Source organism: Nitrospirota bacterium, assembly GCA_020851375.1.
Classification (GTDB): Bacteria; Nitrospirota; 9FT-COMBO-42-15; order HDB-SIOI813; family HDB-SIOI813; genus RBG-16-43-11.
In genome coordinates this window covers 57,672-106,650 of sequence record JADZCV010000014.1, presented here as the reverse complement: position 1 = coordinate 106,650, position 48,979 = coordinate 57,672, and the positions used below count along the sequence as shown (strand labels likewise).

Here is a 48,979-nt window from a genome sequence, read left to right as displayed (position 1 = left end):
TATAATGCTCAGGCGGCAGTGGATGCGTCATCACAGGTAATAGTAGCTGCTGATGTGTCAAATAAATCGGTAGATAAAAACCATATCAAACCGATGATCGGGAAGATAATGGAATTAACGGACGAAGTGCCGAAAGAAGTGTCTGCGGATGCGGGATATTTTAGCAGTGAGAATGTTGAGTGGTTAAAGGATCAGGAAGTTGAGGCATTTATAGCACCGGACAAACAAAAACATAATAAAAAAGCAGAGATGGCGCCACGCGGGCGGATACCATGCAGTCTGTCAGTCATAGACAGGATGAGAAGAAAACTAAGGACGAAACAGGGGGGTAGAAAATACAAACTGAGGAAGCAGACAGTTGAACCTGTATTTGGACAAATAAAAGGCGCCAGAGGGTTTCGACAATTTCTGCTGCGCGGTCTTGAAAAAGTAAAAGGAGAATGGTCTCTGATATGTACTGCGCACAATCTTTTGAAACTCTACAGTGCAGGATTTACTGTAAGCGCCCGGAGTTAAGGCTGGCGGGTGTTATTTCCAATTGGCAAAATATATATTTGCAGAGACAAACAGTCTTAAAGGCATCACAGCGAAACTTCTTTCTATTACCATCAGATAATAGTGAGCACGATCAAAGATAATAGTTTGAAAAGTCGTTACTCAGACAGGCTCCTATAATGCATGAGACTAAGGCAGGAGATATGAAGAACGGCGGCAAGATTGCCATAGTCGGCAATCCCAATGTAGGGAAAAGTGTAATTTTTGGGCTGTTGACAGGCAGGTATGCAACTGTCTCCAACTATCCCGGTACTACTGTTACCCTTACCTCAGGGGCAATTAAAGTCAATGGCGATGATATTTCGGTGACCGATACGCCTGGGGTAAACACCCTCATCCCTATGTCTGAGGATGAGGTGGTAACGAGGGACATCCTCCTTAATGAAGTATTGAAGCTTGTGGTCCAGGTCGCAGATGCAAAGAACCTTGTCCGCGGCCTCCAGATAAGTCTTCAACTGGCTGAGATGGGACTTCCCTTTCTGCTTGTCCTCAATATGTGGGATGAGGCTAGCAGCCGCGGTATTGATGTAAATGTAAAAAAACTCTCGGAAACAATAGGGATTACAGTTATTCCAGCAATTGGCGTCCAGAGAAAGGGCATAAAAGAACTGAGGGAAGCCCTCACAGAAAAGAGATATTCTCCAATTGGTATGTTTTATGGGAATCTGATCGAGGATGGCATAAAAAAACTTGAGGCAATCCTTCCGGAATCAAAGATTTCAAAACGTTCTGTTGCCTTAATGCTGCTTGCAGGTGATTTAAGCCTGAAACCCTGGCTAAACAACAGGCATGTCAGCCCGACAGACATCGAAAAGATTGATGAGGTCCGCAGGAATCTGCAGGATAAGTTTTATGAGCCTCTCGGATATGTTGTCAACCAGGCAAGGTTAAAAAAGGCAGAGAAGATCGCTGAGGACGTACTTTCGAGGCAAGAGAAGGGTAGTTCCGGTATAACAGTCAGCATCGGCAGATGGGCAATGCACCCTGTCTGGGGTATACCAGTTCTTCTCATAGCCCTGTTTCTGATGTATGAGTTTGTTGGTGTTTTAGGCGCTCAGGTGCTAGTTGAAATTCTCGAAGAGGGCTTGTTTGGCAATTATATAAATCCATTTATGACCTTGCTTGCTGACAGGTTTATCCCTGACGCATTCTTCAGAGACCTCCTTGTCGGCGAGTACGGGATAATTACAATGGCGCTGACCTATTCTGTTGCAATCATACTTCCGGTTGTCGGCACCTTCTTCATAGCATTCGGTATTCTTGAGGATTCCGGCTACCTCCCGAGGCTTGCTGTCATGGTGCACAGGATTTTCAAGCTTATGGGACTGCACGGAAAGGCAGTCCTGCCAATGGTGCTTGGACTCGGCTGCGATACTATGGCAACACTGACTGCGAGGGTCATGGAAACAAAAAAAGAGAGGGTGATTGTAACACTCCTCCTTGCCCTTGGCGTCCCATGTTCCGCACAGCTTGGTGTAATTCTCGGTATGCTTGGAGGCGTCTCTCTTGCAGCAACATTTGTCTGGGCATTTACAGTAATATTGATTCTTTTTATAGTAGGATTTTTGTCCTCAAAGATACTAAAGGGTGAAGGCTCTGATTTTGTGTTTGACATACCGCCGCTGCGCATCCCTGTATTATCAAATATTTTTTTCAAGACATTCTCAAGGATAGAGTGGTACTTAAAAGAGGCGGTGCCGCTTTTTATAGTAGGGACATTAATATTATTTACCCTTCATAAGATCAGGGCGCTTGAGGTAATTGAGAGAATAGCCAATCCAATAGTTGTCGGATTTCTTGGTTTGCCGGCGAAGGCTACAGAGGCATTCCTGATAGGATTTCTGAGGAGGGATTACGGCGCTGCAGGCCTCTTTGCACTTGCCAAGGATGGGTTGCTTAACCCTAATCAGGTCGTTGTCAGCCTCGTTACCATTACCCTGTTCGTCCCCTGCGTGGCGAATTTCCTTGTCATGATAAAAGAGCGCGGGATCGCAACAGCCCTGGCCATTGTGGCATTCATATTTCCCTTTGCATTTTTGGTCGGAGGGGTGCTAAACTTTGGCTTCAGGTTGCTCGGTATTAACCTGTAAGGATAAATAGGGACAGCGACTATTTATTTCGTGATTCAAAATAAATAGTCGCTGTCCCTATTTATCGGGAGAGGTGGCATGATGGACTATCACAGGTCAAGAGACCGGTTTGATGAGGACAGGATAGATGAAGTGCTCGAACTCATCTGGATGTTGAGAGAAGAGGGAGAATCTCATTTAGATAATGTAAAAAAGAGGTCTGAAGACCCCAATGTCTCGCAGGTGTTAACGCTTGCCGTGTCCGAAGGCCTTATTTCAACCGACCATGGCAGTATTTCCTTCAGACCCGAGGGTGAAAAACGTGCGGAAAATATCATCAGAAGGCACAGGCTTGCGGAGCGGCTGCTATCAGAGGTCTTTGAGATAGAAGAAAAGCAGCTTGAAGATCATGCCTGTGAGCTTGAGCATACCCATGTCCTGAGCGAAGTCGTTGTAGACAGCATCTGCACCTTCCTTGGGCACCCGCCGACATGTCCGCACGGAAAGCCAATCCCAAGGGGGGAGTGCTGCAGGAAATTCTCCAACGAGATGAAGCCGCTTGTAGTACCTTTGACTGAACTTTCATTGGGAGATGAGGCAAGGATCGTATTCATCTCCTCAAAATATCATGCAAGGCTTGACCGTTTAAGCTCTCTTGGTATTGTCCCTGGCGGGACCCTGCGCCTACATCAGAAGCAGCCTGCTTATTTGATAAGGATTGGCGAGACTGATCTGGCCCTTGACAGGGAGCTTGCAAAAGAAATATTTGTAAAGAAGATGCTATTGAGTTAATATATTAACTATAAGGAGGTGTACCATGAGCACTAAGAAAATAATTGATGCGTTGAATAAAGACCTTGCGTTGGAAATAGCAGCGACACTTCAGTATTTGCATCATCATTGGACAGGTGAAGGATATGACAGCCCTGCTGTCCTTGAGTTGTTTGAAAAGATAAGTCGTGATGAGATGAAACACATGGAGATGATTGCAGAGAGGATTAATTACCTTGGCGGTGATCCGACAACGGTTCCTGATGTGATTAAGAAGGGCGGAGACCTTGTCAAGATGATGAAGGATGACCTTGAAGGGGAGAATATAGCGATAAAGCAGTACAAGGCGCATATTAAACTTTTTGATGAATTGGGCGACCCCACAAGCAGGCTTATGATGGAGCAGATACTTTCTGATGAAGAAAGGCATGCTGATATCTGGGAGACGACGCTGGGCGTAAAGAAGTAGTTTACTCGAAAATACTCCTAAGTACCCGTCATTCCCACGCAAGTGGAATCCAGGACCAAGCCCCGGTCTGGATTCCCGCTTACGCGGGAATGACGTTTTCACAAACCCTGGTGAGCCCTGAGCTGTGAGCGTGCCGAACAGTCGAAGGGCTCATGACGGTTTACCTGAAAATCCCTGTTCAAGTCCCCCCCTCTTCCCCCTTTGTAAAGGGGGACTAAGGGGGATTTATCCCGGTTAGTAGATGCTTAACGGCCCCAACAGCAACCGCAATAGCATTCCCTTCTGCGGTCTTGATCATCCCTTCAACAATCTTTTCCTTCTGTGACCTCTCACTGATCACACCGGTAACGCAGCCGGCCCTGAGTCCGAGGGCATTACACATTGTCAATAGTGTTGCTGATTCCATCTCATAGTTTAATACGCCAAGGTGTTCCCACTCTTTTTTACTTCCGGCAAGATCCCGTATTACATATTTGGAAAAGGTATCCATACGTTCCTGTCCGGGATAGAAGGTTGCAGAAGATGCGGTAATCCCTGTGTGACATCGAATTTTCAAAGAGTTCGCTGCCTGCACGAGGGCATCGAGCACCACATAATTTGCGACGGCAGGATATTCTATTGGAGCATAATGTTCTGATGTCCCGTCCATTCTGACAGATGCTGTTGTAATAACCACGTCGCCGGCTTTGATGTGGCGCTGTAGCGCACCTGTTGTTCCGACCCGTATGAAGGTATTTATCCCGAGCTGCGCAAGCTCTTCGATGGCAATGGCAGCAGAAGGCCCGCCTATACCTGTGGATGTTATAACTACCGGATGGCTATCCATGTAGGTAAGCCACGTCCTGAACTCCCTGTTAGAGGCGATCTCAACGCACCCCTCATTATCAATTGCAGATGCTATAAGAGGCACTCGACCAGGGTCGCCCGGCAGCAAGGCAAACCGTGCCCCTTTTATACTCTTCCTGGATAATTTCAGATGATATACAACAGACATAGTAATGGAACAGTTGCTTTATCTCTTTTTACATTGTTTTATTAGTTGTTTGACAGCCCTCTTATGTTCAGATATATTGCCATTAATTAAAGAATAAGTAAATGTAATAACAGGAATGGATATGTTGGGGTATATCCCCTTGAGCGGTGAGTTCTACGTTCTATGGACACCATACTCAGTTATTTATATTTTCAATTTCTTTTCCAGGTCTTCAATGAATGTCGCCCTCCAGATATAAACTTCCGCCACTCCCCAACGATTTCTGTAAGAGGTTTGATCTTCACCAGGTCATTATCCTTACCTGAAAAATGTGCAAATGTCCTGCTTCATGGGTACTTTTCCGCTTCAAAGACAAGCCCGGTTCTTTCTGGATTTAACTCTACCTAATGTGCAGTTGACAGCGTCCTCGTAGAAAAGCCTGAAAGTGAATTAGGTATGGTGTCCTCGGAATTAACTCTCCCTTGAAAATCTTTTGATAAAATGAAAGCGCTGATGTAAGATACTTTAAAAGAGGAGGACATAATGAAAGATGCTTTAATGCAACATATTGAGGTAACTTCGGGAGTTGCGGGAGGCAAGCCTCACATTGCAGGTCATCGTATTACAGTTCAGGATATAGTTATTTGGCACGAACGTATAGGGAAAAGTGCAGATGAAATTGCTTCTGGATATGGCCTCACATTATCAGATATATACGCTGCATTGACATATTATTATGACAACCGCAGGGAAATAGATGAAGCCATACAGGCCGATGAAGAATTTGTTGCCGGATTGCGCCGTCAAATACGCTCCAAATTGAAAGACAAAACGGGTGACTAATCCCATTAAGTTCTACATGGATGAACATGTTTCCAATACGGTCTCTCAGGGGTTGCTGCGTCGGGGAGTAGATGTATTAACCACCCAGGAAGCAGGGCTTCTGTCGGTTAGCGATAAGGAGCATCTGAAATATGCAGCCGGGGCTGGTCGTGTCATGTTCACCCAGGATGCTGACTTCCTTCGCCTCCATTCTGAGGGGTTTCCTCATCAGGGAATTGTTTATGCACCTCAACAGGCACCTGTCAGTCATATAATTCGTGGTTTGATGCTTATCTTCGATATTCTCAGCCCAGATGATATGGTTAATCATGTAGAGTTTTTATAATTAATGAGCAATACTTCCCAACGATTTCTGAAAGATGCCAGGCCTTAGAAATGTCCGGAGATCGAATTAAGTATGGTGTCCCCCGAATTACCGAATTACCTGCATCCGCTTGATTTTTAAGGTATCAGGTGTTAGAGTGAAGTATAGGAGACCGCTGGTATGTCAGTCCGCAGGATTATAGAATACCCTGACCCGTTTCTCCGCCAAAAGAGCAGGCGGGTGGAGAAATGGGATGATAATTTGAAGAGGCTTATTCAGGACATGATGGATACGCTCGATGCAGTGCCTGGACTTGGCCTTGCTGCTGTCCAGGTTGGGGCATCGGAAAGTCTGTTTATTTATGATGCCGACCTCTCCTCTGATAGTCCTGTAAAAAATTATACTGTGTTCATAAATCCTGAGATAATATACGAAGATGGTGAGGTCAAAGGTGAAGAAGGTTGTCTTAGTGTTCCGGATTACAGGGACTATGTTATCAGGGCAGAGAAGGTAAAGGTACAAGGGTATGATAAGGACGGAAATAATATAGAAATTACTGCAGAGGGGATCCTTGCACGGGTTTTTCAGCATGAGATAGACCACCTGAATGGCGTTTTGTTTATAGACCGTCTGAGCAGTCTTAAAAGAGGCCTGTTCCTTCGTAAGATGAAGAAGCGGGACCGGCAGGCTAAGGCTGAAATGTCAGGAAGGTTTTAAGTCTGGCATGATATCCAGGGTCGTATTTATGGGGACCCCATCCCTCAGCGTCCCCTTTCTCGATGCAATCATTAAAAGCGGGCGTGACGTAGTATATGCAGTGACCCAGACCGATAAGCAAAAAGGGAGAGGTCAAAAACTTGTTGCATCTCCTGTTAAGGAGTTTGCTTTATCGCATGGTATCCCTGTCCTTCAACCTAAAAAACTGTCTGACAGTTCCTTTTCTGAGGCAATAAGAGCTTCTTCTCCTGATTATATAGTCGTAGTTGCCTACGGCAGGATAATACCCCTGGAAATTTTACAGATACCGAAAAAGAACCCTGTCAATGTTCATGCGTCCCTCCTGCCGGAATACCGGGGTGCATCTCCTATCCAGCGTGCGATAATGGATGGGCGGAGTTTCACAGGGGTAACGACAATGGTGATGTTCCCGGAACTTGATGCCGGGGATATATTACTGCAGGAAAGAATCGAAATAGACAGGTGTGATACATCAGGCAGTCTTGGCATAAAGATGACAAAGACAGGCCCTGGCCTTCTCATAAGGACACTTGATGGCCTGGACAGGGGGGAAGTCGTTCCTGTGCCACAGGAGCACGACAAGGCTTCATATGCCCCCATTATCAGGAAAGAAGAAGGTCTTATAGATTGGAAGGACAGTGCAGAAAATATCTATAACAGGATACGGGCATTTGACCCGTGGCCGGGGGCATTTACTTTTTATAATGGGAAGAGATGGGGGGTGTGGAAGGCTGATATAGTGGACAGACATGTACAGTCATCTGTGAATGGAGAGATCATAGAGGCCGGCCCTCAGGGTATTGTAATTGTGACTGGGGACCGGGCATTGAAGATTACAGAGCTGCAGGCAGAGGGTAAGAAGCGGATGCCGGCAGGGGAGTATCTGAGGGGACACAATGTTGAGAAGGGTGCAATTTTAAAGGGAATTTGACTGTATCACAGTTGATGCTTATAATAAGAATCTGATATTAATAACCGGAGGTAAGATAAGTGAATATCAATACATTGAAAACAACACTTTTCCTGGCGGCACTTTCTGTCCTGTTTATATTTATAGGCTCTATTCTGGGAGGACAAAATGGCGCTACCATGGCACTTGTGATGGCAGGTGTGATGAACATTGGCGCATACTGGTTCAGCGACAAGATAGTCCTTGCCATGTACAGGGCAAGGCAGGTCACAGAAAAGGAGTTCCCTGAGTTGTTCGGCATTGTCCGCGAGCTCACGATGAGGGCAAGCCTGCCTATGCCAAAGGTCTATGTCATGGACAACCCTGCGCCTAATGCCTTTGCAACAGGCAGAAATCCGGAGCACGCTGCAGTGGCGGTTACAACAGGTATTTTAAGCCTCCTTACGAGGGATGAGCTGGCCGGTGTAGTCGGCCATGAACTGGCCCACATCAAAAATCGCGACATCCTTATAAGTACGGTAGCAGCAACTATTGCCGGAGCCATCAGCTATATTACCCATCTGGCTTCATGGGGTCTTATGTTCGGAGGGGGCCGGAGGGATGATAATGACCGGAATCCTCTGGGCTCTGTTGTTGCGATTGCCGTAATGATACTTGCGCCTATAGCTGCCATGTTAATCCAGATGGCCATTTCACGCTCCCGTGAGTATCGGGCAGATGAAGGCGGCGCTGCGATATGCGGCAACCCCCTTTCGCTTGCAGGTGCTTTAAAGAAACTTCATGCTGGTACATGCCGTGCTCCAATGAATGCCAATCCTGCTACTGCACATATGTTTATAGTCAGTCCACTCTCAGGTTCGGGTATGTTATCTCTGTTTTCCACACATCCCCCGATAGAGGAACGGGTGGCAAGACTTGAGGCTTTGGCAGGCAGAAGATAGGCTCGAAATCCCATCTTTTTACAATTTTATAAAAAAAATCTTAATTTTGTAATATTTTTATTGACAAACATCCGCTTTATATGGTAACTACCTTTACACCCTGACGAGAACAAGTCATTTCAAATTCGGATTTGAAATTTAGAAAAGGAGTGGTAACCGATGAAAAAGATAGTTATAGTCAGTACTCTCGTTCTTGCCTTCGTTGTTGGTCTCTTTGGCTTTGCTGAAATCACACCAACTCAGGCCGAATATGCGGACCTTACCCTGAACAGGTACGCAGAGCAGGCAGGTATGCCGCCTGTGGTATTTCCGCACTGGTTCCACCGCATTAGATTTAAGTGCAAGGTCTGCCATGAAGATATATTCCTTATGAGACAGGGTTCTAATGATATTAACATGCAGAAGATCATGCAGGGAGAGTATTGCGGCAAGTGTCACAACGGGAAAATAGCATGGGCTCCAATATATTGCGACAGGTGTCATTCCGGTGCGAGCACAGTAGCAATTCCGGAGTCCCGTGGATTCTTGAAATAATGAATTGGAATTGAGGGAGGGGGGCTTTATAATGAGTGGCAAGAAAAATCTGAGGTACTTGTTATCTGGTGTAATTCTATCAATTGTCGTAATGATTACTGTTGCATGCGCTCAGAAGGAAATTAAGGGCGACGCAGCAGGTATTGAAACACCGCCTGCACAGGCTGAGTCAGCCCCTGTTGCGGAACCTGGAGTTGCTGCAGCTCAGGCTGAAACAACTGCAGCGCCTGAATCCGTTGCAGCGCCGGCGCCGGAACCACCACCAGTTGTAATAGCCCAGCAGACTCCTGCTGTTACAAAGAGCGCTAATGCGCAGAACGTGCCTGCTCAGTACAGGAATATTGACCCATCCCTTCTTATCTATTTAAGCTCACGTGGCGTTGTTGCAGGGACCGGAGACCCATCCGGTGTTGCAGGTGATGCAGAGAAGGTTGGCCAGTTGGAGCATCCTGCGGCTATGGAGCTCGCAAGATTGCCGAAGGACAAATACGGGCTGGTAGACTGGGCTGCCGCGATAAAGAATGGAAACGTCAAACCTTTGGATTCACTTGAGCCAGGAGCCATGGCCGCCCCCCCCTTCAATCTTGATATTGTAATAGAGACAAAGAGTAAGTTTATGGCAGATGTCGTATATCCTCATTATGTGCATACCTTATGGCTGACCTGCACAAACTGCCACACATCCATATTCCAGATGAAGGCAGGAGGAAACCCTGAGATGACAATGGCCAAGATAGCGGCAGGAGAATACTGCGGAAGATGCCATAACAGGGTTGCGTTCCCTCTGACAGATTGTAACAGATGCCATGTAAAGCCCAAGGAGGCCGCTAAAAGGGGCCGTTAAATTACACCTGAATCAATCCACAGAGGAGAGCTGCTGTGTTACGATTTGCTGCAAGGTTAATAGGTCTGCTTATAATTGTAATCGGCTTCTCAGGTGTAGCCATGTCAGTAGCTGCTGATGAAACAGGCACACCTCCTTCAGGCAGTTCCAAGGTCTACGAAGTCCGTATCCCAAAAGGTTTAGATAAGTTTGAACCTGCCCTGCTTAAAATCAAGGTTGGGGATTCTGTTAAATGGATAAATGAAGATGACAGGAGGCATCCGATTGCCAGTATCCCAGGCCAGGGAACAAATGATAAAGAGCTTTTTTCTCCGATAATGCCTCCTGGCGACTCATGGAGTCACACATTTATAAAGGCCGGAGAGTATCCGTATTTTTGCTATATTCATCGTGTTATGATGGGGGCTGTAATCGTTGAAGAGGTTGACCAGACACCGCCTGCAAAGACAGAATAACAGCTGCACAATGACAAAGTGGATCACCCGGGTACTTTTATCAGCTTTTATCCTAAGCGTTTCCTTTCATGTAATTTCTTCATCTCTGTTATATGCGCAACAAAAAACAGATGTTTTGAAAGGACAACAGGGGCAGCAGGAACAGGCCCTGCCTCTGCAGATATTACCAAAAGATAATTCCGGCTATGTTGACTGGGTCAAGGCATTGAGGCAGGGGACCATAAAGCCAAAGGATTCACTTGACCCCACCAAACCGACAACGCCTGTTATAGACCTGGACATAGTCTTTAAGGTAAAGGGTGATTTGCCTGATGTCGTTTATCCACATTACCCCCATACACAGTGGCTTGCCTGCAATAATTGTCATCCAAAGATATTCATTATGCAGGCCGGGGCAAACAAGGTTACGATGAAAAAGATTGAAGAAGGACAATTTTGCGGCCGGTGCCACGGCATCGTTGCATTCCCATTGTCAAACTGTACGCGGTGTCATTCCAAACCAAAGCGTTGATTCACCTGATTTCTACCGGCAGCGTTATCATAAAAGAAACCCCTCTATCAGGGACAGGACGGTTTTTTACATGGATCTTGCCTTTATGACTGTCTATAATCCTGTGGACTATAGCCAGGCCGAGGCCTGTTCCTGATGACTTGGTAGTGAAGAACGGGTTGAATATATTTGCCATGATATCCTGAGGAATCAAGGGGCCCGTATTACTTATTTCGATGATGATTTCAGGTGGCAGTTTGTCTGAAAGTTTTGACTCGATATACAGGACGCCCCCGGTTTCATCCATTGCCTGTTCAGCATTTGTAAAAAGATTTATAAATACCTGTTTGAGCTGCTGGGGGTCTGCTGATATCAACGGTACATCATGTGAAATGGCAGTACTGACCTTAATGTTCTTTGAACTCAGTGTATCCTTAAAAAGGATAAATACGTCGTCTATTACCTTATTGATGTCAGTTGTTACAAATGCCGGTCTGGACTCTCTCGCAAAGGCTAATATTTCCTGAAGGATCTGTTCAAGCCGGCTTACCTCCTCATAAATTATCTCTGAATATTTCCTTACCTGCTCTCCTGTAACCGGTTTGTCTCTGAGGCGTCTTGCGAATCCTCCGATTGAAACAAGGGGGTTTCTGATTTCATGTGCCATGCTTGTTGCCATCTCACCAAGGGCCGCCATCTTTTCCTGTTGAATCAATTTCTCCTGTGCCTCCCGCAGGCTCTTGTTGGTCTCCTCAAGGTTGGAATATATAAGGGCATTTTCGATCGTTAAACCGGCCTGATTTGCAAACATCATCAGGAACCTCATGTCGTCTTCTGTAATTGGTCTTCTGGTGAAAAGATTGTCAACGAAGATAGTGCCAATGACCTTACCCTTTGCCATCAACGGGGCAGTGGCAAAACTTTCTGTCTTAATTATGTCCCGCAATGCCGGAAGTACGCGCGGGTCGTCATGGGCATTTTCAATAATAAAACCCCGTTTGTCAATGACGGTTCTGGCAAGGACACTTGTCCCGCCTTCTACAGGGATGACAAGGCTTGTTGCAAGCTTGTTGATATTGGATGACTTATGAATGGCCATGTCGTCATCACTCAATATCCTGTCCCGCAGACTCCCGGTGGAAGGTTGGCTGGCCCAAATTCTGTGGGCTTCCTCTCCGCTGTCTGGTCCTATGCCAAGCACACCCCGCAGGACATCGTTTCTTTCATCGTATAGAAACAGCACAGCCCTGTTGAATCCCAATCCGCCACCTATGGTAACGCCGGTCAGTATTATATGAAGCAATTTGTCCAACTCAAGGGTCGTCCCAAGGGTACTGCTGATTTCATGTAAAATAGATAATTCCGTAACCCTCTTGATATTCTCTTCCGCCAGTTTCCTGGTCTGTTCATAAAGACGGGCATTTTCTATTGCGACAGCAGCATGTCCCGCAAATGTGGAAAGGAACATCAGGTTTGGTGATGAAAATCCTGGTGCTGAAATCTTGTTGGCAATTTCTATAGTCCCAATAAGCCTGTCTTTTACCAGCAAAGGTACGCCTATGAGGTTGTTCAGGCGGACTATTGTCATCTTGGGGTCGTTTTCATCCACGTTGTTCAGCATAATGCTCTCTCTGTGCTCTCCAATCCAGCCGGTAGTCCCTTCCCCAAGCCTGAATCTAAGGCTGGGGATCAGGGAATGGTCAGCCCCGTGAATAGATTTAGTCACAAGCTCCTGTGTCTCCACATCATACAATGTCAGGATACCGAACCCGGCATCCAGTAATTCGCTGATCATCCTGAGAACTGAATCAAGAACAAAGTGGAGGTCAAGTACAGAGGTAAGTCCTTTAGACAGGGAGAAGAGCGTCTCCATTTCCCGTGCATTGCTTAATGTTTGCTGATAGAGTTTTGCATTTTCTATAGCTATAGATGCCTGGCTTGCAATAGTAGTGAGCAGCTGCTGGTCTTCATATGAAAAGCTGGCAGTCCCGTCTGCGGAATATGGCAATTTATCATAAAGTGTTAACGTGCCAATTATCTTATCCTTTGCCTTTAGCGGTACACCAAGCATGCTGGCGGCTACGATCCAGTTTGCATCCCTGAACTCTGGCGAGGATTGTATGTCCGGTATAAGGAGAGGGGTTTCACTCGCTACGATCATCCCTGCAATCCCTTGCCCGATGTCAAGGTCTTGTAACCTTGACGCATCTTCCTCAGGCATGGAGTATGCCTTGACCACCAGCCTGTTTGTCTCAGGTTCAAGAAGGCGCAGGACGCCGCCTTTGGCCCTGATTACATATACACTGTTTTTAATTATTACTTTTAATATGGTCTCGAGGTCGAGGGTGGATGTGACAGCCTGTCCCATCTCATATAGTGTTGTCAGTTCAAGCAGCCTGTGATTCATGTCCTGGTAGAGCTGGGCATTTCTTATAATACCCCCTACCTCACTGGCTATAGTTGACAGAAGGGTGATCTCGTCTTCCAGATAATCTTTAGGGCCAAAGGTCTGAACTGTGAGCACTCCGGTGCATTTACCCTGAACTGTAATTGGGACTGCAAGCATGGATCTGTACTTTTCTTCCCCTGTCTCAGCTATGTATTTAAATCGTGGGTCCGTATGGGCGTCTCTAAGGGCCACAGGCATTACTTCCTTTGCCACCCAGCCGTTTATCCCTTCGCCGACATGAAGCATTACCTTGTCAATCGAGCCTGCATGAAGCCCCCTTGCAGCCTTTAGGGTCAGGCTTTTCCCGTCTTTTTCCAACAACGATACATAACAGCAGTCAACCCCCATCTTTTCTGCAGTTGTGTTGACGATGGCATTCAGCCTCTCCTTGAGGTCAAATGTTGAATGGGCAATCCTGCTGATCTCACTAAGTATCTCGAGACTTAGTATCTCAGTATCAAACCTCTCTGCCGTTTTTCTGGAATCGTCAGTCATATTTACCCCATTTTTCATTAAGTATCAGCACTTATACTAACAAAATTCAGACGTATAGGCAATGAATCCAGCCGTCAACATACTGTCATAGCCAATTGCAATATGTACTATGTTAAGTTATGATAATGCTGACATGAAGTTTACAGATGGTGACAGGATTCATTTTATAGACCGGAAAGGGCGGCAATATCCGCTTACACTCTGCAGCGGGAGGGTATTCCAGTTCAGCGGAGAGAAAATTCCGCATGATGATATCATTGGTCGTGAGGATGGTTCTACAGTTACTCTGTCAAGGGGAAGCAAGTTTATTGTCCTGAAACCGACGCTTTCAGAGTATATACTGAAGATGCCGCGGGGTGCTCAGGTGATATACCCCAAAGACATCGGAATGATCCTCATATGCGCTGACATATACCCGGCGGCTAAGGTAGTTGAGGCAGGCATAGGCTCAGGGGCATTGACAATGGCATTGCTGCGGGCCGTTGGAGAACGGGGAGTGGTTGTCTCGTATGAACTAAGGGATGATTTCAGCAAGAGGGCATTTGAAAATATTGAGCTTTATAACGGTAAGACAAATAACCTGATAATCCGGGAGCAGGACATCTATGAGGGTATTGGGGAAGATGGGATAGACAGGGTAGTCCTTGACCTTCCTGAACCGTGGAGGGTGGTACCGCATGCAGTGCAATCATTAAGAGAAGGCGGCATCTTCCTCTGCTATCTCCCTACTATCCTTCAGGTCTCAACAGTTGTGAAGGCATTAAAGGAATCGTGTAATTTCATACAGATTGAGACATCTGAGACATTGGTGAGGACCTGGCATGTGGAAGACAACAGTGTCAGGCCGGACCACAGGATGGTGGCACATACCGGTTTTATTACAACGGCAAGAAAAGTAGCACGGCAATAGGGACACCCACCTGGTTCAAGAAAAATGTCATTCCCGCGCAAGCGGGAATCCAGACCGATGGCAAGGTTCTGGATTCCCACTCCCCGCTTAAATCCTGCGGGGACAGGTTCCGTGGGAATGACAGGTACATAGGAGCATTTTCAGGTGAACCGTCATGAGCCCTTCGACTGTTCGGCACGCTCACAGCTCAGGGCTCACAAAGGATCGTGAAAACGTCATTCCCGCGAAAGTGGGAATCCAGAACGCAGGCATGATTCTGGATTCCCACTTCCGTGGGAATGACAGGTATACTGGTGCATTTTGGGATGATGCTTCTGAAATATAATTCGTTGTGTCCTTTGTGTCTTTGTGGTAAAAAACGGGGATTTCCGGATGAGCATAGAGCCTCTTGAGGATGAATTTGGGGACATAATTCAGAAGGCCCGGAACGGCCTCGGTTTGACCATAAAACAGGTTTCTGATGTGTCCGGGCTGTCTGTATCTATATTGGAAGGCATGGAGTCATACAGGCACAAACCTTCTGAAAAAGAGGCAGGCACAGTTGCTGCAGTTTTGGGGCTTAATCCGGGAAGGCTATATGCGATTGCCTCAGGAAGCTGGCATCCGCAGGGATGTCCCCCGGGCATGATGTCTGATGTTGTTGCTATTACAGGTACAGTCGGTTCATATAAGGTTAATGGCTATATCTTATATGACAGCGAGGCAGGCGAGGCAGTGATTTTTGATACTGCTAATGACAGCAAGGCAGTCTTACAGAATTTACAGGCAAGGGGATTAAGGTTGAGGTATGTCTTTATTACGCACTGCCACTCAGACCACACAGGCGGATTGAGAGAGATCATCAGTGCCACCCGGGCAGAAGTATATATACCTGCCGGGGAGCCGTCTGCCGGTATTTCTGATAGTATGAAGGTGAGAGAGTGCACTGTAACGGATGGTATGGAGTTCAGGGTGGGTAGACATAATGTAAAGGCGGTTTCAACGCCCGGGCATACGTATGGAAGCACGTGCTATATAACCGAAGATTATTGTTTTTCAGGTGACACCCTGTTTGCAGGCTCTGTCGGCAAGTCAAACAGTAGTGATGGTTACAGGACACAATTGAGAGCAGTGATGAACAGGGTGTTATCCTTGAGTAATGAAGTCCGGATCTTTCCCGGGCATGGACCCGCTACCACAGTAGCAGAAGAATTGGGGCACAATCCGTTTTTTTAGACTATTATGAAAGGTGTTAATTAAATGAAGGAACTATCCAGTGGATTGACAGGTAAAGATATAAAGGCCCTTCTTGATGAAAATAAAGACCATGAGTGCTGCGGTATCGGCCGGGATAAGATATGCGTAAGGATAGACGCTATTGCCAATCTTCCATCGAGATATGGACAGTTTCAGGTGGCGGCGTTTTATAATAACAGGGATGACAAAGAGCATGGCGCACTCATTCATGGGAATGTAGTGGATCAGGAAGACGTGGTCATCAGGCTCCACTCAGAGTGTGTGACAGGAGATGTGTTTGGATCACTCAGATGCGACTGCCATGACCAGCTTGTTACTGCACTCAGGACGATCGGCAGGATGAAGATGGGGGTATTGATATACCTGAGGCAGGAAGGGCGCGGTATAGGATTTGTAAACAAGATAAGGGCATACGCACTTCAGGAAGAAGGGCTTGACACTAAAGAGGCCAACATAGCGCTGGGTTTTCATGATGATGAAAGGGAATATAGCGTTGCCGCGCATATCATTCAGTCGCTGAAGATAAAATCAGTCCGGCTTATGACAAATAATCCACAGAAGATAGCAGAGCTTAAACAATATGGTGTTAACGTTACAGAGCGGATACCACTGATTATCCCGCCTAATAAACACAACCGCTTCTATCTCGAGACAAAGGAGAAAAAATTTGGCCACCTCCTCGAAGGCGTGGCAGGCCGTTTCCAGGAGCAGATGGATGTTCCTGTATTCAAAAAACGCAAAATGTAGCTGAAGGAAAGGGGGTGATTCAGATGGCTCTGTTGGATATCAGCGTAGTACCAGTCGGGACCCCTTCGCCGAGCATAGGGGATTATATTGCAGAGGTAGTCAGGACCTGCAGTAAGGCCAAAGTCAAATACAGGCTTACTGACATGGGCACCATCATAGAAGGAAGGCCTGCAGACCTCTTCAGGATAGCACTGAAACTCCACGAGACGCCCTTTAAAAAGGGTATAAAAAGGGTGATCACAAGCATCACGGTTGATGACAGAATGGACAGGAAGGTCAGGCTTGATGACAAGATGAGTTCAGTGACAGCGCGGTTGACTAAGTGATGGATTATGGTGATTCACCATGAAACGCAAGCATCGCTTCTTTGTGCAGATCAGCAGGATTATCCTGGTACCGCGGTGAGAAGTGGAAGATCTCAATCTCTTTAACCCCGGCTTTCCGGGCCAACTCACCAGTCTGCCGTGCAGTGAGATGAAACCGCTCCGAAGCAATATCCATGTCTGCATCAAGATACGCTGCCTCGCAATACAAAATATCTGAGCCCCTGACAAGTTCTATAATTTTTTCCTCATTCTCCCTGTTATAGACTGCGTCAACGACATAAGACAACTTCTGTCCCTCTGTAATTGTTGCAATCTTATCTTTTAACTCACCGATAGTGAATTCCCTGCAGCCCTCTTTGCTATCGCTCTCTGTAATCTCAAATTTCCCGTCATCAGGGGAGCCCTCCCATAACGCCTGTTTGAACCTCCTGAGCCAGGGGCCTGCCTCCAGTTTCAGTTTGTCGAGCTTATCCCTGTTTATATTGATGTGAAATCGTTCTTTAAGGGCAAAGGCGAGCGAAGGTATCTTATGGTCAAGGGCTGCACAACGGACAGTGAACATCTCCTCTTCTAAAATAACCCCTGAGAAAGACATGTTACTTAATGGAAGCCGTTTGAAACCATCACATGCACTGAACTTCGTGATCATTAATAAGTCATTATTGATCTCGATGACCTGCAGGGCAAGAGGATAGTCTTCAGTCAGATTCCAGGTATAGCCCCTTAACTTGCCCTCCACACAGTCCGTGATTCCCTGCGGACCGAATATTCTCAACGATTTTTCACGATTCAGGACTATCCTTAAGAGATGATCAAATCCGATAAAGTGGTCCATGTGCATGTGAGACACGAATACGTCTGTGACCTTAAGTAATTGCGAGGGGGTTAGAGATGTAATATCCCCGAGGTCGAACAGGAGGGCGCGCCTGTCCCACATAATATCAACATAAAAACCTGGATCATCAAAGGGTCCGTTTATTAATTGGGAATGTAAGAGGGGTTTCATAAAGCGGGTAATTCAGGATTTCACAGGTCATGAGATGATGTGTCAGGAGGGCCAGCTTCTCCATTCGCTGCCTCTTCAATTGCAGAATCTACCTCCTGCTCAAAGTCCTCTCCAAGTTCATCACCAAATTCCTTCCCCATTTTCTTCATAGCTCTTGCCATACTCGCAGGGTCATTTTCATCTATATCACCCCATTTGCCGGGATCAGCCAGTGATTCAAGCCTTGCCTCCTCAGACTTAGGAGCCGCAAATCGTGAGAAAAGGCGTGTAAGCTCCCTGCTGCCGCAGTGTGTGCAGACAGTGGCATCGGACGACCTGTTCAGGATGAGAACAGATACCTTTTTACGGCAGTTGTTGCATCTGTATTCGTAGATGGGCATAACGATATTATATTATCATTTCCAATTGGCTTGAAATCATTGCGTTGCTACTTCAATGTCGCTGCCATCTTATCAAGAATTCCAAGACGTTTTTTTATCTCCTGTTGTGTTTCAGCGCGGACCTTTTTCCGGTAATCGGGTTTGATGCCTTCATCGCTGTATAGGTCGCCGATCAGCATCCATACCTTTGTATGAAACAGCGAAACCTCATCGGAAGCATCTATTGCTGTGTCGTATTGGAGCTGCTTCCATGCTGCATGGATCGGTTTTACATGCCTGAGATAATCCGCATCAGAGAGGTTTGCTTTGGCATCTGCGAGGATGCGGGGGCCGATCAGCTTCCATAACTTTACCGTGCGCTCGGTGGCAGTACCTGACCTGGGCACTGCAATTGTATCTTCTGCGGCATAAGCCGTGGCGAGCGCCGCTATAAGCAAAATACCACATAATGCGAAGCTCAACTTTTTCATAATTATTCCTCCATAAATCGTATGGAAAATAGATTTTTCTTAAAATTACTGTAGCAGTATGAGATTTTGTCTGTCAACATAAATGTTGTTTGTGCCTGTTCTATCCCTGTTACATCGTAGCCCATGAAAACTCCTGTTTAAGTAATCATTTTATGAAGAGACTCTTTAAGAAACATGCCTGTATGGGATTTGTTGCAATCAGCCACCTCTTCCGGAGTCCCTTCTGTTACAATATTCCCGCCATTTTCCCCGCCCTCTGGTCCCAGGTCAATTATGTAATCTGCAGACTTTATAACATCCATATTGTGTTCGATGACAACGACTGTGTTACCCCTCTCCACAAGGCGATTGAAGACATTGAGGAGTTTTTTAGTGTCATCAAAGTGTAAGCCGGTCGTCGGTTCATCCAGAAGATAGAGGATATCCCTTGCATCTTTCCTCCATATTTCACTGCATATCTTTAGTCTCTGCGCCTCACCTCCGGATAGTGTGGTTGCAGGCTGTCCGAGCCTAAGATAACCAAGCCCCATCTCATCAAGTAAGCGGAGGCTCTCTCTGAGAGAGGTCTCATCTTTGAAGAACCCTTCTGCCTCACTTATTGTCATCCTGAGTATGTCACTTATATTCTTCCCCTTATATTTTATCTTAAGGACTTCGGGCCTGTATCGCTCCCCCTCACACTTATCGCAGGTAACGTAGAGGTCTTCAAAGAAATACATCTCGAGCCGCTGCCAGCCGCTGCCCTGACATCCCTCACACCTGCCGCCTTTGGTATTAAATGAAAATGCAGATGGCGTCAGCCCTGCAATCCGGGCCTCTCTCTGGGATGCAAAAAGCTTTCTTATAACATCAAATCCCTTAATGTAGGTAATGGGGTTTGACCTCGGAGTCTTTCCGATCGGTTTCTGGTCAATCAATTTTACCCCACGCAGATGTTCTGCACCGTAAAGCCGTTCAAACTTACCCATCTTCCCTAACTCGAGCCTGAAGACCCGGGCAAGCGCCCTGTAGAGGGTGTCCTGAATCAGGGTGCTTTTGCCTGAACCGGAGACGCCTGTGATACAGGCAAGGGTCCGAAGCGGAATCTTCAGTGTTATATCCTTCAGGTTATGTTCCCGCGCCCCGCTCAGGGTCAGTACCTTTCCGCTCCCTTTCCTCCTGCCGGATGGTATAGGAATATACTTTTCCCCCCGGAGATATTGAGCTGTAAGACATTCAGATTTTATGAACTTATCTTTATTGTCTGAGAAAACCACATCTCCGCCGTTCTCGCCCCCTCCCGGCCCCATCTCAACGATGTAGTCACCGGACTCAATCATGGCCTTGTCATGCTCCACAACAATCACCGTGTTTCCTGCACCTGCAATCTCCTGCACAATACCGGCGAGCCTGCCTGTATCCCTTGCATGAAGACCGATGCTCGGTTCATCGAGGACGTATAGGGTGCCGACAAGCCGTGAGCCAAGCTGATTAGAGAGATTGATCCTCTGGGACTCCCCGCCGGAGAGGGTTTTTGTCTGGCGATTGAGGGTCAGATAATCCAGGCCTATCTTTAAAAGAAATCCAAGTTTCATCACGATCTGTTTTATGAGATCATTTGCCACCTCCTGGTCAAACGAAGACAGCGTCAGAGATGAGAACCACTGGTGCAGGTCACTTACCGGCATACTGCAAATCTCATGGATGTTCATACTAAAATGCCCCGGTTCAACCCCGATGACAGAGACACCTCCCATCGGGCTATCTGCGGGGGGAGTGCCCCCAATTGCAATCCTGATATTAAGTGCCTCAGGTCTTAACCGTGTACCTTTGCATGACGGGCATGTGGATGGGCTCCTGTAACGGCTGATGAATACCCGCACATGAAGCTTATAGCGCTTACCCTCAAGATATGAGAAGAAGTCATTTATGCCTTTAAAATCACTGGCGCCTTTGAAGATCTTGTCTTTCTCGTCCTGAGAGAGTTTGCTGTAAGGTTTTGTTGTGTCTATATCATGTCTCTTTGCCGCAGATAAAAATTGTTTCTGCCACCATGTGTAGGCCGGTTTTGTCCATGGTTCAATAGCGCCCTCTTCAAGGGTGAGGTGCTTGTCAGGGACGATCAGGTCCTCATCATACTGGAGGATGTCACCGAACCCCTTGCACTGCGTGCATGCACCGGTCGGGTGATTAAAGGAGAAGAGAAGAGGTTCAGGTTTATCGAAGGCCTTATCACATTTATGGCACTTGAATTTAGTGTCAAACCTTAAGATCCCCTGTCCTATGACATCTATCCGTATGCTCCCACTCCCTTCCCTGAACCCCAATTCAATAGAATCCGATATCCTCTTGCGGCTATCCTGTGTTACAGATATACGGTCAATGACAACATATATATCACCTTTTGCAAAATGTTCTTCAATACCAGGAGGGAGCTCGCCTGGTAAGGTAAATATATCGCTTCCTGACTTGAACCTGAAAAATCCCCTTTGTACAAGATTTCCCAGCAGCGTGTTTAACTCCTCTTTTTTTGACACACTGTTCTTTTTGGCCTTGCCTGATTTTTTGTTTTTTGTATTGGTGACGGCCTTATCAGGGACGATTACAGGTGTGAGGATATATGCCCTCTCACCGGAATAATTATCCAGTAATTCACTCAAGACCTCAGAAGGGTTGTATGACCTGACAATGCTCCCGCATTCAGGACAGACGACCCTGCCTGTCTTTGCAAATAAAAGCCGCAGGTAGTCATAAATCTCGGTTGCAGTGCCTACCGTAGAGCGTGACGTCCTGACAGGATTCTTTTGCTCAATGGCGATAGCAGGCCTTATATTCCTTATAGCCTCGACATCTGGCCTGTCAATCTTCTCGATGAACATCCTTGTATACGTTGAGAGCGACTCAATATAGCGCCACTGCCCTTCTGCAAAGATGGTGTCAAAGGCAAGGGATGACTTGCCTGACCCGCTGATTCCGGTTATTACAGTAACCTTATTGTGCGGGATCGAAAGGTTAATATTCTTAAGATTGTTTTGCCTGGCGCCCTGGATGATGAGATACTTGCTGCTCATTTGTTTTAATCAACCATTAGATGAATAAACGTAAACATATATAATAGCATATTTTAAATGGATGTATACGTGCCAGGTTGATCTAATTCCAGTGAACCGTCATGAGCCCTTCGACTGTTCGGCGCGCTCACAGCTCAGGGCTCACAAAGGATCGTGAAAACGTCATTCCCGCGAAAGCGGGAATCCAGACCGATGGTTTGATTCTCGATTCCCACTCCCCTGAAAATACTCATAAGTGATGTGCAGATGGAGTTTGCAGATGAGCGCAGTGTTATCAGCTCATCTTTCGCTGCGTCAGAATTTTTTCAAGGTCTGTATAAATTTCAGGCATCTCGAGAACAGAGGAAAACTCTCTGACCCACTGCCTTATTCTGCTAAAATCCATGTCCTCGTGTGCATCAATGAGCGACTGTATATCTGCCATATCTACAGGCCGATGGGCAACAGCCTCTTCCTCCAATGATGATGCCCCGAACATTTTTTTTCTTTCAGCCATTTTATAAGATCAAACAGTGCCTGGATTAAGGGAGATAATACATCATTTGACATGATAGGCCATTCTGAGGCGGTTCCATCGTTCCCTCAACTCTGATTCTCCTTAGGATGGCGCCTTGTGCCACCCCAATGCACTTACCGAGAACATGAGAGATGCGAGTTGTTGTATTTTCTTATCGAAGGAAGTCCGGCGTAGCTCTTCTATCTCTGCTGCATTCACAAGTTTCCACCGATCCCTGAATGCGTTTGCCATATCCCTTGAAAGCATGTTCTTGATATTGCCTTCCATTAGACATAATATTAACATAGATTTAGCCGGATCAAAAGCAGGATATTCTTGTCTCCCGGTTGATCTAATTCCAGTGTACCAGGTAAATTACCTCCCGGAGATAACAATCCTTCCTTCCTTCGTTTAGCTAATGACATTTGCCCCTGCCTTTGCTAAATTATTAGCTGTTGAAGACGAGTTTAATAAGATGATCGAAAGAATTTCGGAGAGTGAAGAGTGAAATGAAAAACGAGCTGACATTTATGTCGCTGATTAGTTCTATTCGGCAAATTAATGATGAGCTCACTGCACAGGTGAGCCGGGCGGTAAATCTCAGTCTCACGATGCGCAATTTGCTGATCGGTTGCTATATCGCCGAGTACGAACTGCACGGTGCGGATAGGACCGGGTATGGGGATCGGCTTTTGATGAGCTTATCGAATGAGCTGGAAAAACTCAACGTAAGCTCCTGCGGGAAGCGACAACTCTATCAATATCTCCGATTTTATCAAACCTATCCTCAGATTGTGCGGTCACTGTCCGCACAATTAAGACATCTGGCCCCGCATGGCATTACCGATATTCAGGGTAAAGTGCAGTCAACGACCGCACTTTCCCGTATTGATCCTCAGATACTTCTGCAACGACTTTCCTATACGCATATCGAGCACCTGATCGCCATAGATGACGACACGAAACGCGCTTTTTACGAAATTGAATGCATTCAGGGCAACTGGTCGGTACGGGAGCTGAAACGCCAGATTCACAAGTATGGACTCTGTGCAGGCGACCTGGGGTCTGTGGTTGAAATTTACGAGCCTGATGGACTTGAGGTCGAGTTTGTAAAAGCTTCCGGCGAAACACTTGCTGTTATAACAGTATCAGAAAATAAGGTCAGGCATGTTGATGCATCTGACATCGTTTCAGTCAGGTCCTTAAGTCATGCCGCATAACCAATAAATGAAGCAGCCAGAAATGTTACTTTCAAAATTTGAGACTGCTTCATTGATAATTCAGATTGTTACCTTTGCCTCTTCAATCTCAATATGCCTATGCATGCTAAACGAAGCAATTTCGTGTATTTCCCCGATGTCTGAGATTCCCTGGCCACTTTCCTTGACATCACCCTCCCCCGGAGCTAAGTTATAAACGGAATACATGGACAAGGAGGTGTGTCATGGCACTCGTTGAGAGGTTAGAAGGGGTCTTAAAGGAAAAAAATATCAATTATAAGACATTTAAGCATCAGGAGGCATATACGGCACAGGAAATAGCTGCTGCAATGCATGTGCCTGGTAAGGAGTTGGCAAAGGTCGTGATGGTCAGGACAAAGGGCAGGTATATCATGACTGTTTTGCCGGCAAGCTGGAGGGTGGATTTTAAAAAGTTAAAAGAGGTATTATACGAGAGCGACCTGAGGCTGGCAACGGAAGAGGAGTTTAAGGCAGTATTCCCGGATTGTGAGGCCGGGGCTGAACCGCCATTCGGTAATCTCTATAATATAGATACATATGTTGACAAATCACTTTCCGAAGATGAACATATCTTTTTTAATGCCGGCAATCATTACGAGACAGTGGTGATGGATTACAAGGACTATGACAAGGTGGCCCATCCCAGGGTAGCAGAGTTTGCCGTGCACCTGCATTGAAAATACATTCAGGTAATGCATTTTCAGGCACAAGTGTGGTATAATTTGCCTCATCCATGAAAGAGGCCGTCTACAAAGATTTCAGGATGCACTACAGGGATGAGGGACAAGGGAAAACACTCCTTTTACTTCATGGCTTTTGTGAGTCGTCTGAGATATGGGATGATTTCAGGGATAACCTTTCAAAAAGATTCAGGGTCATAACGCCCGACCTCTTAGGCCATGGGAAGAGCTCGCCTCCTGCCGTAAGAAACAGTTCCGGTGAAATTATAAATACAATGGAGATGCAGGCAGAGGCTACCGTCGCAGTCCTGAAATATGCAGGTGTTGATAAATGTACCATAGTCGGTCATTCAATGGGGGGGTACATAGCCCTTGTCTTTGCAGAATTATTCCCTGAAATTGTAAAAGGGCTTTGCCTGTTCCACTCAACGGCCATGGCTGATCCTGAGGATAAGAAGCGGGACAGGGACAAGTCTATTAAGGCAGTAAAGAAAGATAAGAAGGCATTTCTGGAAGGTCTGATTCCCAGGATGTTTGCGCCTGCAAATGTGGCCAGGATGAAGGGGCAGGTGGAAGAGACGCTGGCGATTGCAATGAACATCCATGAAGATGGGCTTATTGCGGCCCTGGCAGGGATGCGTGACAGGAAGGACCGTCAGCATGTTCTGGAAACGGCATTGTATCCGGTGCTGTTCATTATTGGCAAGGATGACCTCCTGATCCCTCCGGACAGGACTTTGCCGCTTATCATGAAGCCTGCGCATGCTGAAGCATTGCTGTTAAATGGCGTAGGGCACATGGGGTTTTATGAGGCACGGGATAAGACACTTTTTGCAATAGATAAGTTTATGGAAGAGACATCGTAGCGCCGGACTTTATTGCCGGCTTTTAAATTGCATGGCAAGATTACATAAGGAGGTATTTCAGGTTGAAATTTACAGGTTTTAACTCAATACTTATTATTCTTTCCCCTCTGTTAGCCTTGTCTCTATTTATAAATGGATGTGCAGTCACAGGCGACGAAGACACCCTCCTTAAAGTATCCCCGGAATCAGTCGTGGTAACATTCGGTGGTAGTAAATCGTTTTCTGTAAGTCCTGCAGGCACAACAGTTACATGGAGCGTTGATGGCATCCTTAATGGTAATGAAGGGACTGTCGGGACAATAGAATCTGATGGAACCTATACTGCGCCGGCAGGTGCAGTATCTGCCCCTGAGAAGGTCATTGTCAGGGCAGAGGATGCAAATGGGATAAAGGGAAGCGCTGTAGCGTTCCTTACGACCTTTAAATCTAACAAGAGGCTGACCACGCATTACACAGCCGGTATTTCAAGGGCAAACACCTACTCCTCAGGGCAAAAGAATATCGCTGTCTTTAAAGAATCAGGTACAGGAGATGTGAATGTATATGCAGTATGGTCAGACAAGTCGTCCGGCCAGTATAAAGTCTATCTTTCCAGGAGTGGAGATGGTGGTGTCAGCTTCGATGACCCTGTTCCTGTAGATAATACATCGACAGGAGAGCAGTTCTCTCCTGCAATAGCTGCAGATGGCAATGGGGATGTTTTTATTGTTTGGGAAGATCATGGTCAGGGAGATGCTGACATTTTCTTAAGAAAATATATCAGTGCCACAGGTGTGTTTGAATCCAAAAAGCAGATTAATCCGGATACAACCGGGCCTACAGATTATGACACTACCCCTTCTATTGACGTATCCGCAGATGAAATATACATAACATGGGAGCACAGGGAAAATAGCGGGGATAATTATCCAGAGATCTATTATGCCTGGAGCAGCAATCTTGGTGACACTTTTCCAGTCAAGAGTTCGCTTTCAGTATCCGGCAGAAGGCCGGCTGTAGCTATGGACCCTTCAGGTACTGCCTATGTTGCATGGGAATATCTTGGTGAACTTATTCAGTTTCCATCAGTTCCAACCCATATAAGGCTCAGGAAAATAAGCGGAGGAACACCAGCGACCTCCCTGGACCTGGATGTGGTATCAGGTTTCAATGCACGGTTCCCATCCATTGCTGTTGATCCTGTGTGCCCTACCTCCTGCAAAGTGTATATAGCATGGCAGAGGGCAATGATCAGTGAGCAGAAATTTGTGGGTGAGATAACTACTTCATATGACATTGATCTTGCCATTGTAGATGGCGCTACTATGACATCTCCAGGTTATACGCTATCTGTTACTGACAGCGGGAGTTCAGGTTTCGTCGGTGGATGGGCATATCCTGCTATTGCCGTTGATAATTCTTACATATATTTGGTCTGGGATGACTGGAGAAACGGAGTTAAGGATATCTATTTTGCCAGGAGCAGTAATGGGACAGACTTTACTACCAACAGGATTGTAAATGATGATATTAATAACAGTAGTTTGGTAGCCTGGCATGAGAAGCCGGGTATTGCCGTGGCAGATGGAAAGGCTCACGTAATCTGGACAGACTACCGGAACACTCAGTCATCAACGACTGTAAGTCCGAATGATGTCTTCTTTGCAGTAGAACAATAACTGGATTCAGCCATTGTCGGACCCCGACTGGAGGAGGTTTTGCATGTCATCTGTTGACACCAGGCAAATTATTGAAACACAGCGCCAGAACTGGGACCGCGTTGCGCCTGCATGGGAGAAGTGGGATAAGAACCTTGAGAAGAGCCTGTCCTTTGTCAGTTACCGGCTGATTGGCGATGCGAGGATCAGTCCTGGTCAGCAGGTGCTTGACATTGGCTGCGGAACCGGACATCCATCAATACCTGCTGCAAAGGCGGTCGGCGATGATGGAATGGTGGTTGGCCTTGACCTGTCAGATAATATGCTTGCCGCAGCCAGGAGAAAGGCTGAGGCCTCACGCGTTGCCAATGTATCATTCCATTCTAAGGATGTTACTTCTCTCCCATACGAGGATAAATCATTTGACGCGGTTCTCAGCCGCTTCTGTCTTATGTTTCTGCCTGATGTAGCGGGCGCCCTGAGTGAAATCACAAGGGTGCTTAAAAATGGGGGATACTTATCCGCTGCTGTCTGGTCTTCCCCTGATAAGAATCCCTTTCTTACTATACCTGTGGGTGTGCTGAAGAGGTATATCGAGATCCCGCCACCTCTCCCTGATCAGCCCGGTGTATTCAGGCTTGCAAAGCCTGGAGACCTTTATGGGATGATGGAATCTGCCGGTATGTCCGGCATATCTGATGATGAGATATCAGGAGAATCCCTGTTTGATTCACCGTCAGAGTATCTTGCAAATGTGAAGGAGATGGCTGCCCCGCTCCAGCCGCTTTTTTCAAGGCTTACCAAAGGACAAAGAGAAGAGGCAGAGGCCGCAATTATGAATGATGTAAGTAAGTATAAGACAGGAGATAACATCGCACTCCCGATGGTATTCCGGGTTGTTGTTGCCCGTAAACCATCAGCCGGATAATTCCTCAGGAGATGAACAGGCTCGTCACACTAATTATACTTATTCTTGTATCTCCACTGCTTTTTGCCTGTGCAATACCAAAAAAAGAGGTCTTGAACATACCAGACTTCAGGCTGGCTGAGACCAGCCTTACAAAACAGATATATGTAAAAGATACTACTGCAGTGCCGATAGAGCCGACCCTTGTGTATACTACAGAAGACAGGGAGGTGATTTCATATATCAAGCTCAAGAACCTCTCAGGTGAACACAGGCTCAGATGGGATTGGATCGGACCAGATGGAGGGATATATTCCTCATCAGGCGATTATTTATTAAAGGCATCAAAAGGGAGGTACAGGGAAGAGACAGTTGCATGGCACAGGTTGACAATCCGCGGTAACAGGGCGTCTGATCTTCCAGGTGAGTGGCAGATAAGGGTTTACATTGATGGTTCATTGGTGATACAAAGGGGTTTTACAATAATGAAAGGGAGTCCCTGACTTGAACTTTCCGGGAAAGATACTGACAGGATTAGTAATTCTAATGCAGCTAAGTTTCTATATGCCTGGTGAGACAATCGCAGGAGATAGTACCGTATCAAGCCGCGATAAAATAATAATACATCACGACCCGGAGTCTGTTTCAACACCGGAGATGGACATCCCAGGTAAATCTGAAATATCAAAAGAGAGAGGAAGCAGCAGGTGGTTATGGATTACTGCTGCGGTTGTAGCTGTTGCAGGCATTGCCGCGAGTGCAGGTGGTGGGGGTAGTGGAGGGGGCGGTGGAGGGGGAACCGGCAGCATAAAGGTTAGTTGGTAGCATTATTCACCTGAAAATGCTCCTATCTACCCGTCTTTCCCACGGAACATGTCCCCGCAGGATTTAAGCGGGGAGTGGAAATCCAGAACCAGGACTCGGTCTGGATTCCCGCTTACGCGGGAATGACGTTTTAATGACTCCTTGTGAGCCCTGAGCCGTGTTGCTATGTGCCATACGTCCTGAGCTGTGAGCGTGCCGAACAGTAGAAGGACGAACAGTCGAGGGGCTCATTGCGGTTCACCAGTGAGGTTAATGTTATGAGAAAATTTCATGCTGCGGTATGCGCCGTGCTGATCCTCACACTGACAGCCTGCGGCGCCAGTCAGTCCGGCTCGTCTGATACTGGTTCAATCTCCTTTAAACTGCAGGTGAAGCGGCCTGTCACTGTCTTTCCCGTAGCAGCAGCATCAGCAGACATATGCACTGACTATGACATATCATTCATAAATGCAAATGTTGTTGTCCCCCCGTCTAATGATCCGGTGGGTTATGGGTACTGGGACTGTTCCCTGCATGAGGGGATAATCGGGGACGTACCAGCAGGCAGAGGCTATACAATCCGACTCACGGGAACAGTGGGCGGTTCCATTTTATGGTCTGGAGAAAAGAGCGGTGTCAGTGTGACAGGGGGTGAGATAACTGACGCGGGCCTGATAATAATGGACTACAAAGGCCCTGATGAGATACCTCCGGAAATATCTTCAACTACCCCATCAGATGGTGCCGGAGATGTCCCCGTAACATCTGTTATAACTGCCACATTCAATGAAGACATGGCGGCATCTTCCATAAATGACTCGACATTTATACTAAGAGCAGGGGGAATAGCGATTCCCGGCACAGTGGTCTATGATGACCATTCACGTACGGCCACATTCCTGCCTTCTGCAATATTAGACTACTCAAAAAGTTACACCGCTAACCTGACAACAGGTGTTGAAGACATGGCAGGCAACAATATAGACCCAGATTATTCGGGGTCTCAATGGGATTTTATCACAGAAAGCGAGCCTGCGGCAGCGCCCCTGGCTCCAACCCGCATAGTTGCTGCTTCAGGCAATGGTCAAAACACTATTACGTGGGATGCCACACCTGCAGCAACCTCTTACAATATCTACTGGGCAACTGCGTCAGGGGTTACAAAGGCGACACCTGCAAAGATCGCTGATATTACAACCAACACATACACACATACAGATCTTTCAAATCAGACATTTTATTATTATGTAGTGACCTCAGAAAATAGCTTTAGAGAGAGTGATGAATCATATGAGATCGCCTCATCGCCTGGTGCCCTGGATGCGGATGCAAATCCGCCGATAGGGTTTATCTCTATCAACGATGGTGCTGCCTCAACTACCTCAACAGCGGTCATCTTATCTATTGCCGCGTCTTCTACAAAAGGAATTACACATATGTTCATCAGCAACGACAACATTACCATTGGATCATCCACACCATGGGAGGCATACACCACTTCAAAGTCCTGGGAATTGACTGAAGGATTAGGACGAAAAGATGTATTTGTATGGTTCAAAGACAGCACCGGTATTTATAATACCACCCCGGTTCCTGCTACTATAAACCTCAACTGAATACAGCCTTTCAAATACTTCAAAAAAGTGCTTGACGCTAAATAATGGGTGGGGTAGTATTAAAAACCCTGAACTCGTTTGTAAAAGAACAGGGATACCTGTCTTTAATCATGAAAATAGCGATTGCATCGGATCACGGAGGTTGTGACCTCAAGGAGAGGATAGTTGAGTTATTGAAGGAAAAGGGGTTTGAAGTAACAGATTATGGTGTAGACAATCCCGAATCCGTAGATTATCCGGACTATGGGATCAAGGTTGCAAGTGCCGTATCAAAAGGTGTTGCGGAGCGGGGGATCCTGTCCTGCGGGACAGGCATCGGGATGTCAATAGTCGCTAACAAGTTCCCAAACGTTCGGGCAGCCTTATGCTGCGACATGTATACCGCGAGGATGAGCAGATTGCATAATGACTCCAACATCCTTGTGCTTGGCGGGAGGGTTTTGGATAAAGAAATAGCCCTGCTTATGGTCGAAGCCTGGCTAAAGACAGATTTCGAAGGCGGAAGGCACCAGCGGCGGCTGGATAAGATAAGCAGGCTTGAAAAAGGTTTATACAACAATAATAGTAATAATGGATAGCGGGGGATTTAAGGATGTCTGATTTACAGTATACGGACCCTGAGGTTTTTGAGGCGATTCAGAATGAAATAAAGAGGGAAAACAACCATATCCTACTTATTGCCTCTGAAAATTATGCGAGCAGGGCTGTGCTCGAGGCTCAGGGTAGTGTAATGACCAACAAATATGCCGAGGGTTATCCGCATAAACGCTATTACGGAGGCTGTGAGTTTGTTGATGCTGCCGAAGACCTTGCCATATCGAGGGCAAAGGAGATCTTTGGCGCTGAGCATGTGAATGTGCAGCCCCACGCAGGGACTCAGGCAAACATGGCAGTATATTTCTCGGTTCTTAAACCGGGAGACACGATTATGGGGATGGACCTTGCGCATGGCGGGCATCTGAGCCACGGCAGCAGGGTAAATTTCTCAGGAATTTTCTATAATGTTGTGAGCTACGGGGTCGGACGTGAGACAGGAACCATTGATTACGATGAGATAAGAAAACTGGCGAATGAACGCAGACCCAAAATAATAGTTATTGGGGCAAGCGCATATGCACGGACCCTTGACTTCAAGGCATTTCAATCAATTGCCAAAGAAGTGGGGGCGTATACGCTGGCAGACATTGCACATATAGCCGGACTTGTAGCGGCAGGTGTCCATCCAAGTCCCTTTCCGCATTGTGATTTTGTTACTACAACTACACACAAGACATTAAGAGGTCCACGGGGCGGGATGATTATGTGCAAAGCTGAGTATGCAAAGCTAATTGACAAGAGCATATTCCCCGGCATCCAGGGTGGTCCCCTGATGCATGCAATAGCGGCTAAGGCTGTTGCCTTTAAAGAGGCATTGACACCTGAGTTTAAGAAATATCAGGAGCAGGTTGTAAAAAATGCGAAGCGCCTTGCAGGTGGCCTTGACAAACGCGGATATAACCTTGTTTCAGGCGGTACAGACAACCACCTCATGCTGGTAGACCTGAGAAACAAGGGATTAACCGGAAAAGATGCAGAAGCTGCGCTTGATGCAGCAGGGATTACGCTGAACAAGAATGCAGTCCCCTTTGATGACAAGCCTCCAATGGTTACGAGCGGAGTGAGGATTGGCACGCCGGCAGTAACGACAAGGGGGATGAAAGAGGGAGAGATGGACAAGATAGCAGAGTTTATAGACACGGTTCTTGGTAACATGGGTAATCAGGATGTCTATAGTGAAGTTCGTAATGCTGTAGTGGAATTGTGCAAAAAGTTTCCGGTATATTGATCAGGAGTTCATATGAAATGTCCCTTTTGCGGACATCTTGAGGACAAGGTTGTAGATTCAAGAGAGGGCAGGGAAGGGGGTTCAATCCGGCGCAGGAGGGAGTGTCTCAGGTGTAGGAGGAGATTTACAACATACGAGCATATAGAGGATGTACTGCCTGTTGTCGTAAAAAAAGACGGCAGGAGGGAGTTGTTTGACAGGAATAAGATCCTGTCCGGTCTTAAGAAGGCATGTGAGAAGAGGCCGGTTGGCATGGAAGCGCTGGAAGATGCGGTCTCACGGATAGAGAAAAAGGTCCAGGAGAGCGGAGAAAAAGAATTGCCGAGCACAATGATCGGAGAGGAAGTGATGAGGGAGCTCCATGCCCTTGATGAAGTTGCATATGTGAGGTTTGCGTCAGTGTACAGGGAGTTTAAGGATATAAATCAGTTTATGGAAGAGCTGAGAGATATTTTAAAGGACAGGAACAAAAAGTAAGCAGTTTTATGTGGACGATTGCGGGAGAAGGTATACATCCGACAGATAGGAAGAGCGAGACATCCTCTATTCCTATTTCAGAAATAAAACCGCCAGCCAAGGTTGTCATTCCGTTGTCACAGCATATCGGCGCCCCCTGTGATCCATTAGTAAAGATCGGGGATATTGTCAAGAAATATCAGAAGGTGGGAGAGGCCAAAGGGGTTGTATCATCTCCTGTTCATAGTTCTGTTTCAGGGAAGGTTGTTGCTATAGGCAGGTTCCCGCATCCATCAGGCAATCAGTCCAATTCAATTGTCATTGAGTCAGATGGAAAAGATGAGGCCATTGATTCACTCAAGGAGCACAGCGATTATTCCGGCCTTGATCCTGATGTGTTAAAGGACATTATTCTTGGTTCCGGAATCGTTGGAATGGGCGGGGCTACTTTCCCTACCCATGTCAAATTAAATCCCCCAAAAGAGAAAAAGATAACTGCTGTTATTCTCAATGGTGCAGAGTGTGAACCTTTTCTGACATCCGATGACAGGCTCATGGTTGAGAAGTCCCGTGAAGTCATTGAGGGGCTGAAGATTTTTATGCACATCATGGGTGTAAGGGAAGGGTATGTTGGTATTGAAAATGATAAACCCGGAGCAATAGAGGCGATTAAGAAATCTGCATCCGGCACCAATATAAAAGTCATTTCTTTGGCAAAGAAGTATCCTCAGGGCGCGGAGAAGCAGCTCATCAAAAGTGTAACGGGCAAAGAGGTCCCGTCAGGCGGTCTTCCAATGGATGTTGGTATAGTGGTGCAGAATGTCGGGACTGCAGCGGCAGTCTACAACGCAGTCAGGTATGGGATACCGCTTGTTGACCGCATTGTTACTGTTACCGGTAATGGTATAAACAGGCGCGGAAATTTCAGGATACCGGTAGGAACCCTGCTTGAGCATGTAATAGCCGAGTGCGGAGGCCTGGCCGGTGAACCAGGTAAAATTATATTTGGCGGACCGATGATGGGCATTGCCCAGTATTCCATGCTTGTTCCAATACTCAAAGGTACATCAGGTATCCTTGTAATTCCAAAAGGTGAAGTTGCCTTCGAGGATTTTCGCGCCTGCATCAGGTGTGGAAGGTGCGTTCAGGCGTGTCCTATACGGTTACTGCCAAATATGTACAGTATCCTTTGTGAGGCCGGAAAGCCGAAGGATGCAGAGGAATATCACATATTGGATTGCATCGAGTGCGGTTGTTGTACATATGTATGTCCTTCGAGGAGGCCAATAGTGCAGCAGATCCGTTATATTAAGGCAGAGATGAGAAAGGCAAAGAGCAGGGTTGCGTGATAATGCGGCCTCTTAAGTAAGGAAAGATGGCAGAAGCAGCAGAACAGGAAGAGAAAAAAGGAAGATTGGAAGAGCCGACCCCAAAGCTTATTCTGACTTCTTCACCCCATCAACTAAGTCAGGACTCCATAGAGAGAATAATGTGGACTGTTGTCCTTGCCCTGGCGCCTGCATCTCTCGCAGGGCTGTACTTTTTTGGCTGGGGGGCTCTCTATGTCCTGATAGTTTCAGTATGTTCCACCATGGCTGCTGAGGCTATATATCAGAGGCTAAGCGGAAACAGCATGACGGTAACGGATGGGAGCGCCGCAGTAACAGGCCTGCTCCTCGGATTGACATTGCCGCCTGGTTCACCATGGTGGCTATGTGTGGTTGGTGGCTTCTTTGCCATTATAATATGCAAGCAGCTTTATGGTGGATTGGGATTTAATCCCTTTAATCCGGCACTCATGTCACGGGTATTTCTGTTAATTGCCTTTCCACTGCAAATGACAAAGTGGCCAGTCCCCCGGCCGTTCTTTTCAGGTATGGATGCGAGCACAGGTGCGACGCCTCTTGGAAATCTTCAGGTGGCCAGGTTGACCGGCAAGGGATTAGGCAAGGCAGCGGAACTTAATATATGGGATGCCTTCATCGGGAACATCGGCGGCTCTATCGGTGAGGTCTCGGCTATTGCCCTCCTGATTGGCGCTGCATGTTTGTTATACAAACAGTATATATCATGGCATATCCCTGTCAGCATGATCGGCACTGTCATGATATTCAGCGGCATATTCTGGGTGATTGATCCGTCAAAATATGCCAACCCTGTGTTTCATCTGTTCACCGGTGGATTGATTATAGGGGCATTTTTCATGGCCACAGACATGGTCACATGTCCTGTTACGTTGAAGGGACAGCTTCTGTTTGGTTTTGGGTGCGGACTTATAACAGTGATAATAAGGATGTGGGGTGGATATCCTGAAGGGGTATCTTTTGCTATAGTATTAATGAATATAGTATCGCCTATGATTGACAGATATTTAAGACCGGTAAGATATGGTTCAGTAAAGAAGGTAGAAGGTAGAAGGTAGAAGGTAGAAGAAGGAAGAATATGGCACGACTGATTATTATACTAACCCTTTTTTGTCTGGTTGCAGCAGCGGCGCTGGCCAGGGTCTATGATATTACAAAAGGACCGATTGCCGAGCAGGAGCGCCTAAAGACAATAACTGCACTTAAGGCTGTTTTACCTTCATTCAACAATGACATAGACAGGGAAGCTGCGGAAGTTGTTGTGGGACAGGATAAGAAGGGCCGGGACATAAAGATGAAATTTTTCAAAGGAAGGATGGATGACAGGCCTGTTGGTACGGCGTTTCAGGTAATTGCCCCTGACGGTTATGCAGGAGATATCGCCATATTGATGGGTGTGGGACCGGATGGCAAGATCTCAGGCATAGAGATTATAAGCCATAAGGAGACACCGGGGCTTGGAAACAGGATTCAAAAGGATGAGTGGAAGGCGGAGTTCAAGGGAAGGTCACTCGAGGACGGCCCTAAGTTTGCCGTGAAGAAAGATGGGGGGGAAATAGACCAGTTCAGCGGCGCTACCATATCCCCGAGGGCTGTTGTACACGCAGTAAAGAAGGGTCTTGAAATTTATCAAAAGGAGTTTGGTAATGGCGGATAGGGATATCGCAGCATCTGAAATGACTGAGGTTGCAGAGGTTGCAGGCAGGCCATCCTGGCTTAACATCAAAGAATTATCAGGTGATTTTGTCAGGGGATTGTGGGAGGAGATCCCGTTATTCAGGCTTGTCCTGGGTACATGTCCTACCCTTGCGGTGACTACATCTGCGACAAATGGTGTAGGAATGGGTATTGCCACTACCTTTGTCCTTATAGCCTCCAATATAATGATTTCCATCCTTCGAAAGCTGATTCCGGACATGATACGAATTCCGGCATTTATTATTGTCATAGCTACTTTTGTTACAATAACAGACCTTATGATGGCCGCGTTTACGCCAGAGCTTCATCACTCACTTGGAATATTCATCCCTTTGATAGTTGTTAACTGCATAGTACTCGCAAGGGCCGAGGCATTTGCATCAAAGAATCCTATTATAAGATCTGCCGCAGACGGTCTTGGTATGGGATTAGGATTCACAATAGTCCTTATCCTCCTCGGTTCTACAAGAGAGATACTCGGTAATGGCACCTGGTTTGATCTCCCGGTGCTTACAGGACTGATGGGACTGTTTAACTATGAGTATCAACCTATGATTGTTATGATTTTGCCTCCTGGGGCATTTATTGGACTGGGGCTTTGGGTTGCACTTGCAAATATGATAGAGGAAAAGAGAAAGGGGAAGAAATAGGACATGGATAATGTTATTGAAATATTACTCATACTTGTAAGCACTATTTTTGTTACTAACTTTGTCCTGGCCCGCTTTCTTGGTATCTGTCCTTTCCTCGGTGTTTCATCGAGGATAGAGACCAGTATTGGGATGGGAATGGCGGTTGTATTCGTGATAACACTTGCCGGCCTGTTTTCATGGCTTATAGAAAAATTTGTATTGATCCCCTTTGACATTGTCTATCTCAGGACTATAGTATTCATTCTCGTGATCGCAGCGCTGGTGCAGTTCGTTGAGATGGTTATCCGCAAGACAAGCCCGGCGCTCTATAATGCCCTGGGAATATTCCTGCCGTTAATTACAACAAACTGCGCGGTGCTGGCAGTTGCATTACTTGTTGTTCAGAAAGAGATGGATTTTTTCCCAATGCTGTTCTTTTCATTTGGTGCTTCTGTAGGGTTTACTGTTGCACTGCTCCTCATGGCTGGAATCCGGGAGCAGACCCTTCATGCGCGGATCCCCAAAATTTTGCAGGGTACGCCAATATCCCTTGTGACAGCAGGATTGATGGCCCTTGCATTTCTGGGATTTGCAGGCCTGGTGAAGATGTAAAAAGAAGTTGCTCAATCAAAGAGTCATAGTTTATAATAAATAACTGAATGTAGCAAACCGGGAAATAACAGCATATTCTGAGAGGAAGAGCAATATGTTATCCGCCATTATTACGATGGGTGCGATGGGCGCCCTCGCAAGTCTGGGACTTGGTATTGCAGGCAAAAAGTTTGCGGTTGAAATAGACCCCAAAATTGCCGAGATTGACAGCTTCCTGCCTCACGCCAATTGCGGGGCATGTGGTTATGCCGGATGTCTGGGGTTTGCGACTGCTGTTGCTGAAGGAAAAGCCGGAGTCAGTGGATGCCCGCCTGGCGGCGCATCTACGGCAAAAAAGATATCTGCAGTCATGGGTGTTGCTGCCCCTGAAATGCCGGAAAGGATGCTTGCCCGTGTCTACTGTCTTGGCGGACATCAGGAGGCGGTTGAAAAATTTGAATATCACGGTATACAGGATTGTAATGCCGCAGTGCTCATATCAGGCGGTTCAAAGAGCTGTGTCTATGGATGTCTCGGTCTTGCAAGCTGTGTGAAGGCATGTCCCTTTGACGCCATGTATATGAGTAAAAACGGGCTTCCTGTTGTTATAGATGATAAATGTACCGGCTGCGGCTTGTGTATTCCGCCGTGTCCCAAGAATCTTATTGAGCTTATCCCTGAAAACAGGGACGTTCATATATTCTGCAGGTCATTGGATAAAGGAGCTGACACAAAGAAGGCGTGCAACATAGGATGTATCTCCTGCAACAAATGTGACAAGGTGTGTCCTTATGATGCTATAACGATAGACAGCTTCCTTGCACGTATAGATTACAATAAATGTACCGGGTGCGGTCTCTGTGTCCCTGTGTGCCCTACAAATATTATTACAGACCTGATACCTGTCAGAGAGGTTGCATATGTACATGAAGAGTGCATAGGCTGTCTGATATGCAAAAAGGTCTGTCCGGTTGATGCTATTACGGGAGAATCAAAACAGTTACATGTGGTGGATCCTGTCAAATGTATCGGTTGCACCATATGTGCTGACAAGTGCCCGCCAAGGGTAATAGAGATGCAGTCAACTCAGACAAAACAGAAGTCACAGATGGAGAGGATTAGCAGAGCTGCTTAAATAATACATACGTATTATAAGTATATCATGCCATTTCTCCTTGCTCTGTTTTTATTATAAACAGGGCTATTTAACCCGGAAGGAGGTGAAAAACATTGAACATTTATGAGTCTATCTTTATCCTGAAGTCCTCAGTCAGTGATGAGGATGTCCAGAAGACAGTAAGCAAGATGGAAGGCATCGTAAAACAGGGCGCTGAGCTTGTTGCTACTGAAAACTGGGGCAAGAAGAAACTTGCCTATGAGGTGGCAAAGGAAAAAAGGGGGGTTTATATTCTCCTTCGGTTTCAGGGAAAGGGTGATATTATTTCAGACCTTGAGAGAAATTACAGGATTGATGATAATATCATTAAATTCCTTACCGTAAAATTGGAGAAGAAGGAGATTGAGCAGTTGAAGAAAAAGGAGGCAGCAGCCGCCTCTGCTCATGAGAAGGCTTCGAGAGAACAATCAGGCGCTACGCACGTGTAAAGGGGGTAGTGTTATGAGTGGATTTAACAAGGTTATTCTATTGGGGAACCTTACCAAGGACCCCGAAATTCGTTATACCCCCAACGGTACTGCCGTTGCAAATTTTTCGCTGGCGGTAAACCGGCGTTTCAAACAGGGAGGGGATATAAAGGATGAGGTCTGTTATATTGATATAGTAGTATTTGGGAAACAGGCCGAGAGCTGCAGTCAGTATATCAGCAAGGGTGATTCTGTTCTTATAGATGGCAGATTGCAGCAAAGGCGCTGGGAGACGGAAGACGGTCAGAAGCGGAGCAGGATGGAGGTTGTGGCGCAGAGCGTACAGTTTATGCCGAAACGCCAGGGTGGCCCTGCCCCGCAGGACTTTGTTCCAGAAGATGGTGGCAGTGATGAAACACCATTTTAATTATACAAAGGAGAAATAATGGCAGAACGTGGTGATCGTGGTGACAGAGAAGACAGGGAGTTTAAGCCTTATTACAGGCGGAAGGTCTGCAGGTTTTGTACAGACAAGGTACCTGTTATAGATTATAAGGACTTACAGACATTGCGGAGTTATGTCTCGGACAGGGGTAAGATAATGCCGAGGAGAATATCCGGGGTTTGCGCATCTCATCAAAGGGAGCTAAACACCGCTATTAAACGAGCCCGCAATATAGCACTGCTACCCTTTACAGAGAGAGGGTAGCAGGCAGGTGGTAAATTCAAGGCACGACTTCAGACTTCAGTATGATTAACCGATGAAATCAGCAAGGCAATCGGGCCTCACGCTGTTTTGATGAGTCAATCGTCAGGAGACTGAAGTCAATGTGGAATTATCTGCTCTTAGGGGCATCGTTTTTAGTATCTTTTGGTATTGCGGTCTCTGCCTGGCTGCAGGATTCATATCCGGTCATATTAAGCAGTCCGCGGGATTATCAACAGCAGGAAAATGTTGATACCCACCCGTATCCTCCATCTCTCAGAGTGGAAAAACCTGAGGTAAAAGGCATTCATGTTACAAGCTGGATTGCCGGAGACAGGAGGTACTTCCCTGATCTTATAAAACTCATTGATGAGACTGAGCTTAATACGATTGTAATAGACCTTAAGGAGGCGGATGGGAGGGTTGCCTATGATGCCGATGTCCCGCTCGCCAGGTCTTCCGGGGCTATCCAGAAGAGGATCAGAAATCTGGATGGCATTTTAGAGGAGTGTAAGAGGCACAATATTTACAAGATTGCCCGTATAGTCCTCTTTAAGGACACCTTCCTTGCAGAAAAAAGGACTGATCTGGCCATAATGAACAAGGTTACAGAAGGTATTTGGAGGGACTATAAGGGAGAGGCATTCACCAACCCATATTCTAAAGAGGTGTGGGACTATAACCTCAGCCTTGCAGAAGATGCGGCGGCGCGTGGTTTTGATGAGATACAGTTTGACTATGTAAGGTTCCCCAGCGACGGCCCGCTCAGGGAGATTTCGTATCCTGACGGACACAATGAGGATAAGGCTGCTGCGCTGATTTCATCTTTTGTAGAAGAGGCCGGCAGACGCCTGGCCCCCTATAATGTAAAACTATCCGTAGACGTATTTGGCCTTACCACCCTCCGTGATGACGTCGGCATCGGCCAGAACTTCAAGCAGTTGATTGACAGGGTAGATTATATCTCTCCAATGATATATCCGTCACACTACTGGAAAGGTTCATATGGTTATAAGAATCCGAACAGCGCCCCCTATGAGATCATAAGACATTCCCTGAGAGATGCCATAAAAAAATCTATTGATCAGACACAGACAGAGGCGATAATAAAAGGCAAGATAAGACCCTGGCTGCAGGACTTTACCCTCGGAAACCCGCCGTATGGCGCAGCAGAGGTCAGGATACAGATCAAGGCTGCAAATGACCTTGGCATCAGTGAGTGGCTGCTTTGGAACCCGTCGGTCCGCTATACAAAGAGTGCACTGCTGCCTTACTGGAAGGGTGTGCAGGAGGCAGACGCAACAAACCCGAAGCCTGCGGAACAGCAGATACATGCACAGACCCAGGGTTCATAAACCCGGCGTAAAATATCCTCCATACCACCTCTCATCAGGGATATCTACAGGATGTCCTTTTTCATCAATAATACTGTTATGGGCGAAATTGAGTGGGCTTTCCCCTGCAGGTTTTTTAAACTTTAAGGTTAGTACATGAATTTTACCAGTAAGCGGACCAAGCCCTTTTCCCCTGGATGCACCTACAATCAGGGTTTCTCCATCCAGTGCGACAAATAGCTGTTTCCACATTTCTATACCTTCCGGGGAAGGGTCCGGCTGCAGGAAATCCACTGAATGGTCATCCTTCAGAACGACCCCGACGCTGGCCCCGTTAATCAACAGGTCAAATGCAGCGCCAAATACGGGCTTGTCTGAACTGATCATTACATCAATAGCCAGGACATCATCATTACTCCTGATGATGTTTTTACAGACATATACACTATTGGGTGGAGGTGACGAGCAGTCCTGCAGTTCTGCTGAAAAAAGGGCTGCTCCTCCCTGAGCAGGGGAGGTAGTTGACTGAGTGCCTGCCCCCCCTGAACCGCATGAAATAAGTATCACGCTGATAAAGAAGATGTGTACAACAATCCAAACCCTGTCTTGAATGCCCTTGTATATCTTTTTATTGTCCATTCGATTTCCCAAAGTTCCCCTGGAGGATGATAAGGTCATCATTATCAATGTCCCCATCACCATCCAAATCTGCAAATGGATTCCATTCCGGTGAAGCAGGTGAAATCCCCAGTGCAATATCAAGGGCAATGAGGTCATATCCGTCCACCCTGTTGACTGAGCCTGATGTCATAAAGTCAACATTTCCCGGAGGTGATGCGAGAATGACCCACTGATAGGCAGTGTTTGATGTTATTCCCACAGCATCGGTTACCCTTACTGTAAAGGTATACTTTCCAGGTTTAACAGGTGTACCAGAGACAACGCCGCTTTGTGCATCCAGAATCAGGCCTGCAGGAAGGGCCCCTGATACGAGGCTCCATGTATATGGAGATACCCCGCCTGTTGCTGTAAAGGTTGCGCCCTGTCCCGTGCTATTCTGATAAAGACTGCTTACAGATGCAGTCACTATGGACGGGGCTGGATTTACCATGATTGCCAGCATCTTTGTTGCAGTGGCGCCGTACAGGTCTCTGACAGTTACTGTGAATCCCCAGTTGCCGGCAGTTGATGTTATACCAAGTATCTCTCCTGTTGATGAGACAAGGCTAAGACCCGCAGGAAGTCCTGAGGATATTGTCCATGTGTATGGTGCTGCCCCGCCCTGCGCCTGCAGGGTGCTGTTATAGGCAGCGCCTGCTGTTGTCTCCGGCAGGGAGTTTGTGCTTACTGATATTCCCTGATAAACAGTAATTGTCAGGTTCCTGGATGCAGTTGCGCCATTCGCATCTCTAACCCGGGCTGAAAAGGAGAACAGGCCTGATGATGACGGCGTGCCGCTTAATATGCCTGTTGCACTGTTTAAAAGGATGCCCGGAGGCAACGCCCCTGATGCAATATCCCAGGTCAGCGGGGCAGTCCCACCTGAGCCTGACAATGCTGTGTTGTATGTCTGATTGACAGTAGTCCCATCAAGTACAGAGGTCAGGATCTGCAATGAGGGATTGATTACCATGTTAAGATCCCTTGTTACACCCTGTGATAATGAGTCTGTCAATCTGATGGTAACAGGATAAGTCCCGGCCTGGGACGGGGTTCCTGATATTACGCCTGTGCCTGAGTTAAGCGAAAGACCTGGTGGAAGGCTGCCAGCCTGCCTGCTCCATGTGTAAGGCGGAAATCCTCCCGAGGCATTGAGGAGAATCGTCATACTGCTCCCCTGTGTCCCCTGTGGCATGGAAGCAGTGGTGATCTCAAGCGGCTGCTGGACTACCTGGCCGTCGTACCAGTTCAGTCCTCCTATCATCTCTCCCTGAAGGTCTAACATGTTCATGAGAGATAAGGAGACATTGCTTTGCAGGACCTGCGCCGCAGTTGAGGATACCCTGAATTTTAATGTCAGAAGAGTCCCGCTTCCAGATGCCCCCGGGTCCCCGTTATTTTGTGACAACCCTATGATTAACGTTCCCGGCACTGCCTGAGGACTTGCAACCAGTTTCACCATGTTTCCGTTATCAGGGATGTCACTCCCCTCAAAGAAATTTCCAGGAAGATAACTGTCGTAGGTCAGTACAGCAGGGTCAAAGTTGACATCGAATGCAGCGCCTATCGCAGGCGTTGTGCCTGACAAAGAGTTAACCCTTACATCTAATGCGAGAATATTTCCCTGACTCTGTGTTGAATTGTAGCTTAGATATATGCTTCCGGTTCCAGGTGCAGGATTTTCCTGTGAGTATACGAAGGCATTAACCGGCGATAATGGGAAAAGGCATAGTACGGCCAGCGCCCAAAACAACGACAACGAAATTTTATTTTTCATCAGAAACTCCTTTTTTATTCTACGGCGCCAAAGTTCCCAATCAATATGCCGAGGTCCTGCTGATCAACCATCCCGTTGCCATCAATATCCGCGAGAGGATTCCAGTTTGCACTTACAGGGGTAGTACCAAAAGCCCGTTCCAATGCAATCAGGTCATAGCCGTCTACGCGGTTTACAGAGCCTGGCGTGATTGTGTCAATATTACCAGGAATAATACCTGGGATTCTTTTTATTACCTCATTGGAAAAGTCACTCTCATTTCCTGCAATGTCATAGGCAGTAACAGCGAAGTAGTAACCTCGTCCCTCAGACAGGTTGGTCACAGTCCAGGATGTAACATTATTCACATTTATGCTGGTGTTATAGGTTCCTGACGCAGTCCCATAATAGACTTTATAGCCGCCAAGGTCTGTCAGAGGGTAGCCATCAGAGTCGGTTGTTGGTGGGTCCCATGCAAGCATAACCTCTCCGGCACTTGCGATGGGAATTAATTCCCAAAAAAGCAGATAACACAAACATATTAAGATAAGATTTCTTTTCAGCATCTTGTTACGACCTGTCAGAGTAAGTTCTGCTACGGATGATATCTGATGTGAAAAACAAAGTTGGATAATTATTGATATCGGACATCAGTATAATACAGGAAAAATAATTTTGCAAGGTTTTCCCACAGCGGGATTCGAAGTTTTCCACAGGATTGGAAAGTATCAGATATTTCGCATGGTAAGTATTATCCTGACACCCCATTCCATGCCACTATCAAGAGAAAACTTCCATTGCGGGATCAGTACAGAGCCCTGGTATTCTTTCTCAAATCCGCTTTCAGACTGGGATACGGTCTCAACAGGGAATCTCCAGAGCGTGCATTTCTCAGAAAATGTCAGGCCAATATTGACTGCTATAAGCCTGTTTTCTATTCCGAAGTATGATACATTTTTGCTTTCGCCCCTGCTTGTCTGACATGAGTCTTCAAGATAGCCGCCTTCTGTGTAATACCTGCAGAGGTCAGTCCTGCCATTGAGCATGGCAAAATTAAATTCAGGGCCGAACCAAATATCACAAGGATTGCCTGATATATACCTCAATGAATAATTTATCTCAAGATCAGGACTTCCATCTTCAATCTTTATATTCTTTGTTACACAGACCTTTGTCCCATTAACAACACCCTCTCCCTCAAGGACTATAATCCTCCCATTCCGGATATCTTTTATGGAAGATTTATAAGGTGCGTAGGGAAATCCGCCAAGATCAGTCTGTCTGTTTTGCATGACAGCTTCAAGAGATGTGTCACTGCCTAATATGTGATCTATCAGCATGCCCCGGCGGTAAGTGTCATAGTGAAGATGCAGGTGGAGGTCAGCCTCTTTTGATTTGGAAATGTCATGTATGGAGGCCGGCCCTTCTTCATTGTGAGCGCTGCCAGCCGAGTTATGTATCTTCTTATGGTAGACTTCAGGTCTTCTCGCCAGTGTATTAAGAATATTAAATGATGCAGGCCTGTAGTCAAGTTCAGTAATTATACCGCCCTTGTGAGTATCTACAACCATGGAGATTGCCGGAGTAGTTACTAATATCTCATCGCTGCCGTCGCAATCAAAATCATAGTGTTCGACCTCGATCCAGTTGCCGTGTCCATGTCTTGCATCATCTGAGATCCTTTCTGCACTGATCAGGTGTCTGTATACCGCTGCCCTTAAATGCCCAAGGTAGAGTCCTCCGAAAATGCCATGCCAGTACGGGCAATTTACCTGCCCCCTCCATAATTCAAGGTATGCCTCATAAACATTAGGCGGGAGGCCCTCACCCTTCCTTGCAACGCACCTTCCGATGTAGTCAGGATCAATAGGCTTGCTGCTCCCATCTGTCAGTTCTGATACCTTGGTACTTACCCTGAGCATCTTCTTATGCATATTATTGGATTCAGGATATTTTTCGAGGAAATTACGCCAGAAGCCACCCCGGATAAAGGGTGCATAATAACCTTCTTTTCCGTTGTTTCGTATGTCCAAAAGGACATTTTCAAAATGGGCACAGCTTTCATAGGGAAGCGCCCATTCCATCATTTCCCTGTAAGATGCTGTCGGTATGTATACTCTTCCATGCGGCCGTATATTTTTAGCGGCCTCGCTGATTGTCGTGAGGTTGAGCCAGGACGATTCATGGCTCAGGGCTTCAAAAAACCGTTCAAGCCACTTCTCGTTATAAACCCAGTTGTAAGTATCCGGCCACAACCCGAACTTCTCTCCGTCATCGCCATAAACAAGAAGCCGGTCTCCTTCTTCTGTGGCCGCTCCTTTAAGGTAGTCTATAGTCTCATGAACTTCCCTGAAAGGGATCGAATACCTGAGCCTTTCACTGGACGGAAAGAGATAAACAACCTTACCCTCGTCCTCTGTTGAATAATATCCATGAAGCTGGTCTTCAGACAGTCCCGCATAGCGAAAGTGGATATCATCAATTATCAGATACCTTATGCCAGAATCATGAAGCAGGCTCGGGAGGTGAGGCTCCCATATCCGTTCTGTAAGCCACATCCCCCTGGCTTCAGCGTGGAATTTGTTTTTTAAATATTCCGTCATCATGCTGATCTGACCGATAGAATCACGCCGTGGTATGACACACAATATTGGTTCATAAAACCCGCCTGTCATCATTTCCACCTGTCCGCTGGCGACTAAATCGCTGATTCTCTTAATAAGCTCAGGCCTGTTGGACTCGATCCATTCAAGCAGGCTTCCGGAGTAATGCAGGGTAACCTTTATAGAAGGATACTTCTCCAGGACATCAATGAATGGTTTGTAACTCTTTTCATATGCTTCCTTAAAGACACTGTCAAAGTTGTCAACAGGTTGATGAAAGTGCAATGCCATTGCGAAGTTGATTTTCTTCAAACCGTACCCCCAGATTTCTTTACCGTGATCTCTTCACATCGAAGAGTTCAAACTCATCATTATAAGGTTCAGGATTTGCTTCTACTGATTCGACTATTGCTGCCGGAGGTCCCTTGCGGCACCATTGTACCAACTTATCCACTGAATCCTTTTCCCCTTCAGCAACCAGTTCTACCCGTCCATCCGGCAGGTTTTTTACAAAACCGGTTATACCAAGTGATTGGGCAACCTGTTTGGCTGAATCCCTGAAAAAAACCCCCTGGACAATACCATTGATGAACAGATGCACCCTCGTCTTCATTACCCGAAAAATGTTGTGGCAATCTCATAGATATCCATATCCACTGTCTTGGCCTTTTGTACGCCTTCTTCGAGACTTACGGCAACTATCTGATTGCCCCTGAGGGCAACCATCTTGCCAAAGTCCTTTTTTTCTATAAGATCAACAGCAGCGATTCCATAGCGTGTTGCCAGTATCCTGTCAAAGGCCGTCGGGCTTCCTCCACGCTGCAGGTGACCCAGGACCACATCCCTGCACTCCGCCCCTGTGCGGTTTTCGATCTCTGCACACAGGAATTTTCCTATGCCTCCGAGCATTACATGGCCAAAGGCGTCTTTCTTTATATCCTTTGTGATGACTGTCTCACCCTCTGCCAGCACAGCACCCTCTGCCGCGACAATTATGCTGAATCTTTTCCCTGACGCCTGTCTCCGTTTTATGCTATCACATACCTCATCAATAGTGAAAGGCTTCTCAGGGATGAGTATATAGTCAGCGCCTCCTGCAAGTCCTCCATACGTGGCAATCCATCCTGCATGCCGTCCCATCACCTCGACTACCAATACCCTGTGATGGGATTCTGCCGTGCTGTGGAGATTGTCAAGGGCATTCATGACGATGTTTACTGCAGAATCAAAGCCAAATGTAAAATCAGTGGCTGACAGGTCATTATCTATGGTCTTGGGTACTCCTATTGTATTGATTCCCATTCCATAAAGTTTATTTGCAACACCCAGTGTGTCATCCCCTCCGATTGCAACAAGGACATCGAGCCCCAGTTTCTTTATGTTCTCAATTACCCTCTGAGGATTGCCCTCCTTTGCAAAGGGATTGGTCCGTGATGTCCCGAGTATAGTGCCTCCCAAATGGAGTATCCCGGAGGCAGACCCTTTGTCGAGTTCTTTATAGTTGAGTTCGATCAGCCCTTTCCATCCGTCCCTGATACCAATTACGTGATGTCCAAGTTGTGATGCCTTTTTAACAACTGCCCTGATTACAGAATTCAGTCCCGGGCAGTCTCCTCCGCCCGTCAGAATGCCAATATTCATTAATACGCCTCCTTATCAAGAATTTTTTTATAAAGCCCCAGATATTCTTTTGCCGGTTGTTTCCATGAAAAGTCTGACTTCATCCCTGCGGTAACGAGGTTCTTCCATGCCTTTTTGTCATCATAAACACAAAGCGCCAGCAGTATGGCCTTTAACAGGTCATCCGGACTGTAATGGCTGAATAGAAAACCTGTGGCTGTTTTGCCTGCAATGGTCGAAGGGAGATAGTCTGTTATTGTATCAGCAAGCCCACCTGTCTTATGCGCCACAGGTATGGTGCCGTACCTGAAACTATAAAGCTGGCTCAGACCGCACGGCTCGTACTTCGAAGGTATAAGAAACAGGTCCGCTCCTGCCTCTATCTTGTGTGCGAGCGTATTGTCAAAAAAGAGGTTAACAGATAATTTAGCGGGGTATTTCTCTTTAAACTTCCTGAACATATCCTGATATTTAGCCCTGCCTGTGCCAAGCATTACCATCTGTATGTCGAGTTGCATTAATTCATCCATAATTTCTGCAAGTATGTCATATCCCTTATGGTCGTCCAGTCTCGATACCATTCCAATCAGAGGAGCGTCTGAAACCGGGAGTCCGCAATTTTTTTGCAGGTCTCCTTTACAGTCCTTTTTGCGGATGATCGATTTAATACCATATTTAACTGAGATGTGATTGTCTGCGGATGGATCCCACTCATCATAGTCAACGCCGTTTATAATGCCGTAAAGGTTTTTACTATGCTCCTGAAGGACTCCCTCAAGGCCACAACCGTATTCCTTAGTCTGTATTTCCCTGCTGTATGTCGGACTCACTGTTGTTACAATATCGGAAAAGACTATACCTCCTTTAAGTAAATTTATCTGTCCGTAAAATTCGAGTCCGTTCATCCTGAAGAGGCTCCAGTCAAGCCCTGTGAGCGGGAGTTTATCCATGCCAAACAGCCCCTGATAACCAAGGTTATGGATCGTAAAAAGGGTCCGGATATTTGCTGTCCTCAAAAAGGTTTTTAAGTACACGGGTATCAGGGCGGTCTGCCAGTCATTGCAGTGAATGATGTCAGGCTGCCAACCCAGCCTTTCCATGGAGTGGAGAGCCATCATGGAGAAAAAGGAAAATCTTTCCATGTTGTCTACATAATCTTTCCCGCCTTCCTGGTAAAGTTCCTTTCTGTTGAAATATTTGCCGCTACTGACGAAATAAACCGGGATCCTGCTCCCGGGAAGAGTCCCCTTATAAAGCCCCCCTGTTTCGTCCCTGGTTCCTATTTTAAAAGATATGTTTTCTGCAACCTTCTTTAATTTATGTAATGATTCATTGATCCCGGCATATTTGGGTGTAATAACCCGGATATCACATCCGGCTGCAGCAAGCGCCCTGGGCAAGCTCCCGGCAACATCTCCAAGCCCTCCTGTCTTGGAGAATGGCGTGACCTCAGGTGTACAATAAAGAATGGATAACTTCTTTTTCATTGTTGCCGGAGTCCTTTTAATTGTTATGAATTTCCCAGGTCTGCCTTTAATTTCAGCATCTGCATTATGTCACGCTGACTGATCATGCCGGCTATCCTTCTGTCTTCGAGCACAACAAGCCTGCCACGGTGGGTATCAATCATCTTGTCGAGGGCTTCAAGTGCTCCGCTCTCAGGTGAGATGGTAAAGGCAGAAATGTCCTTAAACATTACATCCCGTACAATAGTATAAGGCCATTTCTCTTTTTCTACAACCTTTATATCATGAATAGAGATGATGCCGGCCAACTCCTCTCCTGAAACAACCGGAAAACTGTTAAAGCGATAGCGGAAGAAAAAGTTGTTTACTATATGGTCAATGGTCATATTGTCATTAACTGATATTGCGGGTGATACCATGATATTCCTGATCCTGACAGAGGAGAGGGTGCGGTGAAGCAGGGTCTGCCTGT

General features: G+C 46.6%; 54 protein-coding genes (1 of these 54 running past the window's edge). 38 read left to right on the top strand and 16 right to left on the bottom strand.

What is annotated here, in order from left to right:
• The 4 genes from IT393_03525 to IT393_03510 form a co-directional block, all read left to right on the top strand.
• The coding region (locus IT393_03525; protein MCC7201724.1) for a transposase at positions 1-516 on the top strand (516 nt) is incomplete at its 5' end.
• A 158-nt stretch (positions 517-674) separates the two neighbouring features.
• On the top strand, positions 675-2,645 hold the full coding sequence (feoB, locus tag IT393_03520) for a ferrous iron transport protein B (protein ID MCC7201723.1): 1,971 nt from the start codon (positions 675-677) through the stop codon (positions 2,643-2,645).
• Positions 2,646-2,723: 78 nt separating this feature from the next.
• Positions 2,724-3,416, top strand: coding sequence for a metal-dependent transcriptional regulator (locus IT393_03515; GenBank protein ID MCC7201722.1), 693 nt, complete (start codon positions 2,724-2,726; stop codon positions 3,414-3,416).
• A gap of 25 nt (positions 3,417-3,441) precedes the next feature.
• Positions 3,442-3,864 carry a ferritin-like domain-containing protein gene (locus IT393_03510; GenBank protein MCC7201721.1) on the top strand — a complete coding sequence of 141 codons (423 nt, stop codon included), beginning with the start codon at positions 3,442-3,444 and terminating at the stop codon, positions 3,862-3,864.
• 214 nt (positions 3,865-4,078) lie between these two features.
• Here the strand turns inward: IT393_03510 and udp are convergent, their stop codons facing one another.
• A complete protein-coding gene (gene udp, locus IT393_03505) occupies positions 4,079-4,858 on the bottom strand; it encodes a uridine phosphorylase (protein ID MCC7201720.1) in 780 nt (259 codons plus the stop codon).
• Between the two features lie 522 nt (positions 4,859-5,380).
• Between udp and IT393_03500 the strand changes: the two genes are divergently transcribed.
• The 9 genes from IT393_03500 to IT393_03460 all read left to right on the top strand — a co-directional run bounded on the left by IT393_03500 (position 5,381) and on the right by IT393_03460 (position 10,917).
• Positions 5,381-5,680 (top strand): DUF433 domain-containing protein, encoded by a 300-nt coding sequence (locus IT393_03500; GenBank protein ID MCC7201719.1) that lies wholly within the window; start codon positions 5,381-5,383, stop codon positions 5,678-5,680.
• Positions 5,673-6,005 carry a DUF5615 family PIN-like protein gene (locus IT393_03495; GenBank protein ID MCC7201718.1) on the top strand — a complete coding sequence of 111 codons (333 nt, stop codon included), beginning with the start codon at positions 5,673-5,675 and terminating at the stop codon, positions 6,003-6,005. Before IT393_03500 ends, IT393_03495 begins: the two co-directional genes overlap by 8 nt.
• Before the next feature lie 159 nt (positions 6,006-6,164).
• Positions 6,165-6,701 carry a peptide deformylase gene (gene def, locus IT393_03490; GenBank protein ID MCC7201717.1) on the top strand — a complete coding sequence of 179 codons (537 nt, stop codon included), beginning with the start codon at positions 6,165-6,167 and terminating at the stop codon, positions 6,699-6,701.
• A 28-nt stretch (positions 6,702-6,729) separates the two neighbouring features.
• Positions 6,730-7,653, top strand: a complete 924-nt coding sequence (locus IT393_03485) for a methionyl-tRNA formyltransferase (GenBank protein ID MCC7201716.1) — start codon at positions 6,730-6,732, stop codon at positions 7,651-7,653.
• A gap of 65 nt (positions 7,654-7,718) precedes the next feature.
• Positions 7,719-8,573, top strand: a complete 855-nt coding sequence (gene htpX, locus IT393_03480; GenBank protein MCC7201715.1) for a zinc metalloprotease HtpX — start codon at positions 7,719-7,721, stop codon at positions 8,571-8,573.
• A gap of 159 nt (positions 8,574-8,732) precedes the next feature.
• A complete protein-coding gene (locus tag IT393_03475) occupies positions 8,733-9,107 on the top strand; it encodes a cytochrome c3 family protein (protein ID MCC7201714.1) in 375 nt (124 codons plus the stop codon).
• A 31-nt stretch (positions 9,108-9,138) separates the two neighbouring features.
• On the top strand, positions 9,139-9,951 hold the full coding sequence (locus tag IT393_03470) for a hypothetical protein (GenBank protein MCC7201713.1): 813 nt from the start codon (positions 9,139-9,141) through the stop codon (positions 9,949-9,951).
• Positions 9,952-9,986: 35 nt separating this feature from the next.
• Entirely contained in the window at positions 9,987-10,406 is a 420-nt protein-coding gene (locus IT393_03465) for a hypothetical protein (GenBank protein MCC7201712.1), read from the top strand.
• Between the two features lie 10 nt (positions 10,407-10,416).
• On the top strand, positions 10,417-10,917 hold the full coding sequence (locus IT393_03460; protein MCC7201711.1) for a hypothetical protein: 501 nt from the start codon (positions 10,417-10,419) through the stop codon (positions 10,915-10,917).
• Position 10,918: 1 nt separating this feature from the next.
• On the opposite strand, the gene IT393_03455 is transcribed toward IT393_03460, so the two are convergent.
• Positions 10,919-13,840, bottom strand: a complete 2,922-nt coding sequence (locus IT393_03455; GenBank protein MCC7201710.1) for a GAF domain-containing protein — start codon at positions 13,838-13,840, stop codon at positions 10,919-10,921.
• A 133-nt stretch (positions 13,841-13,973) separates the two neighbouring features.
• Between IT393_03455 and IT393_03450 the strand changes: the two genes are divergently transcribed.
• From IT393_03450 to IT393_03435, 4 genes are all read left to right on the top strand, one after another.
• Positions 13,974-14,750 (top strand): tRNA (adenine-N1)-methyltransferase, encoded by a 777-nt coding sequence (locus IT393_03450; protein MCC7201709.1) that lies wholly within the window; start codon positions 13,974-13,976, stop codon positions 14,748-14,750.
• A gap of 372 nt (positions 14,751-15,122) precedes the next feature.
• Positions 15,123-15,965: an MBL fold metallo-hydrolase gene (locus IT393_03445; GenBank protein MCC7201708.1), complete on the top strand. Its 843-nt coding sequence runs from the start codon at positions 15,123-15,125 to the stop codon at positions 15,963-15,965.
• Positions 15,966-15,989: 24 nt separating this feature from the next.
• A complete protein-coding gene (gene ribA, locus IT393_03440) occupies positions 15,990-16,733 on the top strand; it encodes a GTP cyclohydrolase II (protein ID MCC7201707.1) in 744 nt (247 codons plus the stop codon).
• A 23-nt stretch (positions 16,734-16,756) separates the two neighbouring features.
• Positions 16,757-17,059, top strand: coding sequence for an MTH1187 family thiamine-binding protein (locus IT393_03435; GenBank protein MCC7201706.1), 303 nt, complete (start codon positions 16,757-16,759; stop codon positions 17,057-17,059).
• A 4-nt stretch (positions 17,060-17,063) separates the two neighbouring features.
• Here the strand turns inward: IT393_03435 and IT393_03430 are convergent, their stop codons facing one another.
• The 6 genes from IT393_03430 to IT393_03405 form a co-directional block, all read right to left on the bottom strand.
• A complete protein-coding gene (locus tag IT393_03430) occupies positions 17,064-18,065 on the bottom strand; it encodes a ribonuclease Z (GenBank protein ID MCC7201705.1) in 1,002 nt (333 codons plus the stop codon).
• 20 nt (positions 18,066-18,085) lie between these two features.
• On the bottom strand, positions 18,086-18,445 hold the full coding sequence (locus tag IT393_03425; GenBank protein ID MCC7201704.1) for a zinc ribbon domain-containing protein: 360 nt from the start codon (positions 18,443-18,445) through the stop codon (positions 18,086-18,088).
• A 47-nt stretch (positions 18,446-18,492) separates the two neighbouring features.
• Positions 18,493-18,915, bottom strand: a complete 423-nt coding sequence (locus IT393_03420; GenBank protein MCC7201703.1) for a hypothetical protein — start codon at positions 18,913-18,915, stop codon at positions 18,493-18,495.
• A gap of 137 nt (positions 18,916-19,052) precedes the next feature.
• Positions 19,053-21,965 carry an excinuclease ABC subunit UvrA gene (gene uvrA, locus IT393_03415; protein ID MCC7201702.1) on the bottom strand — a complete coding sequence of 971 codons (2,913 nt, stop codon included), beginning with the start codon at positions 21,963-21,965 and terminating at the stop codon, positions 19,053-19,055.
• 274 nt (positions 21,966-22,239) lie between these two features.
• Complete coding sequence (locus tag IT393_03410) at positions 22,240-22,461, bottom strand: hypothetical protein (protein ID MCC7201701.1); 222 nt, start codon at positions 22,459-22,461, stop codon at positions 22,240-22,242.
• Positions 22,462-22,563: 102 nt separating this feature from the next.
• Positions 22,564-22,749: a hypothetical protein gene (locus IT393_03405; protein ID MCC7201700.1), complete on the bottom strand. Its 186-nt coding sequence runs from the start codon at positions 22,747-22,749 to the stop codon at positions 22,564-22,566.
• Positions 22,750-22,970: 221 nt separating this feature from the next.
• On the opposite strand from IT393_03405, the gene IT393_03400 reads away from it, so the two are divergent.
• The 21 genes from IT393_03400 to IT393_03300 all read left to right on the top strand — a co-directional run bounded on the left by IT393_03400 (position 22,971) and on the right by IT393_03300 (position 40,423).
• A complete protein-coding gene (locus tag IT393_03400; GenBank protein MCC7201699.1) occupies positions 22,971-23,681 on the top strand; it encodes a DUF4926 domain-containing protein in 711 nt (236 codons plus the stop codon).
• A gap of 224 nt (positions 23,682-23,905) precedes the next feature.
• Positions 23,906-24,379 carry a YbaK/EbsC family protein gene (locus IT393_03395; protein MCC7201698.1) on the top strand — a complete coding sequence of 158 codons (474 nt, stop codon included), beginning with the start codon at positions 23,906-23,908 and terminating at the stop codon, positions 24,377-24,379.
• Between the two features lie 56 nt (positions 24,380-24,435).
• On the top strand, positions 24,436-25,248 hold the full coding sequence (locus IT393_03390; protein ID MCC7201697.1) for an alpha/beta hydrolase: 813 nt from the start codon (positions 24,436-24,438) through the stop codon (positions 25,246-25,248).
• Positions 25,249-25,310: 62 nt separating this feature from the next.
• Positions 25,311-26,906 (top strand): hypothetical protein, encoded by a 1,596-nt coding sequence (locus IT393_03385; protein ID MCC7201696.1) that lies wholly within the window; start codon positions 25,311-25,313, stop codon positions 26,904-26,906.
• Between the two features lie 43 nt (positions 26,907-26,949).
• A complete protein-coding gene (locus tag IT393_03380; GenBank protein MCC7201695.1) occupies positions 26,950-27,813 on the top strand; it encodes a class I SAM-dependent methyltransferase in 864 nt (287 codons plus the stop codon).
• 11 nt (positions 27,814-27,824) lie between these two features.
• Entirely contained in the window at positions 27,825-28,295 is a 471-nt protein-coding gene (locus IT393_03375; protein ID MCC7201694.1) for a hypothetical protein, read from the top strand.
• Between the two features lies 1 nt (position 28,296).
• Entirely contained in the window at positions 28,297-28,617 is a 321-nt protein-coding gene (locus IT393_03370; GenBank protein ID MCC7201693.1) for a hypothetical protein, read from the top strand.
• 257 nt (positions 28,618-28,874) lie between these two features.
• Complete coding sequence (locus tag IT393_03365) at positions 28,875-30,212, top strand: Ig-like domain-containing protein (protein MCC7201692.1); 1,338 nt, start codon at positions 28,875-28,877, stop codon at positions 30,210-30,212.
• A gap of 110 nt (positions 30,213-30,322) precedes the next feature.
• On the top strand, positions 30,323-30,790 hold the full coding sequence (rpiB, locus tag IT393_03360) for a ribose 5-phosphate isomerase B (GenBank protein ID MCC7201691.1): 468 nt from the start codon (positions 30,323-30,325) through the stop codon (positions 30,788-30,790).
• A gap of 14 nt (positions 30,791-30,804) precedes the next feature.
• Complete coding sequence (locus tag IT393_03355) at positions 30,805-32,037, top strand: serine hydroxymethyltransferase (protein MCC7201690.1); 1,233 nt, start codon at positions 30,805-30,807, stop codon at positions 32,035-32,037.
• A 12-nt stretch (positions 32,038-32,049) separates the two neighbouring features.
• Positions 32,050-32,514, top strand: coding sequence for a transcriptional repressor NrdR (gene nrdR / locus IT393_03350; protein ID MCC7201689.1), 465 nt, complete (start codon positions 32,050-32,052; stop codon positions 32,512-32,514).
• A gap of 8 nt (positions 32,515-32,522) precedes the next feature.
• Positions 32,523-33,842 (top strand): electron transport complex subunit RsxC, encoded by a 1,320-nt coding sequence (gene rsxC / locus IT393_03345; protein ID MCC7201688.1) that lies wholly within the window; start codon positions 32,523-32,525, stop codon positions 33,840-33,842.
• A gap of 26 nt (positions 33,843-33,868) precedes the next feature.
• A complete protein-coding gene (locus tag IT393_03340; protein MCC7201687.1) occupies positions 33,869-34,915 on the top strand; it encodes an RnfABCDGE type electron transport complex subunit D in 1,047 nt (348 codons plus the stop codon).
• 20 nt (positions 34,916-34,935) lie between these two features.
• A complete protein-coding gene (locus IT393_03335) occupies positions 34,936-35,514 on the top strand; it encodes an RnfABCDGE type electron transport complex subunit G (protein ID MCC7201686.1) in 579 nt (192 codons plus the stop codon).
• A gap of 19 nt (positions 35,515-35,533) precedes the next feature.
• Positions 35,534-36,205 carry an electron transport complex subunit E gene (locus IT393_03330; GenBank protein MCC7201685.1) on the top strand — a complete coding sequence of 224 codons (672 nt, stop codon included), beginning with the start codon at positions 35,534-35,536 and terminating at the stop codon, positions 36,203-36,205.
• 3 nt (positions 36,206-36,208) lie between these two features.
• Positions 36,209-36,799 (top strand): electron transport complex subunit RsxA, encoded by a 591-nt coding sequence (gene rsxA / locus IT393_03325; GenBank protein MCC7201684.1) that lies wholly within the window; start codon positions 36,209-36,211, stop codon positions 36,797-36,799.
• 94 nt (positions 36,800-36,893) lie between these two features.
• Positions 36,894-37,913, top strand: a complete 1,020-nt coding sequence (locus IT393_03320) for an RnfABCDGE type electron transport complex subunit B (protein MCC7201683.1) — start codon at positions 36,894-36,896, stop codon at positions 37,911-37,913.
• 95 nt (positions 37,914-38,008) lie between these two features.
• Entirely contained in the window at positions 38,009-38,383 is a 375-nt protein-coding gene (gene rpsF, locus IT393_03315) for a 30S ribosomal protein S6 (GenBank protein MCC7201682.1), read from the top strand.
• A gap of 13 nt (positions 38,384-38,396) precedes the next feature.
• Positions 38,397-38,789 (top strand): single-stranded DNA-binding protein, encoded by a 393-nt coding sequence (locus IT393_03310; protein MCC7201681.1) that lies wholly within the window; start codon positions 38,397-38,399, stop codon positions 38,787-38,789.
• An 18-nt stretch (positions 38,790-38,807) separates the two neighbouring features.
• Positions 38,808-39,071 carry a 30S ribosomal protein S18 gene (locus IT393_03305; protein MCC7201680.1) on the top strand — a complete coding sequence of 88 codons (264 nt, stop codon included), beginning with the start codon at positions 38,808-38,810 and terminating at the stop codon, positions 39,069-39,071.
• Between the two features lie 119 nt (positions 39,072-39,190).
• Complete coding sequence (locus tag IT393_03300) at positions 39,191-40,423, top strand: putative glycoside hydrolase (GenBank protein ID MCC7201679.1); 1,233 nt, start codon at positions 39,191-39,193, stop codon at positions 40,421-40,423.
• Here IT393_03300 and IT393_03295 read toward each other — a convergent pair.
• From IT393_03295 to IT393_03260, 8 genes are all read right to left on the bottom strand, one after another.
• The gene (locus IT393_03295; GenBank protein MCC7201678.1) at positions 40,418-41,041 is read right to left on the bottom strand and encodes a hypothetical protein; all 624 of its coding nucleotides are present in this window, start codon (positions 41,039-41,041) and stop codon (positions 40,418-40,420) included. The two genes, IT393_03300 and IT393_03295, sit on opposite strands and share 6 nt — an antisense overlap.
• Complete coding sequence (locus IT393_03290; GenBank protein MCC7201677.1) at positions 41,031-42,839, bottom strand: putative Ig domain-containing protein; 1,809 nt, start codon at positions 42,837-42,839, stop codon at positions 41,031-41,033. Before IT393_03290 ends, IT393_03295 begins: the two co-directional genes overlap by 11 nt.
• Before the next feature lie 14 nt (positions 42,840-42,853).
• Complete coding sequence (locus tag IT393_03285; protein ID MCC7201676.1) at positions 42,854-43,354, bottom strand: fibronectin type III domain-containing protein; 501 nt, start codon at positions 43,352-43,354, stop codon at positions 42,854-42,856.
• A 192-nt stretch (positions 43,355-43,546) separates the two neighbouring features.
• Positions 43,547-45,733: a DUF1926 domain-containing protein gene (locus IT393_03280; GenBank protein ID MCC7201675.1), complete on the bottom strand. Its 2,187-nt coding sequence runs from the start codon at positions 45,731-45,733 to the stop codon at positions 43,547-43,549.
• A gap of 19 nt (positions 45,734-45,752) precedes the next feature.
• Positions 45,753-46,034, bottom strand: coding sequence for an acylphosphatase (locus IT393_03275; protein MCC7201674.1), 282 nt, complete (start codon positions 46,032-46,034; stop codon positions 45,753-45,755).
• Positions 46,034-47,062 (bottom strand): 6-phosphofructokinase, encoded by a 1,029-nt coding sequence (locus IT393_03270; GenBank protein MCC7201673.1) that lies wholly within the window; start codon positions 47,060-47,062, stop codon positions 46,034-46,036. The genes IT393_03275 and IT393_03270 overlap by 1 nt, the downstream gene beginning before the upstream one ends.
• The gene (glgA, locus tag IT393_03265; GenBank protein ID MCC7201672.1) at positions 47,062-48,528 is read right to left on the bottom strand and encodes a glycogen synthase GlgA; all 1,467 of its coding nucleotides are present in this window, start codon (positions 48,526-48,528) and stop codon (positions 47,062-47,064) included. Before glgA ends, IT393_03270 begins: the two co-directional genes overlap by 1 nt.
• A 23-nt stretch (positions 48,529-48,551) precedes the next feature.
• Positions 48,552-48,979 carry the 3' end of a site-2 protease family protein gene (locus IT393_03260; protein MCC7201671.1) on the bottom strand. The gene runs 703 nt beyond the window's last position, so 428 of the gene's 1,131 nt are visible here — the last part of the coding sequence; the start codon falls outside the window, past its right edge; the stop codon is at positions 48,552-48,554.

What these genes read in the sequence shown, in the direction of transcription:
- IT393_03470 (MCC7201713.1), top strand. Translation starts at nt 9,139, where the DNA reads ATGAGTGGCAAGAAAAATCTGAGGTACTTGTTATCTGGTGTAATTCTA.
- IT393_03395 (MCC7201698.1), top strand. Translation starts at nt 23,906, where the DNA reads ATGGCACTCGTTGAGAGGTTAGAAGGGGTCTTAAAGGAAAAAAATATC.
- IT393_03455 (MCC7201710.1), bottom strand. Translation starts at nt 13,840, where the DNA reads ATGACTGACGATTCCAGAAAAACGGCAGAGAGGTTTGATACTGAGATA.
- rpiB (MCC7201691.1), top strand. Translation starts at nt 30,323, where the DNA reads ATGAAAATAGCGATTGCATCGGATCACGGAGGTTGTGACCTCAAGGAG.
- IT393_03340 (MCC7201687.1), top strand. Translation starts at nt 33,869, where the DNA reads ATGGCAGAAGCAGCAGAACAGGAAGAGAAAAAAGGAAGATTGGAAGAG.
- IT393_03355 (MCC7201690.1), top strand. Translation starts at nt 30,805, where the DNA reads ATGTCTGATTTACAGTATACGGACCCTGAGGTTTTTGAGGCGATTCAG.
- IT393_03270 (MCC7201673.1), bottom strand. Translation starts at nt 47,062, where the DNA reads ATGAATATTGGCATTCTGACGGGCGGAGGAGACTGCCCGGGACTGAAT.
- IT393_03335 (MCC7201686.1), top strand. Translation starts at nt 34,936, where the DNA reads ATGGCACGACTGATTATTATACTAACCCTTTTTTGTCTGGTTGCAGCA.
- IT393_03290 (MCC7201677.1), bottom strand. Translation starts at nt 42,839, where the DNA reads ATGAAAAATAAAATTTCGTTGTCGTTGTTTTGGGCGCTGGCCGTACTA.
- IT393_03375 (MCC7201694.1), top strand. Translation starts at nt 27,825, where the DNA reads ATGAACAGGCTCGTCACACTAATTATACTTATTCTTGTATCTCCACTG.
- IT393_03380 (MCC7201695.1), top strand. Translation starts at nt 26,950, where the DNA reads ATGTCATCTGTTGACACCAGGCAAATTATTGAAACACAGCGCCAGAAC.
- IT393_03410 (MCC7201701.1), bottom strand. Translation starts at nt 22,461, where the DNA reads ATGGCTGAAAGAAAAAAAATGTTCGGGGCATCATCATTGGAGGAAGAG.
- IT393_03305 (MCC7201680.1), top strand. Translation starts at nt 38,808, where the DNA reads ATGGCAGAACGTGGTGATCGTGGTGACAGAGAAGACAGGGAGTTTAAG.
- IT393_03460 (MCC7201711.1), top strand. Translation starts at nt 10,417, where the DNA reads ATGACAAAGTGGATCACCCGGGTACTTTTATCAGCTTTTATCCTAAGC.
- uvrA (MCC7201702.1), bottom strand. Translation starts at nt 21,965, where the DNA reads ATGAGCAGCAAGTATCTCATCATCCAGGGCGCCAGGCAAAACAATCTT.
- IT393_03450 (MCC7201709.1), top strand. Translation starts at nt 13,974, where the DNA reads ATGAAGTTTACAGATGGTGACAGGATTCATTTTATAGACCGGAAAGGG.
- feoB (MCC7201723.1), top strand. Translation starts at nt 675, where the DNA reads ATGCATGAGACTAAGGCAGGAGATATGAAGAACGGCGGCAAGATTGCC.
- IT393_03295 (MCC7201678.1), bottom strand. Translation starts at nt 41,041, where the DNA reads ATGGACAATAAAAAGATATACAAGGGCATTCAAGACAGGGTTTGGATT.
- IT393_03430 (MCC7201705.1), bottom strand. Translation starts at nt 18,065, where the DNA reads ATGAAACCCCTCTTACATTCCCAATTAATAAACGGACCCTTTGATGAT.
- IT393_03420 (MCC7201703.1), bottom strand. Translation starts at nt 18,915, where the DNA reads ATGAAAAAGTTGAGCTTCGCATTATGTGGTATTTTGCTTATAGCGGCG.
- IT393_03485 (MCC7201716.1), top strand. Translation starts at nt 6,730, where the DNA reads ATGGGGACCCCATCCCTCAGCGTCCCCTTTCTCGATGCAATCATTAAA.
- IT393_03405 (MCC7201700.1), bottom strand. Translation starts at nt 22,749, where the DNA reads ATGGAAGGCAATATCAAGAACATGCTTTCAAGGGATATGGCAAACGCA.
- def (MCC7201717.1), top strand. Translation starts at nt 6,165, where the DNA reads ATGTCAGTCCGCAGGATTATAGAATACCCTGACCCGTTTCTCCGCCAA.
- rsxA (MCC7201684.1), top strand. Translation starts at nt 36,209, where the DNA reads ATGGATAATGTTATTGAAATATTACTCATACTTGTAAGCACTATTTTT.
- ribA (MCC7201707.1), top strand. Translation starts at nt 15,990, where the DNA reads ATGAAGGAACTATCCAGTGGATTGACAGGTAAAGATATAAAGGCCCTT.
- IT393_03475 (MCC7201714.1), top strand. Translation starts at nt 8,733, where the DNA reads ATGAAAAAGATAGTTATAGTCAGTACTCTCGTTCTTGCCTTCGTTGTT.
- IT393_03400 (MCC7201699.1), top strand. Translation starts at nt 22,971, where the DNA reads ATGAAAAACGAGCTGACATTTATGTCGCTGATTAGTTCTATTCGGCAA.
- IT393_03365 (MCC7201692.1), top strand. Translation starts at nt 28,875, where the DNA reads ATGAGAAAATTTCATGCTGCGGTATGCGCCGTGCTGATCCTCACACTG.
- IT393_03330 (MCC7201685.1), top strand. Translation starts at nt 35,534, where the DNA reads ATGACTGAGGTTGCAGAGGTTGCAGGCAGGCCATCCTGGCTTAACATC.
- IT393_03425 (MCC7201704.1), bottom strand. Translation starts at nt 18,445, where the DNA reads ATGCCCATCTACGAATACAGATGCAACAACTGCCGTAAAAAGGTATCT.
- IT393_03320 (MCC7201683.1), top strand. Translation starts at nt 36,894, where the DNA reads ATGTTATCCGCCATTATTACGATGGGTGCGATGGGCGCCCTCGCAAGT.
- IT393_03515 (MCC7201722.1), top strand. Translation starts at nt 2,724, where the DNA reads ATGATGGACTATCACAGGTCAAGAGACCGGTTTGATGAGGACAGGATA.
- nrdR (MCC7201689.1), top strand. Translation starts at nt 32,050, where the DNA reads ATGAAATGTCCCTTTTGCGGACATCTTGAGGACAAGGTTGTAGATTCA.
- IT393_03310 (MCC7201681.1), top strand. Translation starts at nt 38,397, where the DNA reads ATGAGTGGATTTAACAAGGTTATTCTATTGGGGAACCTTACCAAGGAC.
- IT393_03435 (MCC7201706.1), top strand. Translation starts at nt 16,757, where the DNA reads ATGGCTCTGTTGGATATCAGCGTAGTACCAGTCGGGACCCCTTCGCCG.
- IT393_03275 (MCC7201674.1), bottom strand. Translation starts at nt 46,034, where the DNA reads ATGAAGACGAGGGTGCATCTGTTCATCAATGGTATTGTCCAGGGGGTT.
- IT393_03445 (MCC7201708.1), top strand. Translation starts at nt 15,123, where the DNA reads ATGAGCATAGAGCCTCTTGAGGATGAATTTGGGGACATAATTCAGAAG.
- glgA (MCC7201672.1), bottom strand. Translation starts at nt 48,528, where the DNA reads ATGAAAAAGAAGTTATCCATTCTTTATTGTACACCTGAGGTCACGCCA.
- rsxC (MCC7201688.1), top strand. Translation starts at nt 32,523, where the DNA reads ATGTGGACGATTGCGGGAGAAGGTATACATCCGACAGATAGGAAGAGC.
- IT393_03300 (MCC7201679.1), top strand. Translation starts at nt 39,191, where the DNA reads ATGTGGAATTATCTGCTCTTAGGGGCATCGTTTTTAGTATCTTTTGGT.
- IT393_03390 (MCC7201697.1), top strand. Translation starts at nt 24,436, where the DNA reads ATGAAAGAGGCCGTCTACAAAGATTTCAGGATGCACTACAGGGATGAG.
- IT393_03510 (MCC7201721.1), top strand. Translation starts at nt 3,442, where the DNA reads ATGAGCACTAAGAAAATAATTGATGCGTTGAATAAAGACCTTGCGTTG.
- IT393_03500 (MCC7201719.1), top strand. Translation starts at nt 5,381, where the DNA reads ATGAAAGATGCTTTAATGCAACATATTGAGGTAACTTCGGGAGTTGCG.
- udp (MCC7201720.1), bottom strand. Translation starts at nt 4,858, where the DNA reads ATGTCTGTTGTATATCATCTGAAATTATCCAGGAAGAGTATAAAAGGG.